The sequence below is a fragment of the Pseudomonas sp. RSB 5.4 genome, from assembly GCF_037126175.1.
Lineage (GTDB): Bacteria > Pseudomonadota > Gammaproteobacteria > Pseudomonadales > Pseudomonadaceae > Aquipseudomonas > Aquipseudomonas fluorescens_H.
This window is the reverse complement of record NZ_CP146986.1, coordinates 6,088,827-6,143,317: the sequence shown is the minus strand read 5'-3', so window position 1 is coordinate 6,143,317 and position 54,491 is coordinate 6,088,827. Positions and strand designations below refer to the sequence as shown.

At 59.6% G+C, this 54,491-nt stretch carries 62 protein-coding genes and 2 tRNA genes (2 of these 64 cut by a window edge); 27 read left to right on the top strand and 37 right to left on the bottom strand.

Going from position 1 to position 54,491, the window contains the following annotated elements:
- The 3 genes from V9L13_RS27790 to rnd form a co-directional block, all read right to left on the bottom strand.
- Window positions 1-212, bottom strand: partial view of a D-2-hydroxyacid dehydrogenase gene (locus tag V9L13_RS27790; RefSeq protein WP_003222601.1) — the start only. 721 nt of this gene lie to the left of the window's left edge; only the first 212 of its 933 coding nucleotides appear in the window; its start codon is at window positions 210-212; the stop codon falls past the left edge of the window.
- A 118-nt stretch (window positions 213-330) separates the two neighbouring features.
- On the bottom strand, window positions 331-624 hold the full coding sequence (locus tag V9L13_RS27785) for a YcgL domain-containing protein (protein ID WP_103520908.1): 294 nt from the start codon (window positions 622-624) through the stop codon (window positions 331-333).
- Window positions 621-1,754, bottom strand: a complete 1,134-nt coding sequence (gene rnd / locus V9L13_RS27780) for a ribonuclease D (protein WP_027614515.1) — start codon at window positions 1,752-1,754, stop codon at window positions 621-623. Before rnd ends, V9L13_RS27785 begins: the two co-directional genes overlap by 4 nt.
- Window positions 1,755-2,021: 267 nt before the next feature.
- Here rnd and V9L13_RS27775 point away from each other — a divergent pair, with 267 nt between their 5' ends.
- On the top strand, window positions 2,022-3,203 hold the full coding sequence (locus tag V9L13_RS27775; RefSeq protein WP_338801052.1) for a cyanate transporter: 1,182 nt from the start codon (window positions 2,022-2,024) through the stop codon (window positions 3,201-3,203).
- Between the two features lie 199 nt (window positions 3,204-3,402).
- Window positions 3,403-4,338 carry a LysR family transcriptional regulator gene (locus V9L13_RS27770; RefSeq protein WP_338801051.1) on the top strand — a complete coding sequence of 312 codons (936 nt, stop codon included), beginning with the start codon at window positions 3,403-3,405 and terminating at the stop codon, window positions 4,336-4,338.
- A 3-nt stretch (window positions 4,339-4,341) separates the two neighbouring features.
- Here V9L13_RS27770 and V9L13_RS27765 read toward each other — a convergent pair whose 3' ends face one another.
- From V9L13_RS27765 to V9L13_RS27735, 7 genes are all read right to left on the bottom strand, one after another.
- Window positions 4,342-4,707, bottom strand: a complete 366-nt coding sequence (locus tag V9L13_RS27765; protein WP_003222593.1) for a 5-carboxymethyl-2-hydroxymuconate Delta-isomerase — start codon at window positions 4,705-4,707, stop codon at window positions 4,342-4,344.
- A gap of 53 nt (window positions 4,708-4,760) precedes the next feature.
- Complete coding sequence (locus V9L13_RS27760; protein WP_338801050.1) at window positions 4,761-5,969, bottom strand: low temperature requirement protein A; 1,209 nt, start codon at window positions 5,967-5,969, stop codon at window positions 4,761-4,763.
- A gap of 173 nt (window positions 5,970-6,142) precedes the next feature.
- Window positions 6,143-7,063, bottom strand: a complete 921-nt coding sequence (locus V9L13_RS27755) for a LysR substrate-binding domain-containing protein (protein WP_338801049.1) — start codon at window positions 7,061-7,063, stop codon at window positions 6,143-6,145.
- An 88-nt stretch (window positions 7,064-7,151) separates the two neighbouring features.
- A complete protein-coding gene (locus V9L13_RS27750; RefSeq protein WP_338801048.1) occupies window positions 7,152-9,236 on the bottom strand; it encodes a DUF6311 domain-containing protein in 2,085 nt (694 codons plus the stop codon).
- Window positions 9,233-9,619: a GtrA family protein gene (locus V9L13_RS27745; protein ID WP_338801047.1), complete on the bottom strand. Its 387-nt coding sequence runs from the start codon at window positions 9,617-9,619 to the stop codon at window positions 9,233-9,235. The genes V9L13_RS27750 and V9L13_RS27745 overlap by 4 nt, the downstream gene beginning before the upstream one ends.
- Window positions 9,616-10,326: a methyltransferase domain-containing protein gene (locus V9L13_RS27740; protein WP_338801046.1), complete on the bottom strand. Its 711-nt coding sequence runs from the start codon at window positions 10,324-10,326 to the stop codon at window positions 9,616-9,618. The genes V9L13_RS27745 and V9L13_RS27740 overlap by 4 nt, the downstream gene beginning before the upstream one ends.
- A 3-nt stretch (window positions 10,327-10,329) precedes the next feature.
- Window positions 10,330-11,295, bottom strand: a complete 966-nt coding sequence (locus V9L13_RS27735) for a glycosyltransferase family 2 protein (protein WP_338801045.1) — start codon at window positions 11,293-11,295, stop codon at window positions 10,330-10,332.
- A gap of 275 nt (window positions 11,296-11,570) precedes the next feature.
- Between V9L13_RS27735 and V9L13_RS27730 the strand changes: the two genes are divergently transcribed.
- Both V9L13_RS27730 and V9L13_RS27725 read left to right on the top strand, forming a co-directional pair.
- Window positions 11,571-11,762 (top strand): DUF1508 domain-containing protein, encoded by a 192-nt coding sequence (locus tag V9L13_RS27730; RefSeq protein ID WP_007963291.1) that lies wholly within the window; start codon window positions 11,571-11,573, stop codon window positions 11,760-11,762.
- Between the two features lie 139 nt (window positions 11,763-11,901).
- Complete coding sequence (locus tag V9L13_RS27725) at window positions 11,902-12,108, top strand: hypothetical protein (RefSeq protein ID WP_003222579.1); 207 nt, start codon at window positions 11,902-11,904, stop codon at window positions 12,106-12,108.
- Window positions 12,109-12,232: 124 nt separating this feature from the next.
- Here V9L13_RS27725 and V9L13_RS27720 read toward each other — a convergent pair whose 3' ends face one another.
- From V9L13_RS27720 to dapA, 7 genes are all read right to left on the bottom strand, one after another.
- Complete coding sequence (locus V9L13_RS27720) at window positions 12,233-12,565, bottom strand: type II toxin-antitoxin system HicB family antitoxin (RefSeq protein WP_338801044.1); 333 nt, start codon at window positions 12,563-12,565, stop codon at window positions 12,233-12,235.
- Window positions 12,562-12,882 (bottom strand): type II toxin-antitoxin system HicA family toxin, encoded by a 321-nt coding sequence (locus V9L13_RS27715; protein WP_338801043.1) that lies wholly within the window; start codon window positions 12,880-12,882, stop codon window positions 12,562-12,564. The genes V9L13_RS27720 and V9L13_RS27715 overlap by 4 nt, the downstream gene beginning before the upstream one ends.
- A gap of 197 nt (window positions 12,883-13,079) precedes the next feature.
- A tRNA-Ser gene (locus V9L13_RS27710) sits at window positions 13,080-13,169 on the bottom strand.
- 84 nt (window positions 13,170-13,253) lie between these two features.
- Window positions 13,254-13,967, bottom strand: a complete 714-nt coding sequence (gene purC / locus V9L13_RS27705; RefSeq protein ID WP_003222578.1) for a phosphoribosylaminoimidazolesuccinocarboxamide synthase — start codon at window positions 13,965-13,967, stop codon at window positions 13,254-13,256.
- A gap of 28 nt (window positions 13,968-13,995) precedes the next feature.
- Window positions 13,996-14,757, bottom strand: coding sequence for an MBL fold metallo-hydrolase (locus V9L13_RS27700; RefSeq protein WP_102354439.1), 762 nt, complete (start codon window positions 14,755-14,757; stop codon window positions 13,996-13,998).
- A 4-nt stretch (window positions 14,758-14,761) separates the two neighbouring features.
- Window positions 14,762-15,877 (bottom strand): outer membrane protein assembly factor BamC, encoded by a 1,116-nt coding sequence (gene bamC, locus V9L13_RS27695; protein ID WP_003222574.1) that lies wholly within the window; start codon window positions 15,875-15,877, stop codon window positions 14,762-14,764.
- Between the two features lie 17 nt (window positions 15,878-15,894).
- Window positions 15,895-16,773, bottom strand: coding sequence for a 4-hydroxy-tetrahydrodipicolinate synthase (gene dapA, locus V9L13_RS27690; protein ID WP_103485629.1), 879 nt, complete (start codon window positions 16,771-16,773; stop codon window positions 15,895-15,897).
- 325 nt (window positions 16,774-17,098) lie between these two features.
- Between dapA and V9L13_RS27685 the strand changes: the two genes are divergently transcribed.
- Together V9L13_RS27685 and V9L13_RS27680 are read left to right on the top strand one after the other, a co-directional pair.
- Complete coding sequence (locus tag V9L13_RS27685; protein ID WP_003222572.1) at window positions 17,099-17,659, top strand: glycine cleavage system protein R; 561 nt, start codon at window positions 17,099-17,101, stop codon at window positions 17,657-17,659.
- 10 nt (window positions 17,660-17,669) lie between these two features.
- Window positions 17,670-18,143, top strand: coding sequence for a peroxiredoxin (locus tag V9L13_RS27680; protein ID WP_338801042.1), 474 nt, complete (start codon window positions 17,670-17,672; stop codon window positions 18,141-18,143).
- Window positions 18,144-18,264: 121 nt separating this feature from the next.
- Here the strand turns inward: V9L13_RS27680 and V9L13_RS27675 are convergent, their stop codons facing one another.
- Complete coding sequence (locus tag V9L13_RS27675; protein ID WP_003222568.1) at window positions 18,265-19,335, bottom strand: AI-2E family transporter; 1,071 nt, start codon at window positions 19,333-19,335, stop codon at window positions 18,265-18,267.
- Window positions 19,336-19,367: 32 nt separating this feature from the next.
- Window positions 19,368-19,607 carry a sulfurtransferase TusA family protein gene (locus V9L13_RS27670; RefSeq protein ID WP_003222566.1) on the bottom strand — a complete coding sequence of 80 codons (240 nt, stop codon included), beginning with the start codon at window positions 19,605-19,607 and terminating at the stop codon, window positions 19,368-19,370.
- 98 nt (window positions 19,608-19,705) lie between these two features.
- Here V9L13_RS27670 and V9L13_RS27665 point away from each other — a divergent pair, with 98 nt between their 5' ends.
- Entirely contained in the window at window positions 19,706-21,139 is a 1,434-nt protein-coding gene (locus V9L13_RS27665; protein ID WP_003222564.1) for a M48 family metalloprotease, read from the top strand.
- A 79-nt stretch (window positions 21,140-21,218) separates the two neighbouring features.
- On the opposite strand, the gene V9L13_RS27660 is transcribed toward V9L13_RS27665, so the two are convergent.
- From V9L13_RS27660 to rpoE, 4 genes are all read right to left on the bottom strand, one after another.
- On the bottom strand, window positions 21,219-22,649 hold the full coding sequence (locus V9L13_RS27660) for a DegQ family serine endoprotease (RefSeq protein ID WP_003222562.1): 1,431 nt from the start codon (window positions 22,647-22,649) through the stop codon (window positions 21,219-21,221).
- A gap of 210 nt (window positions 22,650-22,859) precedes the next feature.
- On the bottom strand, window positions 22,860-23,822 hold the full coding sequence (locus V9L13_RS27655) for a MucB/RseB C-terminal domain-containing protein (protein WP_103519702.1): 963 nt from the start codon (window positions 23,820-23,822) through the stop codon (window positions 22,860-22,862).
- A gap of 8 nt (window positions 23,823-23,830) precedes the next feature.
- Window positions 23,831-24,418 carry an RseA family anti-sigma factor gene (locus V9L13_RS27650; RefSeq protein WP_003222558.1) on the bottom strand — a complete coding sequence of 196 codons (588 nt, stop codon included), beginning with the start codon at window positions 24,416-24,418 and terminating at the stop codon, window positions 23,831-23,833.
- 30 nt (window positions 24,419-24,448) lie between these two features.
- A complete protein-coding gene (gene rpoE / locus V9L13_RS27645) occupies window positions 24,449-25,030 on the bottom strand; it encodes an RNA polymerase sigma factor RpoE (protein ID WP_003172477.1) in 582 nt (193 codons plus the stop codon).
- Between the two features lie 557 nt (window positions 25,031-25,587).
- Here rpoE and nadB point away from each other — a divergent pair.
- Window positions 25,588-27,204, top strand: a complete 1,617-nt coding sequence (gene nadB / locus V9L13_RS27640) for an L-aspartate oxidase (RefSeq protein ID WP_003222555.1) — start codon at window positions 25,588-25,590, stop codon at window positions 27,202-27,204.
- Here nadB and V9L13_RS27635 read toward each other — a convergent pair.
- Window positions 27,173-27,625, bottom strand: a complete 453-nt coding sequence (locus V9L13_RS27635) for a protein YgfX (protein ID WP_338801041.1) — start codon at window positions 27,623-27,625, stop codon at window positions 27,173-27,175. The genes nadB and V9L13_RS27635 overlap by 32 nt on opposite strands.
- Window positions 27,609-27,863: a succinate dehydrogenase assembly factor 2 gene (locus V9L13_RS27630; RefSeq protein WP_003222550.1), complete on the bottom strand. Its 255-nt coding sequence runs from the start codon at window positions 27,861-27,863 to the stop codon at window positions 27,609-27,611. Before V9L13_RS27630 ends, V9L13_RS27635 begins: the two co-directional genes overlap by 17 nt.
- A gap of 149 nt (window positions 27,864-28,012) precedes the next feature.
- Between V9L13_RS27630 and V9L13_RS27625 the strand changes: the two genes are divergently transcribed.
- Together V9L13_RS27625 and V9L13_RS27620 are read left to right on the top strand one after the other, a co-directional pair.
- Entirely contained in the window at window positions 28,013-28,954 is a 942-nt protein-coding gene (locus V9L13_RS27625) for a folate-binding protein YgfZ (protein ID WP_338801040.1), read from the top strand.
- 35 nt (window positions 28,955-28,989) lie between these two features.
- Window positions 28,990-29,811, top strand: a complete 822-nt coding sequence (locus V9L13_RS27620; RefSeq protein WP_338801039.1) for an HDOD domain-containing protein — start codon at window positions 28,990-28,992, stop codon at window positions 29,809-29,811.
- A 117-nt stretch (window positions 29,812-29,928) separates the two neighbouring features.
- Here V9L13_RS27620 and V9L13_RS27615 read toward each other — a convergent pair whose 3' ends face one another.
- Complete coding sequence (locus V9L13_RS27615) at window positions 29,929-31,314, bottom strand: sensor histidine kinase (RefSeq protein WP_003222546.1); 1,386 nt, start codon at window positions 31,312-31,314, stop codon at window positions 29,929-29,931.
- Window positions 31,307-31,978, bottom strand: coding sequence for a response regulator (locus tag V9L13_RS27610; protein WP_003222545.1), 672 nt, complete (start codon window positions 31,976-31,978; stop codon window positions 31,307-31,309). The genes V9L13_RS27615 and V9L13_RS27610 overlap by 8 nt, the downstream gene beginning before the upstream one ends.
- 236 nt (window positions 31,979-32,214) lie before the next feature.
- On the opposite strand from V9L13_RS27610, the gene V9L13_RS27605 reads away from it, so the two are divergent.
- Genes V9L13_RS27605 through V9L13_RS27585 form a run of 5 tightly spaced genes read left to right on the top strand, consistent with a single transcriptional unit; the run spans window position 32,215 to window position 37,584 of the window.
- Window positions 32,215-33,507: an OprD family porin gene (locus tag V9L13_RS27605; protein ID WP_338801038.1), complete on the top strand. Its 1,293-nt coding sequence runs from the start codon at window positions 32,215-32,217 to the stop codon at window positions 33,505-33,507.
- A gap of 39 nt (window positions 33,508-33,546) precedes the next feature.
- Window positions 33,547-34,524, top strand: coding sequence for a tripartite tricarboxylate transporter substrate binding protein (locus V9L13_RS27600; protein ID WP_007963261.1), 978 nt, complete (start codon window positions 33,547-33,549; stop codon window positions 34,522-34,524).
- Window positions 34,525-34,582: 58 nt separating this feature from the next.
- Window positions 34,583-35,041, top strand: coding sequence for a tripartite tricarboxylate transporter TctB family protein (locus V9L13_RS27595; protein WP_103485700.1), 459 nt, complete (start codon window positions 34,583-34,585; stop codon window positions 35,039-35,041).
- Window position 35,042: 1 nt separating this feature from the next.
- A complete protein-coding gene (locus V9L13_RS27590) occupies window positions 35,043-36,557 on the top strand; it encodes a tripartite tricarboxylate transporter permease (protein ID WP_338801035.1) in 1,515 nt (504 codons plus the stop codon).
- Entirely contained in the window at window positions 36,550-37,584 is a 1,035-nt protein-coding gene (locus V9L13_RS27585; protein ID WP_338801034.1) for an AbrB family transcriptional regulator, read from the top strand. The genes V9L13_RS27590 and V9L13_RS27585 overlap by 8 nt, the downstream gene beginning before the upstream one ends.
- 159 nt (window positions 37,585-37,743) lie before the next feature.
- Here the strand turns inward: V9L13_RS27585 and ung are convergent, their stop codons facing one another.
- Window positions 37,744-38,436, bottom strand: a complete 693-nt coding sequence (gene ung / locus V9L13_RS27580; RefSeq protein ID WP_003222534.1) for a uracil-DNA glycosylase — start codon at window positions 38,434-38,436, stop codon at window positions 37,744-37,746.
- Window positions 38,437-38,568: 132 nt separating this feature from the next.
- On the opposite strand from ung, the gene V9L13_RS27575 reads away from it, so the two are divergent.
- Window positions 38,569-39,681: an enoyl-CoA hydratase/isomerase family protein gene (locus V9L13_RS27575; RefSeq protein WP_338801033.1), complete on the top strand. Its 1,113-nt coding sequence runs from the start codon at window positions 38,569-38,571 to the stop codon at window positions 39,679-39,681.
- A gap of 66 nt (window positions 39,682-39,747) precedes the next feature.
- On the opposite strand, the gene V9L13_RS27570 is transcribed toward V9L13_RS27575, so the two are convergent.
- Entirely contained in the window at window positions 39,748-40,146 is a 399-nt protein-coding gene (locus V9L13_RS27570) for a hypothetical protein (protein ID WP_338801032.1), read from the bottom strand.
- A 179-nt stretch (window positions 40,147-40,325) separates the two neighbouring features.
- Window positions 40,326-40,592: a hypothetical protein gene (locus tag V9L13_RS27565; RefSeq protein WP_003222522.1), complete on the bottom strand. Its 267-nt coding sequence runs from the start codon at window positions 40,590-40,592 to the stop codon at window positions 40,326-40,328.
- A gap of 340 nt (window positions 40,593-40,932) precedes the next feature.
- Between V9L13_RS27565 and V9L13_RS27560 the strand changes: the two genes are divergently transcribed.
- The 8 genes from V9L13_RS27560 to V9L13_RS27525 all read left to right on the top strand — a co-directional run bounded on the left by V9L13_RS27560 (window position 40,933) and on the right by V9L13_RS27525 (window position 47,618).
- Window positions 40,933-42,420, top strand: a complete 1,488-nt coding sequence (locus V9L13_RS27560) for a sensor domain-containing diguanylate cyclase (protein WP_338801031.1) — start codon at window positions 40,933-40,935, stop codon at window positions 42,418-42,420.
- The gene (locus tag V9L13_RS27555; protein ID WP_103521444.1) at window positions 42,413-42,643 is read left to right on the top strand and encodes a cysteine-rich CWC family protein; all 231 of its coding nucleotides are present in this window, start codon (window positions 42,413-42,415) and stop codon (window positions 42,641-42,643) included. Before V9L13_RS27560 ends, V9L13_RS27555 begins: the two co-directional genes overlap by 8 nt.
- A gap of 33 nt (window positions 42,644-42,676) precedes the next feature.
- A complete protein-coding gene (locus V9L13_RS27550; RefSeq protein WP_103521443.1) occupies window positions 42,677-43,369 on the top strand; it encodes a pseudouridine synthase in 693 nt (230 codons plus the stop codon).
- Window positions 43,370-43,685: 316 nt separating this feature from the next.
- Window positions 43,686-44,570 carry an alpha/beta hydrolase gene (locus V9L13_RS27545; RefSeq protein ID WP_045122324.1) on the top strand — a complete coding sequence of 295 codons (885 nt, stop codon included), beginning with the start codon at window positions 43,686-43,688 and terminating at the stop codon, window positions 44,568-44,570.
- Between the two features lie 158 nt (window positions 44,571-44,728).
- Window positions 44,729-44,802: transfer RNA gene (locus tag V9L13_RS27540), tRNA-Gly, on the top strand.
- A 288-nt stretch (window positions 44,803-45,090) separates the two neighbouring features.
- On the top strand, window positions 45,091-45,408 hold the full coding sequence (locus tag V9L13_RS27535; RefSeq protein WP_003222513.1) for a helix-turn-helix transcriptional regulator: 318 nt from the start codon (window positions 45,091-45,093) through the stop codon (window positions 45,406-45,408).
- Window positions 45,401-46,660: a type II toxin-antitoxin system HipA family toxin gene (locus V9L13_RS27530; RefSeq protein ID WP_338801030.1), complete on the top strand. Its 1,260-nt coding sequence runs from the start codon at window positions 45,401-45,403 to the stop codon at window positions 46,658-46,660. The genes V9L13_RS27535 and V9L13_RS27530 overlap by 8 nt, the downstream gene beginning before the upstream one ends.
- Window positions 46,661-46,889: 229 nt before the next feature.
- Window positions 46,890-47,618 carry a class I SAM-dependent methyltransferase gene (locus V9L13_RS27525; RefSeq protein WP_338801029.1) on the top strand — a complete coding sequence of 243 codons (729 nt, stop codon included), beginning with the start codon at window positions 46,890-46,892 and terminating at the stop codon, window positions 47,616-47,618.
- A gap of 126 nt (window positions 47,619-47,744) precedes the next feature.
- Here the strand turns inward: V9L13_RS27525 and tam are convergent, their stop codons facing one another.
- Window positions 47,745-48,515: a trans-aconitate 2-methyltransferase gene (gene tam / locus V9L13_RS27520; RefSeq protein ID WP_338801028.1), complete on the bottom strand. Its 771-nt coding sequence runs from the start codon at window positions 48,513-48,515 to the stop codon at window positions 47,745-47,747.
- 373 nt (window positions 48,516-48,888) lie between these two features.
- On the opposite strand from tam, the gene V9L13_RS27515 reads away from it, so the two are divergent.
- From V9L13_RS27515 to V9L13_RS27505, 3 genes are all read left to right on the top strand, one after another.
- Entirely contained in the window at window positions 48,889-49,392 is a 504-nt protein-coding gene (locus V9L13_RS27515; protein ID WP_008076892.1) for an inclusion body family protein, read from the top strand.
- 124 nt (window positions 49,393-49,516) lie between these two features.
- On the top strand, window positions 49,517-50,056 hold the full coding sequence (locus V9L13_RS27510; RefSeq protein WP_338801026.1) for an AidA/PixA family protein: 540 nt from the start codon (window positions 49,517-49,519) through the stop codon (window positions 50,054-50,056).
- A 120-nt stretch (window positions 50,057-50,176) separates the two neighbouring features.
- The gene (locus tag V9L13_RS27505) at window positions 50,177-50,587 is read left to right on the top strand and encodes a low affinity iron permease family protein (protein ID WP_003222503.1); all 411 of its coding nucleotides are present in this window, start codon (window positions 50,177-50,179) and stop codon (window positions 50,585-50,587) included.
- A gap of 99 nt (window positions 50,588-50,686) precedes the next feature.
- On the opposite strand, the gene V9L13_RS27500 is transcribed toward V9L13_RS27505, so the two are convergent.
- From V9L13_RS27500 to V9L13_RS27475, 6 genes are all read right to left on the bottom strand, one after another.
- On the bottom strand, window positions 50,687-51,190 hold the full coding sequence (locus V9L13_RS27500; protein WP_003222501.1) for a DUF4142 domain-containing protein: 504 nt from the start codon (window positions 51,188-51,190) through the stop codon (window positions 50,687-50,689).
- 75 nt (window positions 51,191-51,265) lie between these two features.
- Window positions 51,266-51,424 (bottom strand): KGG domain-containing protein, encoded by a 159-nt coding sequence (locus V9L13_RS27495; RefSeq protein ID WP_003222499.1) that lies wholly within the window; start codon window positions 51,422-51,424, stop codon window positions 51,266-51,268.
- A gap of 118 nt (window positions 51,425-51,542) precedes the next feature.
- Complete coding sequence (locus V9L13_RS27490) at window positions 51,543-52,892, bottom strand: diguanylate cyclase (protein ID WP_338801025.1); 1,350 nt, start codon at window positions 52,890-52,892, stop codon at window positions 51,543-51,545.
- Window positions 52,893-52,971: 79 nt separating this feature from the next.
- Window positions 52,972-53,610, bottom strand: a complete 639-nt coding sequence (locus V9L13_RS27485) for a LysE family translocator (protein ID WP_103485687.1) — start codon at window positions 53,608-53,610, stop codon at window positions 52,972-52,974.
- Between the two features lie 60 nt (window positions 53,611-53,670).
- The gene (gene fos / locus V9L13_RS27480) at window positions 53,671-54,087 is read right to left on the bottom strand and encodes a fosfomycin resistance glutathione transferase (RefSeq protein ID WP_338801024.1); all 417 of its coding nucleotides are present in this window, start codon (window positions 54,085-54,087) and stop codon (window positions 53,671-53,673) included.
- 4 nt (window positions 54,088-54,091) lie between these two features.
- A protein-coding gene (locus V9L13_RS27475) for a hypothetical protein (RefSeq protein ID WP_338801023.1) crosses the window boundary here: on the bottom strand, window positions 54,092-54,491 show its 3' portion. It continues 317 nt past the right edge of the window; only the last 400 of its 717 coding nucleotides appear in the window; its start codon lies beyond the right edge, outside the window; it ends in the stop codon at window positions 54,092-54,094.

Sequence of the window (54,491 nt, the reverse complement as noted above, 5' to 3'; positions counted from 1 at the left end):
CCGGCCCAGGTCGATTGCAGCCATTGCGGCTGGTGGCCCTGACGCAGCAGGGTCGCCAGCAGATCAGGCTGCCCCAGCCACACCGGGCAATCGGCAGCCTGACGGGCCAGTTCGGCAGAGTCGCCACTGGTCAGTACTTCAAGTTCGGGGGCCGCCTGACGCAGCAGCCGGGCGTACACCGCGTGGTCGTGTTCAGCAATCAGAACGCGCATCTTCAAACCTTTCGCAAACCGTGCAGGCAACCGCCGAAAGAGCCGTGCTCCTTCGTGGCGGTCGTCGCCGTAAAATCAGTTCCAGGGTGGCAAGAGACCCAGAACAGGGCCTCGCAGATCAGACCGGGTCGTTGCGTCGCAGCAACTCTTCGGGCAGGTGTTCAATGTACTCGTCCTCGGCCGGTGGCATTTGCAGGTGATAGCCCTGCTTTTCGAGGTTTTCCAGGACCACGGTGATGTCCTCGCGCGCCAGTGTGCGCTCAGGGGTCAGCACCAGGTCAAAGGAATGCTTCGCCTTGCCGAAGGCCGCCATCAGCGCTTCGGGCACGCGCTCCAGAGCATCGCTCTTGAGCACGTAAAGATACATCCCGGGTTTCTTCGAGCTTTGGTAAATGGAGCAAATACGTTTCAAGGCTGTTCTCCGGCGGTGGCCAGGCTGTCCAGCAGCTTCTGGCCCATGAGTTCGCGGCGCCAGCCACGCAGCGACTCAGGCAATTGATAAGGGCCCTCGGGGAAGCCGCTTTTGACCAGCGCTTCGAGGGTTTTCTTGCGCAGCATCAGTTCCGGTGCGATACCCAGACGCTCAGCTTCGACCTGGCCGAGGGCGCGCAGTTGCTTGATCAGCGCCGCCGCTTCGACCGGCAATGGCTCCGGCACCGCCGGCGGCCATTGATCAGGCCCCACACTGCCAGAGCGCTTGATCAGATCAAGCAGAAATTGGCCATCCTGACGCACGGTACGCGGGTGCATGTCTTCGATCTTGCCCAGCGCGGCGAGGTTGTCCGGTTGCGTGCGGGCCAGCGGCCACAGCGAGTGCTCACGGACGATGCGGTTGCGCGGCAGATCACGGGCACGCGCTTCTTTTTCACGCCAGGCGCACAGTTCACGCAGCACCGCCAGTTGCGCACGGGACAGTTTCCACGCCAGTTTGGCTTCGCGATAGACCTCGTACGGGTCGGTCTCGCGGCGCAGGTTGGCCACCAGTTCGGCGCCGTCCTCCAGCACCCAGGCGAATTTGTCGTCGGACAGTTTCGGTCGCAGCTGTACGAAAACTTCCGCCAAATGCACCGCATCTTCGGCGGCATAGCTGATTTGTGTGTCGGAAAGTGGACGCTGCAACCAGTCGGACCGGGTTTCACCCTTCGGCAACTCAATGCCCAGCACTTCCTGCACAAGTCGCGAATAGCCCATCGAGAACCCGAGGTTCAGGTAGGCCGCTGCCAATTGTGTGTCGAAAAGCGGCGCCGGCAGGCTGCCGGTCAGGCGCAACAGCACTTCGAGGTCTTCGCTGCAGGCGTGCAGGACTTTGAGCACCGCCGGATTTTCCAGCAACGCCGCCAGCGGTTGCCAGGCGTCGATGGTCAGCGGATCGATCAGGTAGGCGCGTTTGCCGTCGCCGACCTGCAACAAACCGGCAATCGGGTAGAAGGTGTCGACCCGCATGAATTCGGTGTCGAGGGCAACGAACGGCAGCTGCTGCCACTCGGCGCAAAACTGCGCGAGGCTTTCGTTGTCGCGAATCCAGTGAATATCGATGGCCACACGGCTCTCCCTTGAAGAATGGCGCGCAGTATATATCGCCGCCGGCGTTTTACGCGCCTGCGCTGGGCCAGAGCTGTAACGAAATGTCCTGCCAGACAGAAAGAATAGTCTTACAGCGAGGTTCGCAAGATTAATCCGAGCGTAATGATCCATGACGCGTTACCAGGAGAGCGGTATTTAGTTTTTAAATAACACTCGGGAAATCTGATTTGTCCGCACCGCGTGGCCGCGGCCTAATCGATAGCCTCCGCAATCCAGAGTCTACCGATGGAAAACGTCCGCGCTACCTCCCGCCCCGCTGTCTGGCTGATGATCGGCATCATGCTCGTCGCGCTCAATCTGCGCCCCTCCATGGCCGCCGTCGGACCGTTGCTGTCGGCGATTCGCGGCGATATCCCGCTGAGCTTCAGCGTCGCTTCGCTGCTGACCATGCTGCCGGTGATGGCGATGGGGCTGGCGATGTTTTTCAGCATCGGCATCAGCCGCCGGCTGGGCGAGCAACGCACGGTGATCCTGTCGCTGTGGATTATCGGCCTGGCGACACTGTCGCGACTGGTGCTCGATTCGGCACCGCAGTTGATTGGCAGCGCGGTGCTGGCCGGGATGGGTATCGCCCTGATTCAGGCATTGATGCCCGCGCTGATCAAATCACGTTTCCCCGATAACGTGGCGCTGTGCATGGGCCTGTATGTCACGTCGATCATGGGCGGCGCCGCGCTGGCCGCCTCATTTTCGCCACTGGTGCTGGTGCAGACCGGCAGCTGGCGCATCGGCCTGGCGATCTGGGCAGGACTGGCCTTGCTCGCGTTGCTGGTCTGGTGGACACAGTCGCCCCCGTCATCCATCCAGAACACCCCTGTAGGAAAACAATCCTTCACGCGTAATTCCCGCGCCTGGCTGCTCGCCATCTTCTTCGGCCTCGGCACGGCGTCCTACACCTGCGTACTCGCCTGGCTGGCGCCGTACTACGTGGAACAAGGCTGGAGCGAACAGCACGCCGGTTTGCTGTTGGGTTTTCTGACGGCCATGGAGGTAATTTCCGGGCTGGTGACGCCGGCCATCGCTAACCGCAGCCGTGATCGACGGGCAGTTCTGGCAGGGTTGCTGCTGCTGATCATCGGCGGGTTCTGCGGATTGATCCTCAGCCCGCAACACCTCAGCCTGCTGTGGCCGTGCCTGTTGGGGCTGGGAATTGGCGGCTTGTTCCCGATGAGCCTGATCGTCTCGCTCGATCACCTCGACCACCCGCAGCGTGCCGGCAGCCTGACCGCGTTCGTGCAAGGCATCGGCTACTTGATCGCCGGGCTTTCGCCGCTGCTGGCCGGAATGATCCGCGACCAGCTCGGCAGCTTCGAATGGGCCTGGTGGTCGCTGACTGCAGTGATGGTGGTGATGTTGCTGATAGTCCTGCGCTTTGACCCTCGGCACTACGCCCGACACATCCGCTGAACCAAATACCATCGCCGGGCTAGAGGCTTGTTGCCATCTTTTTACGGTTTATTTGCCGACGTCGTGTTGCTAAAAGTTTCTGTCCCACTGGCGACATTGAAACGTCCTACAGGGCTTTGTCCTGGCACCATCGTTCCGCTACGATCATGCGCACACGTTTGCGCGGATTCAGCGCAAGGAGCACAGCGAGACGGAACGGATGCTGAACAGTAACTTGCTTCGAAAGCTCGACATGCAGGATCTCATGGTGTTTATCGCCGTGTATGAGCAAAGCAGCGTCACGGATGTCTCGGAGACGCTGTGCGTCAGCCAGTCCACTGTCAGCTACTGCCTGAAAAAATTGCGCACCAGTTTCGAAGATGAGTTGTTCATCAACACCCGCACGGGCATGCGTCCCACCTACAAGGCCGGCACCATGTACGGCCATGTGCAGAAAATCCTCGAAAGCATCAACCTGTGCCACGCCGGCGCCCCGGCCTTCGATCCGACCCGGCAAGCGGTGACCTTCAATATCTGTGCCCCGGAATACTTTGAGCAACTGGTGTTGCCGCGCCTGTTGAAGCGTTTCGACTTCGACGATTTGCCGGTAGTGGTCAACATGCACAAGTTCGAGACCGACGTGCCTGCCGACGAATTGCGCGACGGCAGCCTCGATCTGGTGATCTGTTTCGGTCCCAACTTCCACCGCAGCCACACCGACCTCAAGTCGCGAATGCTGCTGGAAGATGATCTGGTCTGTGTCTTCGACAAACGCGCCACGCCGCTGGAACCGCGGCTGAGTCTGCAGGCCTTCACCGAACGGCGGCACGTGTTCCCGACACCGTGGACCTCCACCACCAACATGGTCGACGGCTGGCTGGCGCGTCAGGCGCAAAAGCGGCAGATCGTCGCGCGCTCCAACAGCTACAGCGCGGCATTGAAGATGATCACCGGCACCGACTTCATTCTCACCTTGCCCCGACGCATCCAGCGCCTACTGACCAAAGAGACGATATTCAATCACTGCGAGGCGCCGAACGGCCTGCCGGGGTTCACCCTCGACATGCAGTGGAGCCAGAACGCTGATCAAGACAGCGCCAACGTCTGGCTGCGCGAGCAGGTGATCAAGGTCTGCAGTGAGCTGGAAGCAGCCTGAGTCCTACACGCCGATGGCGGTCTTGGTGTAGGAATCGCGGTCGATATCGAGCAACTCCACGCACAACTGCACTTCGACTCCGGCCGGCCACTCGCACAGATCCTGCAACACCGCCAGCAGGCTCTCCGAGAGCTGCTTCTTGATCTGTGGCGAACGACCGCTGAGCAGCGCCAGCTTCACATGAACGAAGGCGCGCTCTCCCATGCCGGTGCCGACCTTGAAGGTTTCGACCTTGACTGCACGACTCTTGATGTCGAATTCCGCTGCGAACTGACCAGAACCCACCAGCGTATTGTTGAGCCGGATCAACGCCACGTCGGCATTGAGTTGCGGCAGATTGGCGGTGTATTCCAAATGCAGGTGTGGCATTCAAGTGCTCCAGTCAGTCGGCAGAAAGATCGTACGTATACCACAGCACAGCCCTACTCTCCTGCGGCTTTTTCGGCGGTTATCGAGGCCGGTGGCTGACGCAATGCCAGGCTTTCCCACAGCGCAACGAGCACCACGATCGCCGTGGTCAACGCCCCGAGCATCAACGCCGAAACCCACTGGTTCAACGCCAGCGGCAGTGCCAGCGCGAGCAACACCAGCCCCGCCACATGCGACAAGGGCGGCAGCGGCCGGTCGGACATGACCCACTTGAACAGCGCATTGCCCAACAGAAACAGCCAAGGCCCGCCCACGATCACCAGGATCCCGGCGTCACTGGCGTGATCCGGATGCACCAGCACCAGTTCGTCGGCCACCGCACTGACAATCACCCCGGCAACAATCAGCACATGCAGGTAGGTGTAGGCGATGCGCGCCTGGCGCCCCGGGTCGCTCGAATGCGCGATACGGTGATGGGCGCGCTCGGCGCCGCTGTCGAAGTACACCCACCACATGCCGATGCTGCCCAGTACCGCCACCAGAAACGCGATGACCCCGGTGAGGCTCAGCGTCAGTTCGGCAAAAGTCGCACCGGTGACTAGCAACGACTCGCCCAGGGCGATGATCACGAACAGTGCGCAACGCTCGGCCATGTGGTTGCCTTCGACGTTCCAGTCGCTCAACGACGACCGCCCCAGTCCCGGCACCCAGAAATACAGCGAAGGCGAGATCAGTTCGATCAACAGCGCCAGCGTCCAGCACAGTAGACGCTGCTGTCCGTCGAGAAAGGCTCCGGCGATCCAGAACACTCCGGAAAGCATCAACCACGCCAGTATCCGCTGGAAGTTGCGGGTCATGCTCAGCGACTCGCCACGCACCGCCCAGATCGCAAACAGCGTGCGCCCGACCTGCATGAACACGAACGCCGAGGCAAACATCAGTCCGCGCTCGGTGAAAGCCTTGGGGATCGAGGACGACAGCAACAGACCGGCGATCATCAGCCCGAACAGGCCGAGACGGATCGGCAGTTTTTCCGGGTCGAGCCAGTTAGTGATCCACGAAGTAAAAATCCACACCCACCACACCGCGACCATCAACAGCGCCACCTGCACCGCGCCCAGGATCGACAAATGCGCGAGCAGCGAATGCGAGAGCTGAGTCACGGCAAACACAAACACCAGATCGAAAAACAGCTCGACCATGCCGACCTTGCCACTGTCGAGACTGCCGCGCCCACGCAGCAACGAACGGGAAATGCTCATCGGACTGGTCTCCAGCCGGGGTCATTGTCATTGAGCAAAGCAGGCGGACCTGACGAACGCAAACCCTTGTAGGAGTGAGCCTGCTCGCGAAAGCGCTGTGTCAGACAACATTGATGTGACTGACACACCCTCATCGCGAGCAGGCTCACTCCTACAAAAGATTTGTGTGGGGGTCAGGGCGCGGTCAGTGGCCGTTCACTCATGAACGCCTCAAGCCGCGAACGCAGCCAGCGCTCGGCCGGATCGCTGTCGACGTGGCTGAGCCAGACCATCGACAGATCCAGCATCGGCGTTTTGAACGGGAACGGTTCCTTGAACAGCAGCCCGGAGGCGGCCATGGCTTCGGCGGTGTAGTCCGGCAGGCTGGCGATCAGATCAGTACCGGCCAGCAACGCCGGCAGCGCGCTGTATTGCGGCACCGACAACACCACATGCCGAGTGCGGCCGATTTCCGCGAGCCATTCATCGGCATAGCCGCTGATGTTGGCCGTGTGCGACACCAGCACGTGCGGACGTGAACAGTATTCGTCGAGGGTCAGCGGCGAATCCGAGGCATCGGCGCGCAGGATGCTCGGCTGGATATGCCGCAGCAGTTTGCGCTTGGCATTGGCCGGCAAACCCCGGGTCTGGCTGATGCCGACGGTGATGTCGCCGGCGGCCAGCAGGTCGGGGATGCGCCAGTAATCGACGTGCTGCACCACGAATACCACGCTGGGAGCCTCTTGGCGCAGCGACCGCAACAACGGAGGCAACAGACCGAACTCGACGTCATCGGACAGGCCGATCCGGAACGTCATGTTGCTCACGGCCGGGTCGAAGTCGTGGGTCAGGCTCAGGGCCACAGACAGTGAGTCGAGGGCCGGCGACAGGTATTTGAACAGTTCCTCGGCTCGGGCAGTCGGCTCCATGCGATGGCCGACGCGAATGAACAGCGGATCATTGAACATCGCGCGCAAGCGATTGAGCGCCGAACTGATGGTCGGCTGGCCGAGAAACAGCTTTTCCGCCGCCCGGGTCACGTTGCGTTCGAGCATCAAGGTCTCGAACACCACCATCAGGTTGATGTCGGCCTTGCGTAATTCATTTCGATTCATCCATTGCCCCCGCTCCCCAGACTGTCGGCAGTGTATGAAGTCCTTGGGACTGACGTCTATCAGACGATTGGCGGTTTGTTCGACAATTTCACTGAACCGTCAGGGTTTTCAACCCCAGCCCCATGACTCGCGCATCGTCATTGAACCCGAGTTTTTTCGGGCTGATCGCATCGGGCAGATGCAATTGGACATTCAGATATTCCTCGGCCACCTGCGCTGCGCTGAGCGGTATTTCCAGCCGATTGCCCTGCACCTGAGTCAGCCGCGTCGACAACGCCTCTACGCCATTGATGCTGACGATCACCCGCTGACTGAGGTTCGGCGGCATGGCAAAGGCCAGGGCATCAATCACCAGCGCATGCGATCCGGGAGCGACGCGCAGTCGCAATTCTGCATCCTGTCCATCACTCCAGGTACCCCAGGCTTCCGGCGTGGACCAGCCTTTGACCAGTTGCCGGGTGCTGCGGTTGAACGTCTGGACCAGTCCCGGCTGGCTCAAGGGTATCGACGACAGCGCTCGCCCCTGATCGACCATCGCCAGACAGTCATTACAGTGTTTCCAGCCCGGGGCCAGCACGACAAAGTCGTCGACCCGGGTCAACAGATCGGTGTCGCTGTGAATGCTCTTGACCGCCAGCTCCAGCGCGTCGTCATCGAGGATGTACAGCGAATCGCTGTCGTACTGGCCGCTGGCGACTTGGCTTTGCGTTGTGCGCAACAGTTTGTCCAGCGCCTTGGGGCTCGTACGCCCCAGGTAAGCCGCGTCGGTTTTCAACCCATGAGTGCCGGCAAAATCGGCAATCGCCTGCCACTGATCAGGCTGATTTTTCGGCGTCACGGCACGGATGCTCTTGTAGTGCGCCGCTGCACTGGCCCAGAACGGATCATGCATCGGGCTGACCCAAACCGAAGCTTCGGGCAGCATTTTCGCCGCTCGCAAACCAGCCCATGCAATCCGGGTATCGACGACTTGCACCACCAGCGCCAGCGCCAGCAGCCCCATGGCGATACGCGGCCGATACCCGCGCACCACCAGGTAGGTGAGCAGAATCACGATGGCATAGAACACCGGCCAGAACATCCGGCCCGAAGCGCGAAAAATACTCGCTGCACGCAGCACGAATTTTGGCAGCGGATAGCCGAACGTCTGCAGGCCGAAACCGATCTGGTTCGACAGCGCGAACAGCGTCAATCCGATGAACGCCAACAGCAATAAAGGTCGACTGCACAACAATGTCTTCAGCGAGATGCCGCTTCTGTACCAGCCGATAGCGGCCAGCGGCAGAAGCAACAAAACACCTAGACCCAGGTAGTTGAAACCTTCGTAATCGCCTGCCCCCTTGGGAATACCTGGCAAGACAAACGACCAACCGTCTGCGTCTACCAGCGACAGCAGGTTCATTCGATAAAAGCCGAAACCGCCGCCCGCCGCACCATCGGTAATACTGAAATAACCCGCCTGCCAGCAGCACAGGCTCACCAGCGCGAACAAGCCGCCCAGCTCGATAAGGATCTGACGGCGAGTCAGCTTGCCAGCCCACAACTTGCCCAACAGATCCGCGACCCAGATCAGCGCCACCATGCCCAACAGGTACGCGTGAACCAATGCCGTCACGGCGAGCAATGCCCCCCACGTCAAACGTCGGCGCTCAAGTGCCGGGTGAAGTGCCAGATACAGCGCCGCGAGAATCAGGAAGTGCCCGACCAGCGAAAGATGTCCACCGGTACGCAGAAACATCGGCGGCGAAAACACCAGGAGCCCGGCGCCGAGCAGGCGCAATAGGGGGTTGTCGGTGATCAAGCCGAGCAGCTTCCAGGCAAACCAGGCCTGCAGAATGAAACACGCCAGCAGCCATAAACCGAAATACTGGAACGTCTCCGGCAACCAGCCATTGAACGGTTTGAACAACAGCGCCAGCAGCGGATTGGAGTCGGAAAAAATGATCGCGCTGCCCAGTTCCATCCCATAGGACGGGTTCAGCCCGAGAGGAAAGGTCCAGGGTGAGTGGCGAAAGAAAACCCAGCCCAGGTAATGCGTCGCCGGATCACCGTCCCGGAGCCAGGCAATGTTTTGCGGATCGAGGGCACGCGGGCCGATCACCAGGAAAAACGCTAATGCGCCCAGCAGCAGCGGCAACAGCGCGAGGGCCGGATGTTTATTCAGATCCCTCATCGATACGTCCAGAAGTTATGCAGCACGAAGGTGAATGCCGGAATGATCAACGCTACGGCGCCGATGCCCAGCAAGTAATGAAGCCCGGCAATCTGCGCGGCCCACGCGACGAACATCGCCAGCAAGAACCCACCGCCGGAAACCAGCATGAAGCGCAGCAGGGTTTTGCCATGCAAACGGGCCGAAAAACTCCAGGTGGTGTTGATCACATAGGACACCACCGTCGCCACGGCAAACGCCACACCGTTGGCCAGCGGCGGTTGGGGCGCAACGAAATTGATGAACAGCACCGCCACCAGCGCATGCAGCGCGGTGACGAACAGACCGGTCATGGCAAAGCGCAGACCGCGCTGAATCAGCGCTTTCTTGTCGCTTGAGGTCACGGTTTACGCGCCAGCACAAACACGCTCAGACCGGCCAGACGATTGCTGCCCATCAGCGGCAGTTCAAGGCTGCACAGGGTCTTGAGCACGCCATTGACCAGCGGATGATGGCGCTTGAGCTGCGACTGCGGCGCTGCGGCCTGCGGTCCTTTGGGCAGCAGACGCAACGCCGCCGCGATCGGAAACACCGCACCGAAAAAGTAGGCACCGCGCTGCACCGTCAAACCGGCGTCGCGGGCCAGAGTTTCAAACTGCGCCAGGGTGTAGCGGCGCTTGTGCTCGAGGAAGTCGTCGTGACCGCTCCACAGAAACTGAAACGCCGGCACGGTCATCAGGAAACGGCTGCCGGACGGTACCTTGTCAACGTAAGCCTTGAGCAGACCGAGGTCATCGTCGACATGCTCCAGTACGTCCATGAGCAGCACCAGATCTGCGTCGATGGCGTCGATATCGCGGCGGTAATGCACCGGTTTGCCGGCAGTGGTCGCATCGGAATCGGCGGGATAGCTGATATCGACGCACCACGCCTCCTGCGCCGCGGTTTGGGTCAATAAATGGTGCGAGAAAAACCCCGAGCCGGCACCCACGTCGAGAATCCGTGTGATCGGTGCATCACCGAGCAGACGACGAGTCGCCGCCGCCTTGGAGCAGTAATACCAATGCTCGCCGATGCTGTCGCCAAGAATGTCGGTTTCCTTGAGATCCATGTTTCAGTCCTTGGGGTCGTAGACGCGACGCACCAGAAAAACCGGCCGGCGTTTGGATTCGATATAAGTGCGGCCCAGGTACTCGCCGAGCACGCCGATGCCGATCAGTTGCAGGCCACCGAGGAACGTCACCGCCACCATGAGCGAGGCATAACCGGGCATGTCGACGCCGTGGATCAGCGTGCGCACCACGATAAAAATGGCAAAGGCAAAGGACACCAGCGAGACCAGCGCGCCGATGTAAGTCCAGATTCGCAGCGGCTCGGTGCTGAAACTGGTGATACCTTCCAGCGCGAAATTCCACAGCCGCCAGCCGTTGAACTTGCTCTGCCCCGCCACACGCTCGGGACGCTCGTAATCAACGTGGGTGGTGCGAAACCCGACCCAGGCGAACAGACCTTTCATGAAGCGCCGGGACTCGGGCAAGGTCAGCAAGGCATCGACCACGCAACGATCCATCAGGCGGAAATCACCGACGTTTTCCGGCAGCGGTTGCTCGGCGATCTTGTTGTGCAGGCGATAGAACCAGTGCGCCGAAGTCTGCTTGGCCCAGGTATCACTGCGGCGGCTGATGCGGTGGCCAAGCACCACTTCGTAGCCTTCGCGCCAGCGCTCGATCATTTGCAAGATGACTTCGGGTGGATCCTGCAGATCCGCATCAATGGGGACGACAATCTGCCCGGAGGCAATCTGCAGACCAGCGGACAACGCCGCCTCCTTGCCGAAATTGCGGCTCAGATCGACGATCCGCAGACGCGCGTCGTGCTGCTGACGGTCCAACAACCGCTCAAGTGTGGCATCAGTGCTGCCGTCATTGACGAACACCAGCTCCAGCTCGATCGACGGCTGATGCTGAAACACTTCGTCAATGCGCAGGATGAACGCGTTGAGACTGTCCTCCTCGTTAAAAACGGGGACAACCAGCGATAACCTGACCCGTGTGGCCTGTGGCGTTCCGTGCTCAGTCAATGGAGTGCTCTTTTTATAGTGATTGTCGGTCGTCGAAGATTTTCGACGCCATGAGCCGTCCCGTATTAAGCAGTAGCGCCGATAGCCTTGCAAGGTGGAATTGGCGACATTTTGGCCAATCCAGACGCCGATGCGTGCGCTCTAGTCCGCACTCTTCAGAAACATCTGCCAACGATTGGAAACAAATGCCCGATAGCGAAAAAAACTCGCTCCGCTAGGCTTGCGACGATGCGCCACACAGGTTGTCGCAAACACCATCGCAAGGAGCGAACTGAATGTATTTCGAGATCTACCGCCAATCCAGAGGCACCCCGAGCACCGGCAAAGGCCAATGGCGCTGGAGGCTGCGGGCGGGCAACCACGAGACGATCGCCAGTGGCGAGTCGTATGTGAACAAGGCCGATTGTTTACATGTGATCGAATTGATCAAGGGCGTGCAGGGGGAGACGCCGGTGAAGGAGATCTGATCGCGCCGCGTCCTACAGCCTCTTCCTTTTTCGCCTGAATCACTGGCAAAGCACTTTTGCGCCCCTACGCTCTTCAGCGTATGGGGCGATCCAGCCCTGTTCCGCCACATGCCATTCAACTCAAAAAAGGAGCCGCACCATGGCTAGGGACAAAGCGAAAGACGACAAGCACTTCAACTGCACCCAAACGCACGAAGCCGACTACGTCGCCAGCCTCTATCCGCACGCCAGGGACGAAGTGAAAACCTTCCTGGCCTCGGCTTGCAAGGACAACACGCTGCGCAATTCGACGCACAAGCAAGTGTATGACCTGATCAAACAGAAGCTGGGGCACTCGCAGCCGTGAGTGACTGAGGCGGGTGCTCGATAAAAACCGCAGAAACAAAAATGCCCCGCAGCTTCACAGCTACGGGGCTATTTGCTCTGTTCGGGAACGACGTACATAAGACCTTGTCGTTACCAGAATCAAGCTAGGCGTGGGCCTCTCGGTCAAGAACATCCGCAACCCACTGATTGATGCTCTTTTGAGCCAATTGCGCTTTTACGGCAACAGTCGCATGAAGAGCTGGCGCCAAACGCAGACTGAGGTTGCCCGAATAAGGCTTTTGCGGGGCTCGACCCAATTTGGCGCAAGTCTCCAGATAGTCAGTAACAGCCTCTTCAAATGCTGACCGAAGCTCTTCTACAGATTCGCCATGGAAACCTACGACGTCCTTGATCCCTGCGATATGGCCAACAAAAAGACCATCTTCATCGCTGTATTCAATTCGAGCGGCATACCCGTTGTAATTCATCACATTCATGGAGTGACTCCTGCTTGGTCAAGAAAAGCCCGAGCATCACGAACCTGATAGGGCTTTGCTTCTTTATCCGGGTGAGGCCGGTGGAGCGTGGCGACCACGCCTCTCAATTCAAACCGAACTCTCGATCCATTGCCCTCCACGGTTTTGGCCCCGAGCGCGTTGAAAAGAGACTCGATGCGCGCCCATTCCAATGTAGCGGGGGTGGGTCGTGAAATAATCGCTGATCCATGAAGCGCCCCTTGAATAAACGGACAACGCCGCTCTCCAGGCTTGAAAAGCGGCGTCTTTTTGTCCTGATTCCGGTGTATATCGGGCACGCAAATCAGGATAGGGAGTGATTTGAAATAGAGCTGTAGGCAGACTCCGAGAGTTACGTACGAACAGGTATAAATCGACCTACGTTCGATTATCGACTTTTCAACCTCGGGTTCCGGCGACAGGATTTGCTCACTACTCAAGCGAGCAGAAACAAAAAAGCCCCGCAGCTTCTCAGCTACGGGGCTTTTTCTATGTATGGCGGAGAGATAGGGATTCGAACCCTAGGTACCGGTGAAGGTACAACGGATTTCGAATCCGTCCCATTCGGCCACTCTGGCATCTCTCCAACGGCGCGCATCATAACAACACTTCTGCGGAAAGCAAACCCTCTTTCGCAAATTTTCTCCGTGCTATCAGATGCTTGCGTCGATTAAAGCGGTACACCCAGACGCTTGGCGACTTCTTCGTAGGCTTCGATGACGTCACCGAGGCCCTGGCGGAAGCGGTCCTTGTCCATTTTCTTCTTGGTGTCCTTGTCCCACAGACGGCAGCCGTCCGGGCTGAACTCGTCGCCCAGGACGATCGAGCCGTCGCTGAACACGCCGAACTCAAGCTTGAAATCGACCAACAGCAGGCCGGCGTCGTCGAACAGTTTGCTCAGGACTTCGTTGACCTTGAGCGACAGTTCTTTCATGCGCGCCAGTTGCTCGGCGGTGCCCCAGCCGAATGCCACGACGTGGGATTCGTTGATGAACGGGTCGCCCTTGGCGTCGTCCTTCAGGAACAGTTCGAAGGTGTACGGGTTGAGCTTCATGCCCTCTTCGACGCCCAGGCGTTTTACCAGGCTGCCGGCGGCGTAGTTACGCACGACGCACTCGACCGGGATCATGTCGAGTTTCTTCACCAGGCACTCGTTGTCGCCCAGCAGTTTGTCGAATTGGGTCGGAATGCCGGCCGCTTCGAGTTTCTGCATGATGAAGGCGTTGAACTTGTTGTTCACCATGCCTTTGCGGTCGAGCTGCTCGATGCGCTTGCCGTCGAACGCTGATGTGTCGTTGCGAAACAGCAGGATCAAGCGGTCAGCGTCGTCGGTCTTGTAAACCGATTTGGCTTTGCCGCGGTAGAGTTCTTCACGTTTTTCCATGATGGGCTCCGCTTGCTAAGTAGATGGGCTAGGCGATATGGCGCCAGTCGAGCCCTGAATCTTGATCGGCCAGTTGCAGCCAGTCCGGGTCGCACCCGAGGGTGTCGACGAAACATTGCCGGGCCAGCTGCGGCAGGTTGTTCTTGCTGCTCAGGTGGGCGAGAACCAGATGCTGCAAGCCCTGCCACCCCAACTCGGCCACCAGGAATGCCGCCTGATGGTTGTTCAAATGTCCCAGCTCGCCGCCCACCCGTTGCTTGAGAAAGTACGGATAGTGACCACGAGCCAGCATGTCGCGACAGTGGTTGGACTCGATCATCAACGCATCGAGATCCCGATAGCCGTCCAGCACCCGCTCGCAGTAGGAACCCAGGTCGGTCAGCAGGCCGAAGCGCCGCTGCTCGTTATCACTGAATACATACTGTGTCGGCTCTTGCGCATCATGGGCCACGGCAATGACCCCGATGTTCAGTGCGCCGATCTGCAGCTGCTCGCCGCCGGCCAGAAAGCCTGCGGGTTCGATCGGTTTGCGCATCCCGCGCAGTGTGCCGCGACTGAGGTAGACCGGAAGATTGTAGCGCCGAGACAGCAAACCCACGCCATGCACGTGGTCGGCATGTTCGTGGGTTACGAGTATCGCGCTCAGTTGCGCCGGGTTCACACCCAGGCGCAACAGGCGTTTTTCGGTTTCCCGCAGGGAAAAACCACAATCCACCAGCACATACGTATCAGCGCTGGCGATCAGCGTGCCGTTCCCTTGGCTACCGCTGCCGAGAACGGCAAAGCGCATGTGATCAGCCCAGATTGTCCTGAATCACGCTCAACACTTTGCGTGCCACATCGGCAGGCGCAACGGTGTTGATGTTCTTCTCGACGGTCACCTGAACGTTTTCACCGACCTTGCTCAGGCGAACCTGATAACGCTCGGCGCGGGCTTCAACTTCTTCCTTGGTCGGCGCACTGCCGAACAGGCTGCTGAAGAAACCAGGCTTGTCGTCTTTCTTCTCGGCTTTTTCGGCCAGGTTGATGTAGTACAGGCCCAGGCTGCGGTTGATGTCTTCAACGCGCCACTGACCTTGCTCCAGCGCACGACCGACGCTCGACCAGGCACGATCCAGGTCCGGACCGACGTTCAGTACCGGGTTGCCGCTACCGTCTTCGCTGAGGCTGACACGGCTTGGGGTATCGAAGTCACGCGAAGCCAGCATCGACACCGAACCGCCCTTCTCGGAGATCCGGCTCATGCTCGCGAGCATGTCGTCGACCAGCGCAGCGTCCAGGCCAGTGTTGACCGAACGGTTGGTGAAATCGACATCGGCGGTGCTGCCGGCAGGACGCTCGGCGCTGACCACGTAGATTTCACTGGTGTTGCGCTGCACGCCTGGCTCGATACGCACCCGCACGCGGGTTTCGCTGTCGGCACCGACACCGGCTGCGCTCAGGCGCTTGGCCATGGCGGCGGACAGTTCGTCGGAATGCTGCCATTTAGTCGTGAACTCGCCGGTTTGCGGGCGCTGTTCATCCAGACGGAAACCGTTGTCCTGGAAGAACTGCACCGCCACTGGCCAGACTTCGGCCGGCTGATGCTGGGCCATGACCCAACGCGAGTCGCCGCTCTTCTGCAACGAGTAGTCGGTCGCGTCGGCAATCGCCGACAGCGGTTGTGGACGCGGCACCACGTACTCGCCCTTGGCGGTGTCATCAGCCACGTTGCGCGGGATCGGCAACAGCGGATCCAGACGCTTGGAGGTGCTGACATTCGGTGGCAGTTGCATCGGTGGAGTCTGTTGCGCTTCCAGGTAATCGCTACCACGGTCACGGAAATAACCTTCCGGGCCCCAGACCCATCCGCAGCCACTGGTGCTGGAGATAATCAAGGCAAGTGCGGAAAGTCCGGCCATTCGCTTCATGCGTTGTACTTCCTCAATTAAACCAGGACGCTGCACTGGCGCAGGGCCGTGCGAAGCGTTTCATGACAAGGAGCGCTCAGCCAGGTCAGCGGCAAGCGGATGCCTTCGTGCATCAGGCCCATTTCAACCAAAGCCCACTTCACCGGAATCGGGTTGGCTTCGATGAACAGGTCCTTGTGCAGCGGCATCAGTTTTTCGTTGATTGCCCGTGCGGTGTCGGCGTCGCCATTCAGCGCAGCCTCGCACAGATCAGCCATTTCGCGCGGGGCGACGTTGGCGGTCACGGAGATATTGCCTTTGCCGCCCAGCAGGATCAGCTCGACCGCAGTCGGATCATCGCCGGACAGCACGATGAAGTCCTTGCTCACGCCGTCGATGATGGCTTTGGCGCGTTTCAGGTCGCCGGTGGCTTCCTTGATGCCGATGATGTTCGGCACGGTGGACAGGCGAATCACGGTCTCGGCCTGCATGTCGCAGGAGGTGCGGCCGGGAACGTTGTAGAGAATCTGGGGAATGTCGACCGCTTCGGCAATGTGCTTGAAGTGCTGGTACAGGCCTTCCTGAGTCGGCTTGTTGTAGTACGGAACCACCAGCAGGCAGGCGTCGGCGCCGGCTTCCTTGGCGTTGCGGGTCAGTTCGACGGCTTCGCGGGTCGAATTGGCGCCGGTACCGGCGATCACCGGAATACGGCCGGCAACCTGTTTGACCACGGCTTTGATGACGGCGATGTGTTCTTCTACATCAAGGGTTGCCGACTCGCCGGTGGTACCGACCGCGACAATGGCATGGGTGCCGTTTTCAAGGTGGAAGTCCACGAGTTTTCGGAGGCTGTCCCAGTCAAGACGCCCTTGTGCATCCATGGGTGTGACCAGTGCCACCATACTGCCCCGAATCATGAAAACGCTCCTGCCGGAAAAAGAGAGCGGTAATGGTACTGGCGCCAAGATGCTTGCACAAGCGAAGTACTGCGCCGCCATTCCCCTTGGCGTCGGTTTTCGCTACCCTTCAGACTTTGATCGGTACAGATCAGCTTGTACGTCGGGCTCCAGCCTCCCCTGTCGGCCACCCAGGCCCCGTTCCAGTGTCGCTGCTGCACGCTCTGCCTATATTGGAGCGAATTGCGAGCCATGGCCCGGGGCTTTCTGAATCGGCACGCGCAGACGCATCCCGACGGCCAACGCCCATCGACCTACCGACCGCTCATCGCTTTAGGAATGCTGCATGTCCACCCCCACAGTTCGCGAACAATTCCTTGTCATCAGTGCCCTTGGCGCCAACCCCATGGAGCTGACTAACGTCCTGTGCCGCGCCAGCCATGAAAATCGCTGCGCCGTCGTCACCTCCCGTCTGACTCGCCATGGCGAATGCAGCGCCCTGGTGCTGGAAATCTCCGGCAGCTGGGACGCCCTGGCCCGTCTCGAAGGCAGCCTGTCGGGCCTGGCCAAGCGCCACGCCTTTACCGTCAACGTGGTGCGCAGTGCCGCGCTGGAAAATCGCCCACAGGCCCTGCCGTACGTGGCCTATGTCAGCTCGGCGTATCGCCCGGACATCATCAACGAGCTGTGCCAGTTCTTCATGGATCACAACGTCGAGCTGGAAAACCTGACCTGCGATACCTATCAGGCGCCGCAGACCGGCGGCACCATGCTCAATGCCACATTCACTGTGACGCTGCCGGCCGGCACCCAGATCAGCTGGCTGCGCGACCAGTTCCTGGACTTCGCCGACGCAATGAACCTGGACGCGCTGATCGAACCCTGGCGCCCACAAAACCCAATGTAAGGAAGCTTTCATGGCCGTTGTCATCGACCAACCGGTTGCGGATTTCGAAGCACCTGCCACCAGCGGGCAGACCGTCAGCCTGTCCGCCCTGAAGGGCAAGCAAGTGGTGATCTACTTCTATCCGAAGGACAGCACCCCGGGTTGCACCACCGAAGGCCAGGGTTTTCGTGACCAGTACACGGCGTTCCAGGCTGCCAACACGGAAATCTTCGGTATTTCCCGCGACAGCCTGAAATCCCACGAGAACTTCAAGTGCAAGCAGGAATTCCCGTTCGAGCTGATCAGCGACAAGGATGAAGCCGTCTGCCAACTGTTCGACGTGATCAAGCTGAAGAAGCTGTACGGCAAGGAATACCTGGGCGTTGATCGCAGCACGTTCCTGATCGACAAGAACGGGGTGCTGCGTCAGGAATGGCGCGGCGTGAAAGTGCCGGGGCATGTTGATGCGGTGCTGGCTGCGGCTCAGGCCCTGAATAAGGCCTGACATTTCTGCGTCGTTTTCACTGACGCTTTCGCGAGCAAGCCCGCTCCCACATAGACCTCGGTCAACTGTGGGAGCGGGCTTGCTCGCGAAGGGGCCATAAGCCTCAACGAATAATCCGGTTTTAAAGTAACGGAGCTACAACCGGCTCCTTGCGCGGCCACGCATCCAGCACTGCCTTGAACAGCGTCGCCAGCGGAATCGCGAAGAACACCCCCCAGAATCCCCATAGCCCGCCAAACAACAGCACCGCGCAGATGATCGCCACCGGGTGCAGGTTGACCGCCTCGGAAAACAGCAACGGCACCAGCACGTTGCCATCCAGGGTCTGAATGATCCCGTAGACCGCCATCAGATAGATGAACTGATCGCTCCAGCCCCACTGGAACAAGGCAATCAGCAGCACCGGCACGGTCACCACCACCGCGCCGACGTACGGCACCACCACTGACACCCCGACCAGCAACGCCAGCAGCGCCGCATAGTTAAGGCCAAGGGCGACGAACGCGATATAGGTCACACCGCCACAGATCACGATCTCGATGACCTTGCCGCGAATGTAATTGGCGATCTGCCGATTCATTTCCTGCGCCACGCGGGTGATCAGCGCCCGCTCACGGGGCAGATAGCCGCGCACCCACTCGCCGATCATGGCCCGATCCTTGAGGAAGAAGAACACCAGGATCGGTACCAGCACCAGATAGATCATGATGTTGACCAGCAGCGGCAGGCTCGACAGCGAGAAGGTCAGCGCCCATTGGCCGAACTTGCCGATCTCGCCACGCGCCGCTTCGATGGCCTGCAGTACCTGCTCGTCGGAGACCAGATGCGGATAGCGCTCCGGCAGCAGCAACAGCAGCGACTGCCACTTGGCGAGCATGCCCGGAAGTTCGTTGAACAGCGTGATCAACTGATGCCACAGCAGCGGCAAGACCACCACGATGAACACCAGCAACACGCCCATGAACAGCGCGAACACCAGCCCCACCGCCGCCGCACCAGGCAAGCGCATGCGCTCAAGAGCGAGCACCAGCCCCTGCATCAGATACGCCAGCACCATCCCAGCCAATACCGGCGCGAGCATCCCTCCGAGGGTAAGCACCGCGGTAAAGGCGAGAAACAGCAGCACCGCCAGCACCACCGCCTCTTCATCGGAAAAGTAGCGCTGAATCCAGTCGCGTAACACTTTGAACATCAATAATCCTTAGGTCTTTTACGCTGTCGGTTTCAGGCTTTTTTCAGCCAGTAACGGTAGACGCCTGCTTCGTCTTCTTCGCGCAGCAGCGTATGACCGGCCAGACGGGCAAAGGTGCGGAAGTCGCGCTGCGAGCCGGCATCCGTGGCGATCACCTTGAGCACGGCGCCACTGGGCAGCTTGTTGAGTTCCATTTTGGCCTTGAGCAACGGCAACGGGCAATTCAGACCACTGGCGTCCAGTTCACAGTCATGGGCTACAGGGTCGGTCATTGCGTCACTCCGGATCAGTTGGTTGAGGCGCCTAGAATATCTGGTCGCAAGCCCGGTGTCCGGCTACAGTAAGGTCTTTGTCTTCTAAGGCTTTGTGCATGACATTTCTGCGCCCTACCCTGCTGACGCTCGCTTGCCTGCTCGCCTCACCGGGCTTTGCCGACGATCTGCCGTCACTTGGCGACGCCAGTTCTGCCATTGTCTCACCGCAACAGGAATACCAGCTCGGCCGCGCCTGGCTGGCCATGTTGCGCAGCCAGGTTGCACAGCTCAACGATCCGCAACTCAAGGACTACGTCGAGTCCAGCGTCTATAAGCTGGTGGAAACCAGCCAGGTGACTGACCGCCGTCTGGAGTTCATCCTGATCAACAGCCCGCAACTCAACGCCTTCGCGGCGCCGGGTGGCGTGGTCGGGGTCAACGGCGGGCTGTTCCTCAACGCGCAGACTGAAGGCGAATACGCTTCGGTACTGGCCCACGAACTGGCTCACTTGTCGCAACGCCACTTCGCGCGCGGCGTCGAGGCTTCGCAGCGGATGCAGGTGCCGATGATGGCGGCGCTGCTCGCCGGGATCGTGATTGCCGCCGCCGGGGGCGGTGATGCCGGGATCGCGACCATCGCCGGCACTCAGGCCGCGGCGATTCAATCGCAACGCACCTTCTCGCGCCAGAACGAACAGGAAGCCGACCGCATCGGCATTCTCAATCTGGAAAAGGCCGGCTACGACCCGCGTTCGATGCCGACCATGTTCGAGCGCCTGATGCGCCAGTATCGCTTCGACGCCAAGCCGCCGGAATTTCTGCTGACTCACCCGGTCACCGAATCGCGTATCGCCGACACCCGCAACCGCGCCGAGCAGGCACCACAGGGCGGTATCGAAGACAGCATGCGCTATCAGTTGATTCGTGCCCGCGTCCAACTGATCTATGAAGAAACTCCGGGCCTGGGCGCCAAGCGCTTCCGCGCCCAACTGGACGAGAACCCGAAAAACGACGTGGCGCGCTATGGCCTGGCGATCGCCCAGATCAAAGGCGCTCAGCTCAATGAAGCGCGGGAGAACCTCAAGCAGTTGCTGGCCAAGTCGCCGAACGAGATCATCTACAACCTCGCGCAGATCGACCTGGACATCACCAACAACCGCCTGCCGGATGCGCAAACGCGGGTTGACCGGATGCTCACGCAATATCCGGGCAACTACCCGCTGAATCAGGTTCGCGTCGATCTGTTACTGAAACAGAATCGCACCGCCGACGCGGAGAAAGCCCTTGAAGGCCTGCTCAAATCCCGCCCGAACGATCCGGACGTGTGGTATCAGGTTGCCGAAACCCGTGGCTTGTCAGGGAACATCATCGGCTTGCATCAGGCTCGCGCCGAATACTTTGCGCTGGTGGGTGATTATCGTCAGGCGATCCAGCAGCTCGACTTTGCCAAACGCAAGGCTGGCAGCAACTTCCCGCTGTCCTCGCGGATCGATGCACGCCAGCGTGAGCTGATGGAGCAGGAGCGCATGATCAAGGACATGATGGGCTGAGTTTTCGTCCTCGAAACATTGTTTCAGGCATAAAAAAACCGCCTCTTTCGAGGCGGTTTTTTATTTCACCGCAACCGGATTATTCAGCCAGTTTGAAGGTGATGAAGCTGGCCCGGCCTTGACGCAGAACGCGCATCGACACCGAACGATTCTTCGGCAGCGCCTTGGCGATCTCGCCGAACTCCTTGGTGGAGCCGATGGCCTGGTTGTTCAGGTGAGTGATCACATCACCCGGCTGCAGACCGATCAGGGCTGCAGGACCATCCTGGACGTCCTTGATGACCACGCCGCCTTTGAGGTCGTAGGCTTTCTTCTGCTCATCGGTCAATTCGACCACCGACACACCGAGGCGGTTGCTGCTGCTTTCCGCGCCGGATTTCGGTAGCGATGCCAGCTCTTTGTCTTCGTCCGGAATTGCGCCGACTGTCAGCTCGACATTCTTGCGCTTGCCGTCACGAATCACTTCGAGGTTGGCCTTGGCGCCAGCCTTCAGCGCACCGACCAGGTGTGGCAGGTCGGCGGACATGACGATCGGCTGACCGTTCATGCTCAGGATCACGTCACCCACTTGCAGGCCGCCCTTGGCTGCCGGACCGTCATCCTGAATCTGCGCAACCAGCGCACCGGCCGGCTTATCAAGACCGAACGACTCCGCCAGATCCTTGTTTACTTCCTGGATGACCACACCCAGCCAACCGCGACTGACCTTGCCACCGCTTTTCAGCTGATTGGAAACGTCCATGGCTACGTCAATCGGGATGGCGAACGACACACCCATGAAACCACCGGAACGGGTGTAGATCTGCGAGTTGATCCCGACCACTTCACCATTCAGGTTGAACAGCGGGCCACCGGAGTTACCCGGGTTGATCGGCACGTCGGTCTGGATGAACGGCACGTAGTTTTCGTTCGGCAGGCTACGGCCGACGGCGCTGACGATGCCCTGAGTCACGGTATGGTCAAAGCCGAACGGCGAACCGATCGCTACGACCCACTGACCAGCCTTCAAGTCCTGGGACTTGCCGAGCTTGAGCACCGGCAGATCCTTGCCATCGATTTTCAGCAGGGCCACGTCGGAACGCGGGTCGGTGCCGATCAGCTTCGCTTTCATTTCACTGCGATCAGCCAGACGCACGAGGATTTCGTCGGCATCGGCAATCACATGGTTGTTGGTCAGGATGTAGCCATCCGAGGAAATGATGAAGCCCGAACCCAGCGATTGCGCTTCACGCTGGCGATCACCGCGTGGCGAACGCTGCTGAGGCGGCATGCCACGCTCGAAGAACTCGCGCAGCATCGGCGGCAAGCCTTCCAGGTCAGGCATCTGCTGGTTCACTTTGCGATCCGGCAGCTTCTGCGTGGTACTGATGTTCACCACCGCAGGCGAGGCCTGTTCAACCAGTTGGGTGAAGTCCGGCAAGTCGGCCGCCTGGGCAGCGGGAACAGCCTGACCGAGCACCAGCACGGTGGCGAAAATGGAGAGATAAGACTTCAAGCTAAGTATCGACATACAGCTCCCGTTACGACGAGCAGGGTTAAGCGATATGGAGCAAGGAACACCGGGAACCGCGGGCCGGCATTTTTGTTCCGGGAACAACAGACAAGGCCAGAGCCGTGAGGCTCTGACCTATAAAAAACTTTCGGGTGATTTGCAAATGAAAATGCTGAGCAAACATTTCATCTACGTCTCGAAGAAGAAGTGGAAATGACTGAAATCAGCTCACTGCTTGCTGGTTGCAGCGCCATCGTTGCGCATCGACAGGGCAATCCGTTCGGCCGTGCCAATGGGTATTTCACCGACCACCGTCACCATCATTTCGCCTTCAGGTGTGGTCAGGCGGCGGGAAACAGCGACGGTCGGCCCGAGCTGTGTGCGGGTATCGGTGACTGTCGCGCCGTTCAACGGCTCCAGAAACACCGAAAACCGCGCCAGCCCGTCGTCATACATCAGGCTGCTGACCTGAGTCTTGGTTTCCGGGTCTTTATGCGAGGTACTGCTGGTCAGCACAAACCCCGGAGGCAGCCAGTCCGAGTGCCAAACCTGGGCCGTCTTCACGGCGGAGGCCTTGTCACTGTCGAGGGTGATTGCCTTGCAATCGGTGCCAGGTTGCAGATCTTTGTCAGAAGGGGCATCAGCGGTATCAAGGCTGGTGAACTGGAAGCGCTCGAGTAACTGCCCCTTGTCATTGAGCAGCAACGACTTGAGTGGCAAACCAGTCTGTTTATCCAGATGCAGTTCGAAACCGTAGCGATGCTGGTCACGAGGCGTAAGCGATACGATGACCGCATCACGCCCGGCCACGCGCGACTTGCCGATGACAGCAAGGTCATACCAGTTTTTCAGCTTTTGGGGATCAAGCGAACGAGCGTTCGAGTTGGGTGAGTCTCCCAACCCCGCAATCAGGGTGCCGCTGACGCATTGAGTATGTCCATCAACGCGCACGACTTCCTGCGCCGAGCCATCGAGCTGAAGCAAACGCTCACGGACCTGGCCATTCTGGACACGATGCCAGATGTTGTGGGTAGAAAAACTACCGTTACGCTCGTATACGAAAGTGCCGTGGAAGCTTTGCTGCTGCTCGGCCTGGCCCAGGCGGGTCAACCAGTCCTGAGCCTCGTCGGCATGGGCTGGAACAACGAACCAGCCGCCAAGCAGAAGCGAAAGTAGAGGTATGGCGCGCATGATCCTCCTTAACGGTTTTCCATGCTTGCTGCACGCGCATAAGGCAGTGCGCTTTCAGTACCTTTCAGTGCAGCCTGCTGGGCATGCTGACGCAGATAGCCTGGCAGACGCTGATCGTGCCAGCCTGGCTGACCTTGCAGTACGCCGTTGGCCATCGGGCCTGTGGTTTCCGAGCTTTCCTTGTAGCCTGCCAGAACAGCCGGGCCTTTGACCTGAGGCGCAACCAGCGAAGGCTGATTGGACTGCTGGGCCAGCTCGACGCCAGCGATTTCGTCCTGATTGTACAGGCGCACACCGGCCAGCACCGCAACAGTCACCGACGCTGCAACGGCCAGACGGCCAAGATTGCGCCATGGGCCACGGGATACTTTGGCTGGAGCCGTTTCGTCTTCCAGCGCAGCAGAAACTGCCGCAGCAATGTCCAGACGCGGAAGTAGCAGATCCTTGTGCATCGCTGCCCGAGCGATCTGATAACGAGCCCAGGTCTCACGGGTTTCAACATCGTCCAGTGCATTGATCACTCGACGCAATTCCAGTTCGTCCGCTTCGTTATCCATCACTGCGGACAGCGATTCCTGCAGGGCTTCACGACTCATGGCGTTCCTCTCTTGGCTGTCGCCGCTGTCTCAGTTTTCCTGCAACAACGGCTGCAGGGCTTTATCGATGGCCTCCCGGGCGCGGAAAATCCGGGAGCGCACGGTACCCACCGGACACTGCATGACGCTCGCAATGTCCTCGTAACTCAGACCATCGAATTCACGTAAAGTTAAAGCCGTACGTAAATCCTCTGGCAGTTGCTGAATGGTTCGATGGACGGTGCCTTCGATCTCATCCCGCAGCAATGCGCGTTCCGGTGATTCGAGATCCTTGAGGCCGTGATCGCCGTCGTAGAACTCCGCATCTTCAGAACTTACATCGCTATCCGGCGGCCGGCGGCCGCGTGAAACCAGATAGTTTTTTGCCGTGTTGATGGCAATGCGGTAAAGCCACGTATAGAACGCGCTGTCTCCGCGAAAGTTTCCTAGCGCTCTGTAGGCCTTGATAAAGGCTTCCTGAGCCACATCCTGGGCTTCATGGGTGTCGTGCACGAAACGCACGATCAACCCGAGAATTTTGTGCTGATATTTCAGCACCAGCAGATCGAAAGCTCGCTTGTCGCCACGCTGAACGCGCTCGACCAGCTGCTGATCCTCTTCCTGGGTTAGCATGAACACTCCTCGATAAGCATGGAGGAGGCTTGCATAACTAAACGACCAGACTTGCAAACATAGACTCGGGCTTTTCGCAAAAGTTCTCCCCCTCCAGGCAAGTTTCCTGCGGGCTCTGATTTGGCACGCACGAAAAACGCAGCGCGGGATAAACCGGCTGCGCGAATAATCTTGTCATCGGTTCGCCGGCAAAACCCAATTCGCAGGTTTTGCATTGAAGCCGACACTGTCCCGTGCTTCAGGCAACGGACTATTGATCTTGGGCCTCTGGCAAAAGTTCCAATTATTTATAGCCGCGCTCAAGCGACATTGAGCGACCGTGCGCGGAAAAAGCCTGTTTCATCCTCGATACAGTCGCCTTTTCCCAAAACGACGGAAAAAAACGTCCGACGAAGCGTCAAGCTTTTGTCGTCACAGTAGTTTCACAATGCCATACGAGCCCGGCTATTGTGCCGCTCCCCCCTCTATATACTAGTGGGCTGTGTGGCTGTCTTGACTCGCCGATCCAGCTGTCTTGCGCCACCCCCGATCCGGGTCGCTTTGAGCGGAATCCTGAAATGAGCCAACAGTTTCAACACGATGTTCTGGTCATTGGCAGCGGCGCTGCCGGTTTGAGTCTCGCGCTGACCCTGCCGGGTCACTTGCGCATTGCCGTATTGAGCAAAGGCGATCTGGCCAACGGCTCGACCTATTGGGCTCAGGGCGGTGTCGCTGCCGTGCTGGACGATACCGATACTGTCGAATCCCACGTCGACGACACCCTCAACGCCGGCGGCGGTCTGTGCCATGAAGACGCGGTGCGCTTCACCGTCGAGCACAGCCGCGAAGCCATCCAGTGGCTGATCGACCAGGGTGTGCCCTTCACCCGCGACGAACAGTCCGGGACCGAAGACGGCGGTTTCGAATTCCACCTGACCCGTGAAGGCGGTCACAGCCATCGACGCATCATCCACGCAGCCGATGCGACCGGTGCAGCGATTTTCACCACCCTCCTCGCCCAGGCCAGAGAGCGCGCCAATATCGAGTTGCTTGAGCAACGGGTTGCCGTTGATCTGATCACCGAACGCCGTCTGGGCATGGACGGCGAGCGCTGCCTCGGCGCCTATGTGCTCAATCGCGCGACCGGCGAAGTCGACACCTACGGCGCACGCTTCGTGATCCTCGCGTCCGGTGGTGCAGCCAAGGTCTACCTCTATACCAGCAATCCCGACGGCGCCTGCGGTGACGGCATCGCCATGGCCTGGCGCTCCGGTTGCCGGGTGGCGAACCTGGAATTCAATCAGTTCCACCCCACTTGCCTGTATCACCCGCAGGCCAAGAGTTTCCTGATCACAGAAGCACTACGTGGCGAAGGCGCGCACCTGAAGCTGCCCAACGGCGAACGTTTCATGCCGCGTTTCGATAAACGTGCCGAACTGGCGCCACGCGACATCGTCGCCCGGGCCATCGACCATGAAATGAAGCGCCTGGGCGTCGACTGCGTCTATCTCGATATCAGCCACAAGCCTGAAGCGTTCATCAAAAGCCACTTCCCGACCGTCTACGAACGTTGCCTGGGTTTCGGCATCGACATCACCAAGCAACCGATCCCGGTCGTACCGGCGGCGCACTACACCTGTGGTGGGGTGATGGTCGACCAGCACGGTCGTACCGACGTCCCGGGGCTGTACGCGATCGGCGAAACCAGCTTCACCGGTCTGCATGGTGCCAACCGCATGGCCAGCAACTCGCTGCTCGAATGTTTCGTCTATGCCCGCTCGGCGGCAGCGGACATTCTTGCGCAACTGGATGACGTCGCCGCGCCGAACGCCCTGCCCGAGTGGGACGCCAGCCAGGTGACCGATTCCGACGAAGACGTGATCATCGCCCACAACTGGGACGAGCTGCGTCGGTTCATGTGGGACTACGTAGGTATTGTGCGCACCAACAAGCGCCTGCAACGGGCCCAGCACCGCGTGCGTCTGTTACTGGACGAGATCGACGAGTTCTACAGCAACTATAAAGTCAGCCGCGACCTGATCGAGCTGCGTAATCTGGCGCAAGTTGCCGAACTGATGATCTGCTCGGCCATGGAACGCAAGGAAAGTCGTGGACTGCATTACACCCTCGACTACCCGAACCTGCTGCCCGAGGCGCTCGACACTATTCTGGTGCCGCCCACCTACGCCGGCTGAACTTGAGCCGTACCCGCAGGCGTCGATGCACATCGGCTGCCTGCGAGTCTCGCGGCACACAGATCGAGCGCACCCGCCGCTCCCCGCGCAAACGAAAACGCAGCACCACAATCAGTGGCAACGCCAGGCTGTCGGGACGCAGCTGGACCGCTTGCCAGCCACCCGCCTGATTCCACAGCTGCCAGCCATCGGCGTCGCGGCGCAATCCGCAAAAAGCCTGCGGATGCCTCAGCAGAATCTGCCGTGACACCACCCACGCGCCGTGCAGCAGACAGGCGAAAGCCCCGAGCAGACTGGCCCAGAGTGGAATCGACAGGAGAAACAAGGCACCCAAAGCGAACGCCTGGGCCAACAGATACGCCGCCAGCAACTGCCGTGAGGCATGCCAGCGGCATTCGAACGTGTTATTTGGGCTGAACACGGTCCAGGATCATCCGCACCATGCGCTGCAGCTCAGGGTCTTCGGACTCGCTGCGCTCCATGAACCAGCCGAACATGTCCTGATCCTCACAGGTCAGCAGACGGACATACAAGTCGCGATCGACCTGGTTGAGGTGCGGATAGACCTCTTTCACGAACGGCACCAGCAGCACGTCAAGTTCCAGCATGCCACGGCGGCTGTGCCAGAAGAGGCGATTGAGTTCAACTTGTTCGACCATGGAGCCCTCCTCAAATAGGCGCGCAGTATACAGCCCCGACGCGGGTCGCACAGTCGGCTTTGGTCGGGCACCACCGATCCTTTATCAACTACCCATTTCAACAACGCGCCCTTATGATGTGCCCCAGACTTTTTACCCTGCGATGACCCATGGCCGATTCTGCTTTTTTCTGCACCCTGTCTCATGAAGGCGTACTCGCGGTTCGCGGCGTGGATGCCGGCAAATTCCTGCAAGGCCAATTGACCTGCAACATCAATTACCTCAGCGACAGCCAGGCCAGCCTGGGCGCGCGCTGCACGCAAAAAGGCCGGATGCAGTCGAGCTTCCGCATTCTGCTCGAAGGTGACGGCGTGCTGCTGGCGATGGCCAGCGAACTGCTGGAGCCACAACTGGCGGACCTGAAAAAGTACGCGGTGTTCTCCAAATCCAAACTGACCGACGAAAGCGCCGCCTGGGTGCGTTTTGGCCTGGAGCACTGCGACGCAGCGTTGGCCAGCCTGGATCTGAACCTGCCAGGCGAAACCGACAGCGTGGTGCGCAACGCAGGCCTGATCGCGGTTCGCGTCTCGCCGGGTCGCGCCGAACTCTGGGTACCGGCCGATCAAGCCGATGCCATCAAGGCCAAATTGGCCGCCGCCCTGCCCGAGGGCAATCTGAACCAATGGCTGCTGGGGCAGATCCGCGCCGGTATCGGCCAGGTCATGCCGACCACCCGCGAACTGTTCATCCCGCAGATGCTCAACCTGCAGGCCGTCGGTGGCGTGAGTTTCAAGAAAGGCTGCTACACCGGCCAGGAAATCGTCGCGCGCATGCAGTACCTCGGCAAGCTCAAGCGTCGTCTCTATCGCGTGCAGCTGGACGCGAGCGAACTGCCGGAGCCGGGCACCCCGCTATTCGCCCCAAGCCATGGCAGCGCCATCGGCGAAGTGGTGATTGCTGCCCGCGCCGAAGAAAAAATTGAGCTGCTGGCGGTGTTGCAGGCCGAAGCTGCCGAAGCGGGTGATTTGCACTTGGGCGCCCTCGAAGGGCCAGCCCTGCATTTGCTCGACTTGCCCTACGAACTGGATCGCGACCGCGAAATCCAGCGCTGATCGCAGCTTTTGTTGCAACACCCTAGAGAGTCCACATGAGCGAGCTGGCGGATAAGGTCCAACAGGATTTGGTTGAGGCCATCGATAACGATGACCTGGTTCTGCCAACGTTACCGGAGGTGGCCCTGCAAATTCGCAAGGCCGCCGAAGACCCGGAAATCAGCGTCAGCACCCTGAGCAAAGTGATTGGCCGCGACACGGCGCTGTCGGCGCGCCTGATCAAAGTGGTCAACAGCCCGTTGCTGCGCGCGACCCAGGAAGTCACCGATCTGCACACCGCGATCACCCGGCTGGGGGTCAACTACAGCAGCAACCTGGCGATCGGCCTGGTGATGGAACAGATCTTTCACGCCCGTTCCGAAGTGGTCGAACAGAAGATGCGCGAAGTCTGGCGCAAGAGTCTGGAAATCGCCGGTGTCAGCTATGCCTTGTGCCGTCGGCATACCCAACTCAAGCCCGATCAGGCAGCACTCGGCGGACTGGTGCATCAGATCGGCGTGCTGCCGATCCTGACTTACGCCGAAGATCATTACGAATTGCTGTCGGACCCGGTCAGCCTCAATCATGTGATCGACCATATTCATCCGCTGCTGGGCGACAAACTGTTGCGGGTCTGGGAGTTTCCCGAGCAACTGGTGGCGTTGCCGGGGCTGTACCTGGATTTCAAACGCGACTCGGCGCACCTTGATTACGTCGATCTGGTGCAAGTCGCGAGTTTGTATTGCCACAAAGACAGCGATCATCCGATTGCACGGATTGATCCGCTCAGTGTGCCGGCGTTCAGGAAACTGGGGATCGATCCGGAGAACAAGCAATTGTGCGCGGATCTGGAAGAGTCGCGGACGATGTTTTACTGATTGGGAACCGCGGCGCGGCCTTCGCGAGCAAGCCCGCTCCCACAGGAGATCTGCGTCGTGCACCAAGCCCCTGTGGGAGCGGGCTTGCTCGCGAAGAGGCCCGCACCAACACCACAATTATCCGGCAATAAAACTTACCCGAACCTTCAAACCGGCCTGCTCGCCATCATGCAATGTGATCTGCGCCAGATGCGCCCGGCAGATTTCCCCGACAATCGCCAGCCCCAACCCTGAACCTGCGACTTGCTGATTGCGCCGGTAGAAGCGTTCAAACACTCGGTCGCGCTCCTCCAGCGGAATCCCCGGCCCGTCATCTTCAACCTCAAGCACCGCCGGTGCCGCAACCCGCAGAATCACATTGCCGCCCGGTGGCGTATGCGCCAGCGCGTTGTCCACCAGGTTGCTCAGCAGTTCATTGAGCAACGTCGGTTCACCCCGCAACCACACCGGCTCATCCGCCTCCAGCGCCAGCGCGACACCACGAGCATGCGCCAAGGGTGCCATGGCCATGCCCAATTCGCGGGCCAATTGACTCAGATCCAGCAGTTGCGCGCCGCCCTCGGCGATCGCCCGGGCACCGTTTTCCACGCGAGCCAGCGACAGCAGTTGATTGGCCAGATGGGTCAGGCGATCGGTGCTTTGCGCAGAGGATTCCAGGGTACTGCGCCAGGTTTGCGGTTCAGTCGAACGCAGCCCCAACTCCAGCCGCGCCTTCAACGCCGCCAGCGGCGTACGCAGTTCGTGTGCGGCATCAGCGATGAACTGCGCCTGCCGCTCGAACTGCCCGCGCAAACGTTCGGTGAAGTGATTGAGTGCACGCACCAGCGGCCACAATTCGCGCTGCACTTCCACCAGCGGCAGCGGCCGGAGGTCGTCCGACTGTCGTTCTTCCACCGCCGTGCGCAAACGCTCCAGCGGACGTAGCGCCGCACTCACTGCAAACCACACCAGCAACAAGGCGCCGATCGCGAGCATGCCCAGGCGCAGCAGCGTATCAGCCGCCAGACTGCGAGCCATGGCGACTCGCGCCTCGTCGGTTTCCGCGACACGGATTTCCGCCATGCCATTCATGTTCGGTTCGGTGACGGCCTTGAGCAGACTGACCACACGCACGTTCTGCCCGCGATACGTCGCGTTGTAGAAACGCGCCAGCGCTGGATAGCTGTCGGTTCTCGGGGTGCCGGGTGGCGGCCCGGGGAGGTTTTCGTAGCCGGAAATCAGCTTCTGATGGATATCGTTGACCTGGTAGTAAATCCGCCCGGCGCTGTCGTAGGCGAAGGTATCGAGGGCCACGTAGGGCACGTCGGCACTGAGCGTGCCGTCGCGTTGCGAGAGGCCGGCGGCGATGGTTCGCGCCGAGGCCAACAGGGTTCGGTCGTAGGCCGTGTCGGCGGCTTCGCGCCCGTTCCAGTACGCGCTCAAACCACTGGCGAGCATCAACACCACCAGCAACAACGCGAGGTTCCACAGCAACCGCCAGCGCAGGCTGCTGGGCTTATGCATCGCGGCTTTCCAACAAGTAACCGAGGCCACGGAAAGTCACGATCGCCACCGGTTGGCCGTCAAGTTTCTTGCGCAGGCGATGCACGTAGATTTCGATCGCGTCGGGGCTGGCTTCTTCGTCGAGACCAAATACCTGTGCGGCCAGTTGCTCTTTGCTCATCACCCGCCCCGGACGGGCGATCAACGCTTCGAGCACCGCCTGTTCGCGAGAGGTCAACGTGAGCAGTTCTTCGCCGAGGCTGAAGCGCCGGGTGTCGAGATCGTAGGCCAGCACACCGCAGCGCTGTTGACGCTCGCCACCGAGCACGCTGCGCCGCAGCAAGGCTTTGACCCGAGCTTCGAGCTCGGTCAGTTCGAACGGTTTGGCCAGGTAATCGTCGGCGCCGAGATTCAAGCCGTGGACCCGGTCCTTCACATCGCTGCGCGCCGTCAGCATCAACACCGGCAGGTTCTTGCCGCGTGCGCGCAAGCGCGCCAGCACCTCGAAACCGTCCATGCGCGGCAGACCGACATCGAGGATCGCCATTGCGTATTCCTCGCTGCCCAGCGCCAGGTCGGCGGCCACACCGTCGTGCAATACGTCCACAGTCAGACCGGTGCTCTTGAGCGCCTGAGCGACACTTTCGGCCAGTTGCAGATGGTCTTCGACGAGCAGGACACGCATGGATCGTTACCTCATTCACGGATGGCCGACGCCATTCTTTGCCGCGGAGTTTACAGCCGCAACCGCCGCTGTGAAGCCCGAAAACAGCGAAATCCGGCTGAAAGGTTAGTGAAAGGTTAGCCCGCTAGAGTCCGCCCACGGACAGTTCCGACTGCCGTCGCTGCTGCCACACAGCGATACGAAAAACGCCCCGATGCGTTTTCGACCAATAAGAACAAAAAACGGAGTACACCCGCATGCCGTCCTTGCAGACCAAGGCTCTCAAGCCTGTTCGTCCTTCTCGTTTGCGCCACGCCACCCTCGCCAGCACTGCTGCCCTCGCCGGTTTTTCGCCGCTGAGCTACGCCGACTTCATCGAAGACAGTTCCGCCACCTTCGAAACCCGCAACATGTACTTCAACCGCGACTTTCGCGATGGCACCAGTGCCCAGCAAAGCAAGCGGGATGAGTGGGCGCAGGGTTTCATGCTCAATCTGCAATCGGGTTACACCGACGGCACCGTGGGGTTCGGTGTCGATGCGCTGGGCATGTTGGGAGTCAAACTTGATTCGAGCCCGGATCGCACCGGCACCGGCCTGCTGCCGACCCACGATGACGGACGCGCGGCGAACGAATACTCGAAAGTCGGCCTGACCGGCAAAGTGAAAATCTCCGCCACCGAACTGAAAATCGGCAGCCTGATTCCGGAACTGCCGACTCTCAAACCGAACGACGGGCGCATCCTGCCGCAGACCTTTGAAGGTGGTTTGCTGACCTCCAAAGAGATCAAGAACCTGACCTTCACCGGCGGGCGTCTGGAGAAAGCCAAGGATCGCGACAGCACCGATTTCGAGGACATCGCCCTCAACAACAAGAACAGCCGTTTCGCTGGCACCGTCGCCGGCAAGCATTTCGATTTTGCCGGCGTGGACTACAAGTTCACCGACAAGATCACTGGCAGTTACCACTTCGCCCAGCTCGACGAAGTCTATAACCAGCACTTCTTCGGTCTGGTCGCCTCGCGGCCAATGGGGCCGGGCACGTTCGCCACCGACCTGCGCTTCGCCGTCAGTGACGATCAGGGCGCGGCCCGTGGTGGCGAGATCGACAACCGCTCGCTCAACGGTCTGGTCAGCTATGCCCTGAGCGGCCACAAGTTCACTGCCGGTTATCAGCACATGTCCGGCGATAGCGCCTTCCCGTATATCGATGGCAGCGACCCGTACCTGGTCAACTTCGTGCAGATCAACGACTTCGCCGGCGCCGAAGAACGCTCGTGGCAGGCGCGTTACGATTTCGACTTCGCCCGCCTCGGCATCCCGGGCCTGTCGTTCATGAGCCGTTACCTGAGCGGTGACAACATCAAGCTCAAGAATGGCGACGAAGGCAAAGAGTGGGAGCGCAACACCGAGATCAAATATGTAGTACAAAGCGGCGCCCTGAAGGACGTTGCCGTGCGTCTGCGCAATGCCACTTACCGTTCCAACTACTCCGCCCGCGATGCCGATGAAGTGCGGCTGCTGGTGAGCTATAGCGTTGCCCTTTGGTAATTCAGTACGTCCATAACAACAACTCCCAAGGAGACATAGATGAACTTATCACTGCGTAAAGTTGCTCTAGCCGCCGGCGTCATGCTGTTCGCCGGCCAACTGATGGCTGAACCAAAACGCCCCGAATGCATCGCACCGGCCTCCCCCGGTGGCGGCTTCGACCTGACCTGCAAACTGGCGCAAAGCGCGCTGGTCAATGAAAAACTGCTGACCAAACCGATGCGCGTGACCTACATGCCCGGCGGTGTCGGCGCGGTGGCGTACAACGCGGTCGTCGCTCAGCGTCCGGCCGATGCGGGCACGCTGGTGGCATGGTCCAGCGGTTCGTTGCTGAACCTGGCGCAAGGCAAGTTCGGTCGTTTCGATGAAACCAACGTGCGTTGGCTGGCCGCCGTCGGCACCAGCTACGGCGCCATCGCGGTGAAAAGCGATTCGCCCTACAAGACCCTCGACGATCTGGTCAAAGCCCTGAAGAAAGATCCGAGCTCCGTGGTCATCGGCTCCGGTGGCACCGTCGGCAGCCAGGACTGGATGCAGACCGCACTGATCGCCAAGGCGGCGGGGATCAACCCGCGTGACCTGCGTTACGTCGCCCTCGAAGGCGGCGGCGAAATCGCTACTGCACTGCTCGGCGGTCACATCCAAGTGGGTAGTACCGACATCTCCGACTCCATGCCGCATATCCAGAGCGGTGACATGCGTCTGCTCGCGGTGTTCGCCGACAAGCGCATCGACGAGCCGGAAATGAAAGACATCCCGACCGCCCGCGAGCAGGGCTACGACATCGTCTGGCCGGTGGTGCGCGGTTTCTACCTCGGGCCAAAAGTCAGCGACGAAGACTACGCCTGGTGGAAAGACGCCTTCGACAAACTGCTGGCCTCGGACGATTTCGCCAAGCTGCGCGATCAGCGTGAACTGTTCCCGTTCGCCATGACCGGCCCGGAGCTGGACACCTACGTGAAGAAACAGGTGGCGGACTACAAAGTGCTGGCCAAAGAGTTCGGCCTGATTCAGTGATCGCCTCTCTCTAGCAGCCGTGGCCCCGCGCATCGAGGCCTCGGCACAGGAGTTTCCCATGCTCTTACAACGCATTTTCGCCTCAGTGCTATTGCTGGCCTGTGTCGGCCTGGCGCTGATGGCGTGGCCGTATCAAGCGGCTTTTTCTTATGAACCGGTCGGCCCGCGTGCCTTTCCCCTGCTGATGCTCGGCTTGATGGGCGTGGCGCTGCTGTACATGGTGTTCCGCCCGGCACCGATCAAACACAGCGAGGACGAGCCACCGCTGGATCGCGAAACCCTGACCAAGATCGGCATCTGCGTCGTCCTGCTGCTGGTGTTCGCTGGCCTGTTCGAACCGCTGGGCTTCATCCTCAGCAGCATCCTGATCGGCATCCCGATGGCGCGCCTGTACGGCGGTCGCTGGCTGCCGAGTATCGTGGTGACAACGTTGATGGCCATCGGTCTGTACCTGCTGTTCGACCGTCTGATGGACGTTCCGCTGCCTCTGGGCCTGCTCGACGTTCTGGAGAACTGATATGGATACTCTCGGTTATTTGGGTCAGGGCTTCGGCGTCGCGCTGAGTCCGTACAACCTGGTCACGGCCCTGACCGGCACGCTGATCGGCACCGTGGTCGGGCTGTTGCCCGGCCTGGGCCCGATCAATGGCGTAGCCCTGCTGATCCCGATCGCCTTCGCCCTTGGCCTGCCACCGGAGTCGGCGCTGATTCTGCTGGCGGCGGTGTATCTGGGCTGCGAATACGGTGGGCGGATCAGCTCGATCCTGCTGAACATTCCGGGCGAAGCTTCCACCGTGATGACCACCCTCGACGGTTATCCGATGGCGCGTCAGGGCCTGGCCGGTGTCGCCCTGTCGCTGTCGGCGTGGAGTTCGTTCATCGGTGCGTTCATCGCCACCTGCGGCATGGTGCTGTTCGCCCCGTTGCTGGCGAAATGGGCGATTGCCTTCGGCCCGGCGGAATACTTCGTGCTGATGGTGTTTGCGATTGTCTGCCTCGGCGGCATGGCCGGTGATCGACCGCTGAAGACTTTTATTGCGGCGCTGATCGGCCTGTTTCTGTCGACCGTCGGCATCGACGCCAACAGCGGTGTTTATCGCTTCACCGGCGACAACATTCACCTTACCGACGGCATCCAGTTCGTGGTGTTGGTGCTGGGTCTGTTCTCGGTCAGTGAAATCCTCCTGCTGCTGGAAAAAACCCATCGCGGTCAGGAAGCGGTGAAGGCCACCGGGCGCATGATGTTCAACTTCAAGGAAGCGGCGTCGGTGTTCGTGGTGAACATCCGTTGCGGCCTGCTGGGTTTCATCATGGGCGTGTTGCCGGGTGCCGGCGCGACGCTGGCCAGCGCCGTGGCCTACATGACCGAAAAACGCATTGCCGGTGCCGGCGGCAAATTCGGTCAGGGTGACGCCCGTGGCCTCGCCGCTCCTGAGACCGCGATCGGCGCTTCGGCCTGTGGCGCGCTGGTGCCGATGCTGACCCTCGGCGTACCCGGTTCGGGCACCACTGCAGTGATGATCGGCGCGCTGTCGCTGTACAACATCACCCCGGGGCCGCTGTTGTTCCAACAGCAACCGGACATCGTCTGGGGCCTGATTGCCTCGTTGTTCATTGCCAACATCATGTTGGTGATCCTCAACATCCCGATGATCCGCATCTTCACCCGCATCCTCGCTGTGCCGAACTGGGCACTGGTGCCGGTGATCGCGATCATCACCGGGATCGGCGTGTACGCCGTGCATGCGACCACCTTCGACCTGTTCCTGATGGTCGGCATCGGCATCTTCGGTTACATCCTGCGCAAGCTGGATTTCCCGCTGTCTCCCGTGCTGCTGGGGTTCATTCTCGGCGGGCTGATGGAGCAGAACCTGCGTCGTGCGCTATCGATCTCCAATGGTGCGCTGGAAATCCTCTGGTCGAGCCCGATCACTTTCGGTGTCTGGGTCCTGACCGCGATCATGTTGCTGATGCCGCTGCTGCGCATCTGGCGAAAACGCTCGGCAGCGCAACGCGCCATCGCCGATGTCTGATCGCTCCTCCCTCAGAAGCTGGTGGGCCACCCCGCTGGTCGGTCTGCTTGGCGGTTTTATCGCCAGCCAGATCGGCTGGCCACTGCCGTGGATGGTCGGCTCGCTGCTGGCGATCATCCTGGTGCGCTGCCTGACACCCTGGCAATTGACCGAGATCCCTGGCGGGCGCAAATGCGGCCAATTGATTGTCGGGATCGGCATCGGCCTGCACTTCACCCCGGTGGTGATGGAGCAGGTGCTGAGTCACTTCGGTTTGATCTTCTTCGGTGCGCTGGTCACCAGTCTGTCGGCGGTGGTCGGCGTATGGCTGATGCGCCGCACCGGCGAGGATCGCGCCACGGCGTTTTTCTCGAGCATGCCCGGCGGCTCCGGAGAGATGGTCAATCTCGGCGCGCGCAATGGCGCGCTGCTCAGCCATGTGGCGGCGGGGCAAAGTCTGCGGGTGCTGGTGGTGGTGCTGTGCGTGCCGGCCGCGTTCAAATATCTGCTGGGTGACGGCACACCGATGTCCCACGCCGGCAACGTCGATTGGCGCTGGCTGGCGATTCTGTTTCCTACAGGTGCCCTGCTCGCCTGGCTCTGGCAACGCTTGCGTCAACCCAATCCGTGGCTGTTCGGGCCGCTGCTGGTCAGTGCCACGGTGAGCATTGCCTGGGATTTGCATATCGGCCTGCCGGATGGCGGCAGCCAGATCGGCCAGTGGCTGATCGGCAGCGGGCTGGGCTGTCACTTCAACCGACAGTTCTTCCGCCGCGCGCCGTCATTCATGGGGCGTACATTGATCGGCACGGCGCTGACCATGTTGATCGCAACGTTGGCGGCTTTGGGTTTGAGTGCGCTGACCCATCTGGATTTGCGCTCGCTGACGTTGGGCATGATGCCCGGCGGCATCGCCGAAATGAGCCTGACGGCGGAGACCCTGCAACTGTCGGTACCGCTGGTGACGGCGATGCAGGTAATGCGGTTGCTGTTTGTGCTGTTTCTGGCGGAGCCGTTGTTCAAGTATTGGAACCGTAATCCCGAGTAACACCGAGTCACTGTGGCGAGGGAGCTTGCTCCCGCTGGGCTGCGCAGCAGACCCGAAATCCTTGAACCGGGTTCTTCTGGCACACCGAAATCACAGGTTTTGCGGCTGCTGCGCAGCCGAGCGGGAGCAAGCTCCCTCGCCACAGATTTACTCAGCCGATCAAACCGGCGGCAACCGCCACTCGATCGGCGCCTCACCATTCTGCTCAAGAAACTTGTTGGTCCGGCTGAAGTGCCCACAACCCAGGAAGCCTCGATAAGCCGACAACGGCGACGGATGCACCGACGTCAGCACCAGGTGCTTGGTCGCATCGATCAGCTTCTGCTTGCTCTGCGCATGCGCGCCCCACAGCATGAACACCAGATGCGGCTGCCGTTCGCTGACCACCTCAATGATCCGGTCGGTGAAGAACTGCCAGCCCTTGTCCTTATGCGCGTTGGCATTGGCCCGCTCGACGGTCATGGTGGTGTTGAGCATCAACACGCCCTGATCAGCCCAGCTCTGCAGGTAGCCGTGGTTGGGAATGTCGATGTTCAGGTCGCGCTTCAACTCTTTATAGATGTTGACCAGCGACGGCGGAGCCGGCACGCCGGGTTGCACCGAAAAGCACAGGCCATGGGCCTGGCCCGGGCCGTGGTACGGGTCCTGGCCGAGGATCACCACTTTGACTTTATCCAGCGGCGTCGAATTCAGCGCGTTGAAAATCAGCGGTCCCGGCGGATAGATTTCCTTGCCGGCCGCCCGCTCCTGCTGCAGAAAAGTGCGCAACTCTGCCATGTAAGGCTGGTCGAACTCAGCACGCAGTGCCTCCTTCCAGCTCGGTTCGAGTTTGATACGGTCGTCAGCAGTCATGGTCATACCCGGCAAAAACAATGGGGCGAACCCTAGGAAAGCCGACCACGCTTGTCAATTGATCTGACGCAGATCCGGCACTTTCCCACACAGCGATCATACTGATCGTTCAAATTCCCGATCGAGGTCACGATGAATCTGCACTTCGAAGAACTCACCGGCACCGACGGCGCCCGCCTCGGGATCGCCAGCCTGGACGCTGAAAAGTCGCTCAACGCGCTGTCCTTGCCGATGATCAACGCCCTGAGCGACAAGCTGAACGCCTGGGCCAAGGATCCACAAATCGTCTGCGTATTGCTGCGCGGCAACGGCGCCAAGGCGTTCTGCGCCGGCGGCGAAGTGCGCAGCCTGGTGGAAGCCTGTCGCGCCCATCCCGGTGAAGTCCCACCACTGGCCGCGCAGTTTTTCGCCGCCGAATATCGCCTGGACTACAGCCTGCACACCTACCCCAAACCGCTGATCTGCTGGGGCCACGGTTACGTGCTCGGCGGCGGCATGGGCCTGTTGCAAGGCGCCAGCACGCGGATCGTCACGCCGAGCAGTCGCCTGGCGATGCCGGAGATCACCATCGGTCTGTATCCGGACGTCGGGGCCAGTTGGTTTTTGTCACGGTTGCCGGGCAAGCTCGGCTTGTTCCTCGGTCTGACCGGAGCGCACATGAACGGGCGTGATGCGATCGATCTCGATCTGGCCGACCGCTTTCTGCTTGAAGAGCAGCAACCACAGCTGATCGAAGGCCTGCTGCAACTCAACTGGCAGGAACAGACCGATATGCAGCTCAACAGTCTGCTCAAGGCCCTGCAACAGGAAGCCGAGGGGCAGATGCCCGAGGCGCAGTGGTTGCCGCGCCGCCGGCAGATCGACGAACTGCTCGACGTCAGCGACGTCACCTGCGCCTGGAAAGCCATCAGCCTGCAACGTGACAGCAGCGACCCGCTGATCGCCCGTGCCGCGAAAACCATGAGCGAGGGTTCGCCACTGACCGCGCACCTGGTCTGGGAGCAAATCATCCGTGCGCGCCACCTGTCGCTGGCCGAAGTCTTTCAGATGGAATACACCCTGAGCCTCAACTGCTGCCGGCATCCGGAATTCAGCGAAGGGGTGCGGGCGCGACTGATCGACAAGGATCAGAAACCGCACTGGCATTGGCCGGACGTCAATACCGTGCCGGACGCGGTGGTGGAAGCGCACTTTCACAAGGTCTGGGAAGGTCGGCATCCGTTGGCGGATCTGACGAGCTACTGATTGCCCGGCAAGTCGCAGGCACAAAAAAAGCGGCGCTCAATGCGCCGCTTTTTTGTTTGCGGATGATTACCAGCGACCGCCTCGCCCGCCATGGTCACCCCGATCACCGTGATGATCTCGGCCGCCGCGATCACGGTCCCAACCACCACCGCGGTGGCCGTCCCAGCGCCCGCGATCATTGTCGTGCCAACGACGGCTTTCGTAATAACGCGGGGCCGGCTGGTAATAGCGCGGTTGCGAGTAATACCGTGGCGCGGGCTGGTAGTAACGCGGCGCTGGCTGATAGTAGCGCGGGGCCGAGTAATACGTGCTGCCACCGCTGTAATACGTGCCACCAGTGTTGTAGTAGGCCGGAGCGGGTGAGGTATAGACCTCCGAGCTGTAATAGCTATCTGCGTAGGAGTAGGGAGCGCAACCGGCAACGGAAAACAGCATCGCAGCAAGCAGTAGAATTCGTCGATACATGGCGGCCTCCTGGACCGCGAGTAGCCACACCAGCGACGCTGGCAGGCATCAGTCGGTTATTCGGTGACTGACGAATGATCTGACAGCGTTTTCCGAATCTGGTGCGCTTCCGTAACAAGTTGAAACATGTGATTGATGAAATCCTGTTCATTTGTAAAACACTGTCATTCAGCCGCCGATCAGTGGTGTCCACCGTGATAGCCGCCGCCGTGGTAACCGCGACCATAACCACCGCGATAGCCGTAACCACCGTAATAGTAACGGGCGCCGCCGTAGTAGCGCGGGCCGTAATATCCGCCGTAGTAATAAGGTGAGTAGTAGCCGGGATAGTAGTAGGGAGCGGCGTAGTAAACGTCGGCGGGAGGCCCGTAGTAATAACATCCGGACAGCCCAAGCCCGAGCACTGCACCGAGCAACACTCGACGAAACAGTTTCTGAACACGCATGACGGCCTCCTGAAAGACCCACGACCGCAGCAGGACAGCGCAGCCGACACAGTTTTGACTGTCAGGCCCGGGGCAAGTGCCGGACTCGGCCAAGCTTCAGATCAGCGGTGTCACTCCCCCGAGAATCCCCCTGTGCGAGCGGGCTTGCTCGCGAATGCGGTGTGCCAATCAACATGCATGTGTCTGGAAAACCGCCTTCGCGAGCAAGCCCGCCCCCACCGTTGAACGGTGCAAATGCCCAGAAATACAGGAACGACCATTTGCGCCGCGTATGGAGCAGTTATTTCCCGGCAGTGCCACTAGAATGCTGCCATCGGCTCATCTGCCAACGGAACTGCCCATGCCGCACAGATCTGCGCTGTACTCCCAACGCTCGCTGGTGCTGACTCTGGTCGCACTGCTTGGTGCCGGCTTCCTCGCCACTTCCTTGCTCAGCTATTACGCCTCACGGGCGTCGATCCGCGACAGCATCGTCAACACCGAACTGCCGCTGACATCCGACACCGTTTATTCGGAAATCCAGAAAGACCTCGTCAGACCGATCCTGATTTCCTCGATGATGTCCCGCGATACGTTCATGCGCGACTGGGTGGTGAACGGCGAAAAAGACCCGGTAAAAATGACCCGCTACCTCGACGAGGTCATGACCCACTACGGCGCCTACACCGCGTTCTTCGTCTCCGACAGCAGCCACACGTACTACCACGCCAAAGGCGTGCTCAAGCAGGTCAGAATTGATGAGCCGCGCGACGCCTGGTACTTCCGCGTGCGCGACATGAAAGACCCGTACGAGATTAACGTCGGCCCGGATCTGGCCAACAAGGACAACCTGACTTTCTTCATCAACTACAAGGTCTACGACTACGACAACCGCTTCATTGGTGCCGCGGGCGTAGGCCTGACGGTGGACGCGGTGATCAAGCTCATCGACAAGTACCAGCAGCGTTATCAACGCAGCGTCTACTTCGTCGATGCCTTCGGGCGACTGGTGCTCACCGGCGCCAGCGGCGGCCCGGAAGGTGCGCACATCGGGCACAGCCTCAGCGAACTCGCCAGTATGAAAAGCCTGATCAGCCAGTTACCCAAGCCCCACAGCGGCAGTTACGAATATTCTGCCCACGGTCAGGGACATTTTCTCAACGTACGTTACATCCCGGAATTGCACTGGTATCTGTTCGTCGACAAGCGCGAGGATGGCGCGCTCAGTGACATCCGTCAGTCGCTGTACCTCAACCTGCTGATCTGCCTGCTGGTGACGCTGGGCGTGCTGGCCCTGCTCAATCGGGTGATCCGGCGTTATCAGCGCAAGATTCAGACGCAGGCCACGCTCGACAGCCTCACCGAACTACCGAACCGCCGTGGCTTCGACCTGCTCGCCGTGCAGGCCCTGCACGAAGCGCAACGCGAGCCGAAGCCCCTGACGGCACTGTTGCTGGACCTTGATCACTTCAAAACATTGAACGACACCTACGGGCACATGGCCGGCGATAAGGTGCTGATCGGGTTTGCCCGGGACCTGCAAAGTTGCCTGCGCCATTCCGACATTGTCTGCCGCTGGGGTGGTGAGGAATTTATCGTATTGCTGAAGGACACCGACGGCGACACCGCTCAGAAGATTGCCGAGAAGATCCGCCGACACGTCGAACAACAGGGGTATTCCTACGATGGCCACAGCCTGAGTCTGACCGTGAGCATCGGCGCCACCACCCTGCAAGCGGATGACACCTTGCACACGCTGCTGTCCCGGGCCGATCATGCGATGTACCGAGCCAAACAAACCGGCCGTAACCGCACCTGCGTGGAAATGCCTCATTCGACTTATGCCTGATACCGACGCTAAACCCGACCTCTGCCCGGCCTGCGGCGCCCGCAACGACTGCACCCTGGCCGACCCGCGCACCGCCGACCAGGCTTGCTGGTGCTATGGCGTGAGCATCGACCCGGCAGTGCTCGAAGCCCTGCCGGCCGAACTGCGCAATAAATCCTGCCTGTGCCCGCGCTGCGCGCAGGTCGAGGCGCAACTGCAAGCAGCGGCGCGGCCGATCCCGTAAGATACGCGCCCCTTTATCCGCCGATTCCTGACCATGCGCGTCGACCGTTTCCTCAGCAACCTGCCCCGCTACAACCGTCAGCAGGTTCGCCTGTTGCTGGTGGAAAAGCGTGTGCGGATCGACGGAGAAATCGTCAGCGACCCGCACAGCGAGGTGCTGGAATTCAGCCGCGTCGAAGTCGATGAGGAGTTGCTGCAACCGGGTAAACCGGCGCGCTACTTCATGCTGCACAAACCGCCGGGGTGCGTCAGCGCCACCCGCGATCCGCAGCACCCGACCGTGCTCGATCTGATCCACGAGCCGGACAAGGACGACCTGCACATCGCCGGTCGCCTCGACTTCAACACCACCGGGCTGATGCTGATCACCAACGATGGCGGCTGGTCGCGACGGCTGACCCAACCGCAGACCAAACTGCCGAAGGTCTATTACGTCGAGACCGAACAGGAGATCGGGCCGGAGTATGCAGTCACGTTTGCCGAGGGCATCTACTTCGCCTTCGAAAACCTGACCACGCAACCGGCGCAACTCGAAGTGCTCGGCCCGAGGGCGGCGCGTCTGAGCATCGTCGAGGGTCGATACCATCAGGTGAAGCGCATGTTTGGTCACTTCAACAACAAAGTGTTGCGCCTGCACCGCGAATCCATGGGCCCGCTGTTGCTCGATAACGCGCTAAAACCGGGCGAGTACCGCGCATTGCGCACCGAAGAGATCCATTTGTTCTAAGCCGGCGACCGCTCAGCAGAAGTTGTCGAACAATTCACCAACGGCACTTGCGCGATCCTGATCCCCCTGCTTGAATCAGGACGTCGGCCAAATTGTGACCGATGAGTCACGCAGTACATCCAAGCAACCTTTTTGCCGGTAGAGAGCCTCAAAGGCTCCACCTCCCCCGGCAGACTGCCCGCCAATAATAATACCCGTCGACCTGCCGTTCCGGATCGACATGGGCCCCAAACTCCAGGCGTATGCCTACCTGTCACAAAGCTCGTGCAATCTCTATTTGCGCGCATACCCGCTTGCTTGCCAGGAGTCTTATGACATGAGGCCAGAAATCGCTGTGCTGGATATACAGGGTCAGTATCGGGTTTACACGGAGTTCTATCGCGCAGACGCCGCAGAAAAGACCATCATCCTGGTCAACGGCTCGATGGCCACGACTGCGTCGTTTGCTCAAACCGTGAAAAATCTGCACCCGCAATTCAACGTGGTTTGCTACGACCAGCCCTATGCGGGCAGGTCGAAAATCCACAACCGCCACGAGAAACATCTGACGAAGGAAGTCGAAGGGCAGATTCTGCTGGAGTTGATCGACCATTTCGGTGCCGAACACGTGCTGTCGTTTTCCTGGGGCGGCGCGGCCACCCTGGTCGCCTTGGCCCACCAGCCGCGGCGCATCGAAAAAGCCGTGATCAGTTCGTTCTCGCCGGTGATCAACGCGCACATGCTGGATTACCTGGAGCGCGGTGTCGATTACCTCGGCCAGCGCGACGGCGATCGGGTCGGGCACCTGGTCAACAACACCATCGGCAAACACCTGCCGTCACTGTTCAAGCGCTTCAACTATCGCCACGTCAGCAGTCTGGCCGAGCACGAATACGGGCAGATGCACTTTCACATCAACGACGTGTTGCACAGTGATCGTCAGTGCTACCTGAATGCGGCGAAAAGGATCAACGTGCCGGTGCTGTTCCTCAACGGCGAATGGGATGAGTACACCGCCGCCGAAGACGCACGGATATTCGGTAACCACGTGGCACAAAGCACCTTCACCACGCTGCAGGCCACCGGGCATTTTCTCGACATGGAGCACAAGGCGGCTTGCCGTGACAGCCAGAACGCCCTGCTTGGTTTCCTGAAACCGTCACAGCAGTCGAGCCGAACGCGTTACTCGTTCGTCCAGGATCACCATGCATCGGCCATTTGAAAAAGCGTCGTCGCGAGCGAGTCTGTGGGGCTGAGAAGCCAGCGCTGATTACCTGCAGATTCGCCCGCGAATGACCGTTTTCAATGCTGTAACGCGCTGCGGGCAAAAGAAAAACTTCAAATCCGCGCCCGACTCTGGTACAAAGTCAGCCGCTCTGAGCGGGTATAGTTTAGTGGCAAAACGAAAGCTTCCCAAGCTTTAGTTGAGGGTTCGATTCCCTCTACCCGCTCCACTCAATCGGGTCTCACGTCGAGGTTATGACGGGGGATGCAGAAACAGAAAAACCGGCCTACAGGGCCGGTTTTTTTGTGTCCGGGATTTGTGGGAACACACCATGAATGATGATTCTCCTGACTCGAACCTCTCCTCAACCCAAATTTGGATAATTCCATTTTTCTGTGGGTTATTGCGATTTTCAAAAGATAAGCCACAATAATCAGGAATAGTGCATGGATGACAAGTTCCTGGATAAATCCAGAATTACCGGCTTTAAAGTAGCTTTTGAGGTGTAAGACCCATTATGTTGGATTTAAGCCTTAGCAAGCCAAGTGAGATCGTCAAGCGGATCTGTGAACGTCTACGCACTGATCGACTCGCTCTGGAAATGACACAAGCGGACGTGGCCGCACGTGCCGGCATCGGAACCAATACGGTATCCAATCTTGAAGCCGGGCGTAATGTGGGCTTCGAAAATCTGGTACGCGTTGCCATGGTACTTGGGCGCAGTAAGGAACTCGAAAACCTGTTCTTGCCAAAGCTTGAAACTCTGGACGACATCCTGCGCTACGAAAACAGTGCCAAGCGTTACCGCATCAAAAGGAAATCCGACAATGCTTGAGAAAGTAGACGTCTACTACGAGGGCTGGGGTGAACATTGGCGGTGGGGCACACTGGCTTCCACCGCAGCGCTGACCGGCCGTCCGCTGGTGGTGTTTGAGTACAGCGACGAAGCGAAAAAAAGAGGACTCGAACTTTCGTCCCTGAAACTTCCTTTGCAAGGCGCCAAATTAAGTCGGGATTTCCCGCCACATCAGTTGGGATTGCCAGGCCCCGTCTATGACTCGCTGCCCGACGGCTGGGGCATGCTGCTGATGGATCGTCTATTCAAACGTCGCGGCCTGAATCCCGCACGTATCGGACCTTTGGAGCGACTGGCCTACATCGGCAACAATGCCATGGGTGCCATGTCGTTCAAGCCTGTGGCACCTGAAGTACTAGAACCACAAATGCATGTTCCCATTGAGTTACTTGCAGCCGAAGTGCAGCAAGTGCTGAAAGGTGAAGGGGGCGAGCTTCTTCAGAAGTTGCTGCTGGTTGGAGGCTCTCCGCAAGGTGCCAGACCCAAGGCTCTGGTCTATCGCGCCCCCGACACCGGGACGTTCACCACAGCTGCCACTCCAGGTTTTGAAGCATGGCTGGTGAAATTCCCTGCTCAACACGAACATTCCGAAGTGTGCGCCATCGAAATGGTGTATGCCGCTTGCTTGCGCCTCTGCGGCATTCAAACGCCGGATACGCAGTACTTCAGTCTGTCAGATGGAATGGCTGCCTTCGCCAGCAGACGGTTTGATCGACAAGACGGACTACGCGTCCCCATGCAAAGCCTCGCAGCCTTTACCGGTGCAGATTTTCGCTCTCCGGGAGCATTGGACTATGTCAACTTCCTGCGCGCCACCCAAAGATGTACCAATGATGTACGTGAAAAAGCACGGGCGTTCGAGCGTGCTGTTTTCAACGTTGCGTTCCACAACCGGGATGATCATCCCAAGAACTTTGCCTACACCATGTCGCGAACTGGCGATTGGAAATTAGCCCCGGCCTACGATGTGACCTTTTGCGAGGGGCCGGGTGGGTATCACCAGATGGATGTGATGGGCGAAGCGCTGGAAATCGGCCGAAAGGCCATGCTTGGACTGGCAGAAGAAGCGGAGGTGGGTGCCTATGAGGCAGGAGTTATCATTGAGCGCTTTTGCGACGTATCCAGCCAATTCTCGACTGTGGCAAATGATCTTTATCCTGGCGTGATCACTCAGGAAACCCTGCGCACCATTCAAAGCCGAATTGATCACAACATCAAGCTGTTGCGATGACTGCATATCCTTGCAAATCACATTTTTTGAAACCCTGAAGATTTTTCCGACATTACAGATCCACAACACACCCACGGTTCTCTCCGTCCCCACGACCCAGTAGGATTCCCACTTCACCCACCACCCTCCCCCTGCGCGGCCATCGACGAATACGCGTTTTGACTTTCGAGGGACTCCATGGCGCGGCCACTGTGCCGCTGATGACCGAACTCAAAAGAGCAACTCACTCATGACGCAAAACATTTACGACGACCCGGAATTTTTTCAGGGTTACAGCCAGATGAACCGCTCGATCGGCGGTCTCGATGCCGCGCCGGAATGGCCGGCGCTAAAAGCGCTGTTGCCGTCTATGCATGATCTTAATGTGGTCGACCTCGGCTGCGGCTATGGCTGGTTCAGCCGTTGGGCCAGTGACCAAGGCGCCGCCCATGTGCTGGGGCTGGATGTCTCGGAAAAGATGCTGGAGCGCGCGCGCGAAACCACTGGGGCGGCGAACATCCGCTATGAACGCGCCGATCTTGAGCATCTCGATCTCCCAGTGTGCAGTTTCGATCTCGCCTACAGTTCACTGGCGCTGCATTACATCAAGGATCTGCCAGGGCTGTTCGCTCATCTGTACGCAGCGTTGAAACCGGGTTCGCATTTTGTGTTCTCCATCGAACACCCGATCTTCATGGCCCCGCGCAATCCGGGCTGGTTGATCGACAGCGACGGTCGCAAGCGCTGGCCGCTGGACAGTTATCAGATGGAAGGCGAACGGGTGACCAACTGGCTGGCCGAAGGGGTGATCAAGCAGCACCGCACGATGGGCACGCTGTTGAATTCGTTGATTGCGGCGGGTTTTGCCATTCGCCATGTCAACGAATGGGGGCCGAGCGATGTGGAGGTGGCGGCGCAACCGGCGCTGGCTGAAGAGCGGGAACGGCCGATGATGATGTTGGTGGCGGTGCAGCGCTAACCCGCGAAACATGCATTGTGGCGAGGGAGCTTGCTCCCGCTGGGGCGCGAAGTGCCCCGAAGACCTTGGGCCTGCTTCGCAGTCCAGCGGGAGCAAGCTCCCTCGCCACAGAATTGTTGTTTGCCTTTAGCGAGTCGCGACGATAAATAGCCGTGGAAACGGCAACAGCACCGAACCATCAGGCAACGCCGGATACGCCTGGGCAACAGCCGCCAGATACTGCTGCAGATACCGCGCCTGCTCCTCTTCGCTCAGCGGGCTCAGAAACGGAATCAAGCCACTGCCCTTGAACCACTCCACGATTCCCGCCGCGCCACCGGACAACTGATGGTGATAGGTGGTGCGCCACACATCGACCCGCGAGCAGTGCGGACGCAACATCGAGAAGTACTCGCTGGCGCTGGCCATGTCGGTGCGCTGTCCGGCGGCGCCTGCCAGTTTCGCGGCCCACGGGCCGTTGGCGGCAACTTCGCGCATCAGTCGATGGGAAGGTTCGTTGAGGTTGTCCGGCATCTGGATCGCCAGACTGCCACCGTCCGACAGCTTACCCACCAGCGCCGGCAGCAACGTCGCGTGATCCGGTACCCACTGCAACACCGCGTTGGCGAAAATCACATCGAACGGGCCTTGATCTGCCCAACTATCGATTTCTGCGACCTCGAACTGCAACTGCGGCAGGCGCTTGCGCGCGGCGTTGACCATGTCCGGCGAACTGTCGAGGCCCCTGATCTGGGCCTGCTCAAAACGCGGCACCAGCAGCTCGGTGGAGTTACCCGGGCCGCAACCGATATCGACCACCGATCGCGCCTGAACCGTGGGGATCGCCGCCAGCAGATCACGGGCCGGGCGGGTGCGTTCATCTTCGAAAGCGACGTATTGTCTGGCGGACCAACTCATTGCGTTCTCCTGTCGGGACACTTCAGCGGTTCGTCACAATACAGGCAGCCATGCGAGCAGTTCCAGAGCGACTGATTGCAAACGATGTCAGCGGGCGGGCTGCTTATCGCCAATTGGGCGATTCTTATGCAATCAACGACCGTCCGTCGAACCATTAACACGCATTTTTGACAGCTAAAAAATCAAACCTATAGTCAATTTGCGGCAGTCGGAAGGAACCCGACTCATCTGATTTCGTGCAAGGAGCACGGCCTGCGCGTCTCTCATGACCGATGGGTTCCCCCAGTAGTGTGCTCGCAAAAGCCATACGGCAAGCAAGCGTCGTCGTGCCTGGATTGCAGTCCGACGCTCACTATGAAAAAGGAGCCTCACCATGTCTCGAGTTACGGATATTCTGGTTTCCATCGACACCGAAACCATTTTGAAAAAGTATCCAAACATCAGCAAGGATCCGAAGAATCCCACGCTGATCGACTGGCATCATGTGTATATGGTCACCAACCAGGACAATGTCGTCAGTGGCCAGGCCGGTGGTGAACTGGACCTCAAGGCGCAAGTCGGCGACCTGATCCGCTGGCGTGAAACCAGCCTGTCGCAGAGCTTCGAACAAGCGGTAATTTTCTACAAGTTCATCGGCAACGCGGGGGCCGACCTGATCTCCCCACCCTCACCGCGCAAGGCCACGGCGTGCGTTGCAGTGCCAAACCGGGAAAATCCATCTGTGCCGAGCTGCCAGAAAGTCGACAACCATTACTGGTCATCCGAGACCCTGGATTGCGGCCGCGTGACCTATCACTTCCACTTCCTGATCGTCGACCGCAACTGCCAGATCATCGGCTGCTGCTCGTGGGACCCGTTCATCTCCATCCACAACTGACCCTGTAACGAGCCCCTTGGCAACGAGGGGCTCCACCGATCCGATGCAGCCCGGCGGAATCAGGATGTCTTGCCTTGACCGATGCGGCCGCCAGTGTTTAGCGACGTCATGAAAGGAATCCATGATGACTTCCGAACCGATCACCTCCCCTTCTTCCACCGTCGACAACGCGCAGAATGTATTGCTGATCGTCGATGCCGAATCTCTGCTTGCGCACTATCCAACACCCAGCCAGGACCCCGCCAACCCTACAGACATTGCCGATGGATTTATCTTTTTCGCCACGGGTAATAACTCAAAAGAAATAGTTACAAATGACAGCACTACCAAAGTCTTAGTCGTGATGGACCGTGATGTTCACTTTCGCGTCAGAAGCGTCAGCCTGATCGCCGAGCACAGCGTGGTGGCCTGTCGCATGACCGTCGATGACAGCAGCGTTCTTACTGTACCCAAACTGGAAATCCACACCGGCCTTACCGTCCCCTCGCCCAACCCCGAAACCCCCACCGTGCCGGGCAGCCGCAAGGCAGACGATCATTTTTGGGCCTGCACCCCGAAAACACCTGGCACTGTCCAGTGCGGATTAACGTTCATGCTGGTCAATCAGCAATGTGAAGTGGCGGGGTACTTTCAGTGGCAGGTGGGGGTCGAACTGACGTCCTGAGCCTACTCATGTATGAGCCGGTCGCAAGACCGGTTTTTCATGGACAGGCAACGAAAAACAGAATTTTCGCAACGCCCTCACTGTCTGAATTTCTAGCGTCTCCCAATAAGGAACACCGCAATGAAATTCGCAAAAATATCCCAGACCCTGGCCCTTTGGGCCGGTAGCCCAAAAACGTTCATGGGCGCGTTGATCCTGATTTTTCTGTGGGGGCTGAGTGGGCCGATTTTTCATTTCAATGACACCTGGCAACTGATCATCAACACCTCGACTACCATCATCACCTTTCTGATGGTGTTCCTGATCCAGAACACGCAGAACCGCGATACGGACATCCTGCATCTGAAGCTCGATGAGTTGTTGCGGGTAAACAAGGAAGCGCAGAACGCGATGCTTGGCTTGGAATCGCTGGACCTCAAACAATTGGAGGCGCTGCGCAAGCATTACCGTAGCCTGGGGGAAAGCGAGGTGTTCAATCTCGATGGGCTGGGGGAGAAGAGCAAGCCTAAGCAGGATTTGAATGACTGCTGAGTAAAGTCAAAAAAGCAAAAGATCGCAGCCTGCGGCAGCTCCTGCATGGAATGGTGCAGGAGCTGCCGCAGGCTGCGATCTTTTGACTTGTAAGCGGGATCAGCGGCTGGCTTGCAGCGCTCGCGCCATTTCCAGATGGTTTTGCAGTTTTGGCAACGTCTCGTCGGCAAATGCCTTGATTTCCGGAACGTCGGTTGACTGCGCTTCCTGCTGGATCTGCTGAATAGCTTCTTCGGTCGCTTTCACCTGGCTCGCGGCGTAGGCCTGATCGAAGGTTTCACCGTCTTTCACCTGGGGGATCATGGTTTTAGCCTTGTCGGCAATTTCTTCACGAGGTGCGACGGGCAAGTCGAGCTTTTTCGCGATCTTTGCCAGATGCTGGTTGGCCGTGGTGCGGTCATTGATCACGACGATGGTGTAATCCTTGACCTCTTTGGAGTCGGATTTCTGGTGCGCCAGACGACTGGCTTCGATGTCGGCCATGCCTTTGGCGGACGCATCGTTGATGAAGTCGGCAGGCGACTGGGCGAATGCACTGCCAGCGAACAAACCCAACAGCGTGGCAAAACTGAAACGACGTATCTGGGTGGCCATCCGGCTCATGGTCGCGCCCTCCTATCTCTGCAAATTCAAGCGGGGGCTTGCGCCCCCGCCTCTCAATCAAAACTACCTCACCGACTACTTCGACTTCTGAGCTGGCTTGCGGCCCATTTCGGTTTTCGCAGGCTCTTTGTCGACTGTCGTGGTGGTGGTTTTCCCACCTTTGCGACCGGCTTCAGAGGCCTTGGTTCGATCGTTGGCGAAGTTTCCCGAGTTCGAGTTTCTTGAATTAGGCATGATTCTCTTCCTCTTGGTGTTGATCGTTGGCGAGCAGGTGCCCGCCTAGATTGAGAATTGCCGGACCGATAAAGGTTTAGAAAAGTTGCCCGCGCCGCGACGAACGGCGCGCACTGTTTCAGCTATCCACCGCCCGATGATTGAGGCGTTTGGCGGCGTACATCGCCTGGTCGGCGTGCCGGAACAGTTGTTGTTCTTCGCGGCCATGTTCGGGATAACGGGCCACGCCGATGCTCGGCTCGATGCACAGGTTGTGACCGTCCAGGCGCATGGGCTGCATCAGCACCTGTCGGATTTTTCCGGCCACGCTGTCGGCGTCTTCAGCGGCATGAACACTGTGCAACAGCACCACGAATTCGTCGCCACCAATGCGCGCCACGGTATCGGTATCGCGTACGCAGCCCTTGAGCCGACTCGCCACCGTTTGCAGCAGCATGTCGCCGACCGCATGGCCAAAGGTGTCGTTGACCTGTTTGAAGCGATCCAGATCGACGTACAGCAGCGCCATGTTTCCCGATGCTTCGCGGGCACCGGCCAGCGCAGCCTTGAGGCGGTCTTTGAGCAATCCTCGATTGGGCAGCTGAGTCAATTGATCGTACTGCGCCATGCGCTTGAGCCGCGCGTGCAGTTGCTGGCGCTCGATGGCGGTCGCGACCTGGGCGCAGACGTATTGCAGCAGTTCCTTGTCCTGTTCGGTGTAACGCTCGCCACCCGGCAGGCTTTTGACGATCAGCGCACCGATGGTGCCGTTCTTCGAATTCAGCGGCACACCGAGCCAGCACGGTGAATCCTGCCCCGCCACCAGCGCCGCGAAGTCGGGAGAGACGTCGGGGCTGTCCGGCGTCAGTAGAATCGGCTGACCGCTGCGAATAACCTCGGCACACAAACGCCCGGTGACAGTGCCCGGCTGCTCGGGCTGCAATTCGTGATCGTCGACGTGATAGGGAAAATTCAGCTGCGCACAGTGCTCGTCGTACAGCGCCACGGAGAAATTCAGCGCCGGCAACCATTCGCCGATGATCAGGTGAATACGCTTGAACAGCGCCAGCAAGTCTTCGGCGACATGCGCCGCTTCGGAAATCGCATACAACGCCGCCTGACGTGACTCGGCCTGCTTGCGTTCAGTGATGTCGCGGGCCACGGCGATGCGCAGTTGATCGACCTGCGACCAGCGCGCCGACCAGAGGATGTTGACGATGCGGCCATCCTTGCGCACGTAACGGTTTTCAAAATTGTGTTTGGGTTCGCCGCCCATGATGTCGCGGGCGGCGGCGAGGGTGCGCTGGCGGTCTGCAGGATGCACCAGCTCGATCATCGGCCGACCGATCAACTCGTCAGGCGTATAGCCGAAAATGCGCTCGCAGGCGGCGCTGACAAAAACGAAACGGCCCTGCGTGTCCACCGCACAGACGGCATCGAGCAACAGGTCCATATAACTCGCCAGCGGCGCGGAATTTCGGCTTTCCATGGTTCAGCGTGGGTGTCCGGACAATGCAGCACTGTTCAACCATCCCTGACCCTTTGTTCACGCATCCCTGCACACAACTTCAAGCCTTGTTCGGCAGCAATCCCGGTAGTGCGTGCACCAGTGCGTTTATGGCAAAACCGATGAACATCACGCCACACAAACGCGTGATCATCAGCTCGTGGCGCTGATACAACGTGCGCACCCGTCGGGCGCCAACCACGCCGATCAGAATAGCGTAGGCCAGCAAACCGCCGAGGAAACTCAGGGCGATCAGCGCCGGCAGCATCGACCAGTTGAGCAGTTCGGCACGGCTCGACAGCAGCGCGGTAAACGTCGCCACCGCCACCGGATACGCCTTGGGATTGGTCAGACCAAACAGGATGCCGTGCCAAAACGGCTGACGCGCTGCGCCCTGGGGCTGATCATCGCTGCGCCGTTTGGCCCGCACTGCGCGCCAGCCGAGCCAGAACAGGTACAAACCGCTGAGCACGCCGAGCACATCGAACGCGGTGCTGCCGATTTCCCGGGCGCCGACGATGGCGATCAGCGCGGTGCTGCACCAGACCACATCACCGAGCAGGTGCCCGCAGAGAAACCCCGCCCCGGCCCGCCGCCCATGCGCCGCGCCAATGCCGAACACCGCCAGCACGCCCGGCCCAGGCGTGATGCCGTAAATGAAACCCGAGGCCAGAACGGCCATTAGCAGCGATGGAGTCATGAAAAACCTGCTGGCGCCAGTACAAATGATGGCCAGTCTATATCAGCCCAATGTGTCTGATCACGATGCGTCGTAAAAACGCATGCCCGCGTACGGTTTGTGCCGACAGGCTGCCAGTCGCGACGCGAGATCGCCGACGTGAGCCTCGAGCTTGTGGCCATCAGGGTCGAGAAAGTAGAACGACGCGCCTTCACTGCGGTTGTCGCGCCATTCCCTCACATTCGCCGCTTTTAGCGTCTGCACAAACAACGGAAAATCTGCCTCGGCGAGGCTGAACGCGTAATGGGTGTAGTCGACGGACGGCTCGGTGGTGCGCTGCGCATCCAGCGACAGACACAACCACAGCCCCGGCAGCGACAGGTAGGCACCGGCGTCCCATGTGGCTTCGACGCGCAGACTCAGCACATCGCGGTAGAACGCCAGGCTGCGGGGCAAATCACTGACGGCAAGGGTCAGGTGGTTGAGGCCGGTGAGCATGGGGTCAGTAACCTCTGAGGTCTTCAGGAACGTTGTACTGCTGGCCATCGTACGTCAGGGTGATCTGCTTTTTCTTCAGCTCGGTGGTGTTCGATACGCACTGATTGCCGGATTTGGTGTTTTTCATTTTACTGCCGGTGGTGGTGACGATCAGATCGGCGAAACCATTGTGGCTCGTTGGAGCGATCTCGAGGGTTCGGCGGATTTTTTTGCTGTAGCCCTCGCAGTCATTCACGAACTCACCGTTGTCCTTTAAGACCACCAGGCCTTCAAGCACCGGACGTAACTCGTCCCCCTCGCGAACATACAGCGCCAGATCGGTTTTCTCGTAGGGAATGGCATGGGAACTGTGGACGAACTTGGCTCGCAGCCCAAAAGCGCGGATATCCGGCGTCAGTCGGTAG

Excerpts from the sequence above, each read along its gene's own strand:
- V9L13_RS27555 (WP_103521444.1), top strand. The coding sequence starts at position 42,413 with ATGCCTGATACCGACGCTAAACCCGACCTCTGCCCGGCCTGCGGCGCC.
- V9L13_RS27655 (WP_103519702.1), bottom strand. The coding sequence starts at position 23,822 with ATGCGCGCCATACCTCTACTTTCGCTTCTGCTTGGCGGCTGGTTCGTT.
- V9L13_RS27570 (WP_338801032.1), bottom strand. The coding sequence starts at position 40,146 with ATGTATCGACGAATTCTACTGCTTGCTGCGATGCTGTTTTCCGTTGCC.
- V9L13_RS27775 (WP_338801052.1), top strand. The coding sequence starts at position 2,022 with ATGGAAAACGTCCGCGCTACCTCCCGCCCCGCTGTCTGGCTGATGATC.
- V9L13_RS27615 (WP_003222546.1), bottom strand. The coding sequence starts at position 31,314 with ATGCATAAGCCCAGCAGCCTGCGCTGGCGGTTGCTGTGGAACCTCGCG.
- V9L13_RS27625 (WP_338801040.1), top strand. The coding sequence starts at position 28,013 with ATGGCCGATTCTGCTTTTTTCTGCACCCTGTCTCATGAAGGCGTACTC.
- V9L13_RS27595 (WP_103485700.1), top strand. The coding sequence starts at position 34,583 with ATGCTCTTACAACGCATTTTCGCCTCAGTGCTATTGCTGGCCTGTGTC.
- fos (WP_338801024.1), bottom strand. The coding sequence starts at position 54,087 with ATGCTCACCGGCCTCAACCACCTGACCCTTGCCGTCAGTGATTTGCCC.
- V9L13_RS27550 (WP_103521443.1), top strand. The coding sequence starts at position 42,677 with ATGCGCGTCGACCGTTTCCTCAGCAACCTGCCCCGCTACAACCGTCAG.
- V9L13_RS27665 (WP_003222564.1), top strand. The coding sequence starts at position 19,706 with ATGACATTTCTGCGCCCTACCCTGCTGACGCTCGCTTGCCTGCTCGCC.
- V9L13_RS27685 (WP_003222572.1), top strand. The coding sequence starts at position 17,099 with ATGTCCACCCCCACAGTTCGCGAACAATTCCTTGTCATCAGTGCCCTT.
- V9L13_RS27765 (WP_003222593.1), bottom strand. The coding sequence starts at position 4,707 with ATGCCACACCTGCATTTGGAATACACCGCCAATCTGCCGCAACTCAAT.
- V9L13_RS27740 (WP_338801046.1), bottom strand. The coding sequence starts at position 10,326 with ATGGATCTCAAGGAAACCGACATTCTTGGCGACAGCATCGGCGAGCAT.
- V9L13_RS27670 (WP_003222566.1), bottom strand. The coding sequence starts at position 19,607 with ATGACCGACCCTGTAGCCCATGACTGTGAACTGGACGCCAGTGGTCTG.
- V9L13_RS27720 (WP_338801044.1), bottom strand. The coding sequence starts at position 12,565 with ATGAATGTGATGAATTACAACGGGTATGCCGCTCGAATTGAATACAGC.
- V9L13_RS27770 (WP_338801051.1), top strand. The coding sequence starts at position 3,403 with ATGCTGAACAGTAACTTGCTTCGAAAGCTCGACATGCAGGATCTCATG.
- V9L13_RS27680 (WP_338801042.1), top strand. The coding sequence starts at position 17,670 with ATGGCCGTTGTCATCGACCAACCGGTTGCGGATTTCGAAGCACCTGCC.
- V9L13_RS27565 (WP_003222522.1), bottom strand. The coding sequence starts at position 40,592 with ATGCGTGTTCAGAAACTGTTTCGTCGAGTGTTGCTCGGTGCAGTGCTC.
- V9L13_RS27530 (WP_338801030.1), top strand. The coding sequence starts at position 45,401 with ATGCTTGAGAAAGTAGACGTCTACTACGAGGGCTGGGGTGAACATTGG.
- V9L13_RS27750 (WP_338801048.1), bottom strand. The coding sequence starts at position 9,236 with ATGAGGGATCTGAATAAACATCCGGCCCTCGCGCTGTTGCCGCTGCTG.
- V9L13_RS27605 (WP_338801038.1), top strand. The coding sequence starts at position 32,215 with ATGCCGTCCTTGCAGACCAAGGCTCTCAAGCCTGTTCGTCCTTCTCGT.
- V9L13_RS27545 (WP_045122324.1), top strand. The coding sequence starts at position 43,686 with ATGAGGCCAGAAATCGCTGTGCTGGATATACAGGGTCAGTATCGGGTT.
- V9L13_RS27575 (WP_338801033.1), top strand. The coding sequence starts at position 38,569 with ATGAATCTGCACTTCGAAGAACTCACCGGCACCGACGGCGCCCGCCTC.
- V9L13_RS27755 (WP_338801049.1), bottom strand. The coding sequence starts at position 7,063 with ATGAATCGAAATGAATTACGCAAGGCCGACATCAACCTGATGGTGGTG.
- V9L13_RS27485 (WP_103485687.1), bottom strand. The coding sequence starts at position 53,610 with ATGACTCCATCGCTGCTAATGGCCGTTCTGGCCTCGGGTTTCATTTAC.
- V9L13_RS27590 (WP_338801035.1), top strand. The coding sequence starts at position 35,043 with ATGGATACTCTCGGTTATTTGGGTCAGGGCTTCGGCGTCGCGCTGAGT.
- V9L13_RS27730 (WP_007963291.1), top strand. The coding sequence starts at position 11,571 with ATGTATTTCGAGATCTACCGCCAATCCAGAGGCACCCCGAGCACCGGC.
- V9L13_RS27585 (WP_338801034.1), top strand. The coding sequence starts at position 36,550 with ATGTCTGATCGCTCCTCCCTCAGAAGCTGGTGGGCCACCCCGCTGGTC.
- V9L13_RS27650 (WP_003222558.1), bottom strand. The coding sequence starts at position 24,418 with ATGAGTCGTGAAGCCCTGCAGGAATCGCTGTCCGCAGTGATGGATAAC.
- V9L13_RS27660 (WP_003222562.1), bottom strand. The coding sequence starts at position 22,649 with ATGTCGATACTTAGCTTGAAGTCTTATCTCTCCATTTTCGCCACCGTG.
- V9L13_RS27700 (WP_102354439.1), bottom strand. The coding sequence starts at position 14,757 with ATGCGCTTTGCCGTTCTCGGCAGCGGTAGCCAAGGGAACGGCACGCTG.
- V9L13_RS27675 (WP_003222568.1), bottom strand. The coding sequence starts at position 19,335 with ATGTTCAAAGTGTTACGCGACTGGATTCAGCGCTACTTTTCCGATGAA.
- V9L13_RS27495 (WP_003222499.1), bottom strand. The coding sequence starts at position 51,424 with ATGCCTAATTCAAGAAACTCGAACTCGGGAAACTTCGCCAACGATCGA.
- V9L13_RS27515 (WP_008076892.1), top strand. The coding sequence starts at position 48,889 with ATGTCTCGAGTTACGGATATTCTGGTTTCCATCGACACCGAAACCATT.
- V9L13_RS27500 (WP_003222501.1), bottom strand. The coding sequence starts at position 51,190 with ATGAGCCGGATGGCCACCCAGATACGTCGTTTCAGTTTTGCCACGCTG.
- V9L13_RS27610 (WP_003222545.1), bottom strand. The coding sequence starts at position 31,978 with ATGCGTGTCCTGCTCGTCGAAGACCATCTGCAACTGGCCGAAAGTGTC.
- V9L13_RS27725 (WP_003222579.1), top strand. The coding sequence starts at position 11,902 with ATGGCTAGGGACAAAGCGAAAGACGACAAGCACTTCAACTGCACCCAA.
- V9L13_RS27535 (WP_003222513.1), top strand. The coding sequence starts at position 45,091 with ATGTTGGATTTAAGCCTTAGCAAGCCAAGTGAGATCGTCAAGCGGATC.
- V9L13_RS27630 (WP_003222550.1), bottom strand. The coding sequence starts at position 27,863 with ATGGTCGAACAAGTTGAACTCAATCGCCTCTTCTGGCACAGCCGCCGT.
- V9L13_RS27600 (WP_007963261.1), top strand. The coding sequence starts at position 33,547 with ATGAACTTATCACTGCGTAAAGTTGCTCTAGCCGCCGGCGTCATGCTG.
- ung (WP_003222534.1), bottom strand. The coding sequence starts at position 38,436 with ATGACTGCTGACGACCGTATCAAACTCGAACCGAGCTGGAAGGAGGCA.
- rpoE (WP_003172477.1), bottom strand. The coding sequence starts at position 25,030 with ATGCTAACCCAGGAAGAGGATCAGCAGCTGGTCGAGCGCGTTCAGCGT.
- V9L13_RS27760 (WP_338801050.1), bottom strand. The coding sequence starts at position 5,969 with ATGAGCATTTCCCGTTCGTTGCTGCGTGGGCGCGGCAGTCTCGACAGT.
- V9L13_RS27560 (WP_338801031.1), top strand. The coding sequence starts at position 40,933 with ATGCCGCACAGATCTGCGCTGTACTCCCAACGCTCGCTGGTGCTGACT.
- V9L13_RS27620 (WP_338801039.1), top strand. The coding sequence starts at position 28,990 with ATGAGCGAGCTGGCGGATAAGGTCCAACAGGATTTGGTTGAGGCCATC.
- dapA (WP_103485629.1), bottom strand. The coding sequence starts at position 16,773 with ATGATTCGGGGCAGTATGGTGGCACTGGTCACACCCATGGATGCACAA.
- tam (WP_338801028.1), bottom strand. The coding sequence starts at position 48,515 with ATGAGTTGGTCCGCCAGACAATACGTCGCTTTCGAAGATGAACGCACC.
- nadB (WP_003222555.1), top strand. The coding sequence starts at position 25,588 with ATGAGCCAACAGTTTCAACACGATGTTCTGGTCATTGGCAGCGGCGCT.
- purC (WP_003222578.1), bottom strand. The coding sequence starts at position 13,967 with ATGGAAAAACGTGAAGAACTCTACCGCGGCAAAGCCAAATCGGTTTAC.
- V9L13_RS27525 (WP_338801029.1), top strand. The coding sequence starts at position 46,890 with ATGACGCAAAACATTTACGACGACCCGGAATTTTTTCAGGGTTACAGC.
- V9L13_RS27510 (WP_338801026.1), top strand. The coding sequence starts at position 49,517 with ATGACTTCCGAACCGATCACCTCCCCTTCTTCCACCGTCGACAACGCG.
- V9L13_RS27490 (WP_338801025.1), bottom strand. The coding sequence starts at position 52,892 with ATGGAAAGCCGAAATTCCGCGCCGCTGGCGAGTTATATGGACCTGTTG.
- V9L13_RS27505 (WP_003222503.1), top strand. The coding sequence starts at position 50,177 with ATGAAATTCGCAAAAATATCCCAGACCCTGGCCCTTTGGGCCGGTAGC.
- bamC (WP_003222574.1), bottom strand. The coding sequence starts at position 15,877 with ATGAAGCGAATGGCCGGACTTTCCGCACTTGCCTTGATTATCTCCAGC.